General features: G+C 64.5%; 53 protein-coding genes (2 of these 53 cut by a window edge). 31 read left to right on the top strand and 22 right to left on the bottom strand.

The features are described from left to right. A protein-coding gene (locus LDO22_RS07430) for a dihydrofolate reductase family protein (RefSeq protein WP_224027188.1) crosses the window boundary here: on the top strand, positions 1 to 327 show its 3' portion. Its footprint begins 276 nt before the window's first position; only the last 327 of its 603 coding nucleotides appear in the window; its start codon lies beyond the left edge, outside the window; its stop codon occupies positions 325 to 327. 90 nt (positions 328 to 417) lie between these two features. Here the strand turns inward: LDO22_RS07430 and groL are convergent, their stop codons facing one another. The 3 genes from groL to LDO22_RS07445 all read right to left on the bottom strand — a co-directional run bounded on the left by groL (position 418) and on the right by LDO22_RS07445 (position 3,037). Continuing rightward, positions 418 to 2,028, bottom strand: coding sequence for a chaperonin GroEL (gene groL, locus LDO22_RS07435; RefSeq protein ID WP_159631423.1), 1,611 nt, complete (start codon positions 2,026 to 2,028; stop codon positions 418 to 420). A 79-nt stretch (positions 2,029 to 2,107) separates the two neighbouring features. Next, positions 2,108 to 2,401: a co-chaperone GroES gene (groES, locus tag LDO22_RS07440; RefSeq protein ID WP_003805290.1), complete on the bottom strand. Its 294-nt coding sequence runs from the start codon at positions 2,399 to 2,401 to the stop codon at positions 2,108 to 2,110. 255 nt (positions 2,402 to 2,656) lie between these two features. Next, entirely contained in the window at positions 2,657 to 3,037 is a 381-nt protein-coding gene (locus LDO22_RS07445) for a hypothetical protein (RefSeq protein ID WP_159631422.1), read from the bottom strand. Between the two features lie 54 nt (positions 3,038 to 3,091). On the opposite strand from LDO22_RS07445, the gene LDO22_RS07450 reads away from it, so the two are divergent. Next, entirely contained in the window at positions 3,092 to 4,330 is a 1,239-nt protein-coding gene (locus LDO22_RS07450) for a class I SAM-dependent methyltransferase (RefSeq protein WP_224026616.1), read from the top strand. Between the two features lie 6 nt (positions 4,331 to 4,336). Here the strand turns inward: LDO22_RS07450 and LDO22_RS07455 are convergent, their stop codons facing one another. Together LDO22_RS07455 and LDO22_RS07460 are read right to left on the bottom strand one after the other, a co-directional pair. Next, on the bottom strand, positions 4,337 to 5,155 hold the full coding sequence (locus LDO22_RS07455) for a shikimate 5-dehydrogenase (protein WP_263422197.1): 819 nt from the start codon (positions 5,153 to 5,155) through the stop codon (positions 4,337 to 4,339). Between the two features lie 79 nt (positions 5,156 to 5,234). Beyond that, positions 5,235 to 6,692, bottom strand: coding sequence for a glycoside hydrolase family 3 N-terminal domain-containing protein (locus tag LDO22_RS07460; protein ID WP_224027190.1), 1,458 nt, complete (start codon positions 6,690 to 6,692; stop codon positions 5,235 to 5,237). A 374-nt stretch (positions 6,693 to 7,066) separates the two neighbouring features. Here LDO22_RS07460 and LDO22_RS07465 point away from each other — a divergent pair, with 374 nt between their 5' ends. Beyond that, complete coding sequence (locus tag LDO22_RS07465) at positions 7,067 to 8,218, top strand: glutamate--cysteine ligase (protein WP_159631420.1); 1,152 nt, start codon at positions 7,067 to 7,069, stop codon at positions 8,216 to 8,218. 89 nt (positions 8,219 to 8,307) lie between these two features. Here the strand turns inward: LDO22_RS07465 and tsaD are convergent, their stop codons facing one another. Genes tsaD through LDO22_RS07495 form a run of 6 tightly spaced genes read right to left on the bottom strand, consistent with a single transcriptional unit; the run spans position 8,308 to position 13,543 of the window. After that, complete coding sequence (gene tsaD, locus LDO22_RS07470; RefSeq protein WP_224026617.1) at positions 8,308 to 9,399, bottom strand: tRNA (adenosine(37)-N6)-threonylcarbamoyltransferase complex transferase subunit TsaD; 1,092 nt, start codon at positions 9,397 to 9,399, stop codon at positions 8,308 to 8,310. Continuing rightward, on the bottom strand, positions 9,396 to 9,866 hold the full coding sequence (rimI, locus tag LDO22_RS07475; RefSeq protein WP_224027191.1) for a ribosomal protein S18-alanine N-acetyltransferase: 471 nt from the start codon (positions 9,864 to 9,866) through the stop codon (positions 9,396 to 9,398). The genes tsaD and rimI overlap by 4 nt, the downstream gene beginning before the upstream one ends. Positions 9,867 to 9,910: 44 nt before the next feature. Further along, on the bottom strand, positions 9,911 to 10,582 hold the full coding sequence (gene tsaB, locus LDO22_RS07480; RefSeq protein WP_159631418.1) for a tRNA (adenosine(37)-N6)-threonylcarbamoyltransferase complex dimerization subunit type 1 TsaB: 672 nt from the start codon (positions 10,580 to 10,582) through the stop codon (positions 9,911 to 9,913). Beyond that, a complete protein-coding gene (gene tsaE / locus LDO22_RS07485; protein WP_224026618.1) occupies positions 10,576 to 11,163 on the bottom strand; it encodes a tRNA (adenosine(37)-N6)-threonylcarbamoyltransferase complex ATPase subunit type 1 TsaE in 588 nt (195 codons plus the stop codon). The genes tsaB and tsaE overlap by 7 nt, the downstream gene beginning before the upstream one ends. After that, positions 11,160 to 12,395, bottom strand: a complete 1,236-nt coding sequence (gene alr, locus LDO22_RS07490) for an alanine racemase (protein WP_224026619.1) — start codon at positions 12,393 to 12,395, stop codon at positions 11,160 to 11,162. Before alr ends, tsaE begins: the two co-directional genes overlap by 4 nt. 56 nt (positions 12,396 to 12,451) lie before the next feature. After that, a complete protein-coding gene (locus tag LDO22_RS07495; RefSeq protein ID WP_224026620.1) occupies positions 12,452 to 13,543 on the bottom strand; it encodes a PfkB family carbohydrate kinase in 1,092 nt (363 codons plus the stop codon). Between the two features lie 90 nt (positions 13,544 to 13,633). Here LDO22_RS07495 and LDO22_RS07500 point away from each other — a divergent pair, with 90 nt between their 5' ends. The 4 genes from LDO22_RS07500 to LDO22_RS07515 all read left to right on the top strand — a co-directional run bounded on the left by LDO22_RS07500 (position 13,634) and on the right by LDO22_RS07515 (position 19,326). Then, on the top strand, positions 13,634 to 15,046 hold the full coding sequence (locus tag LDO22_RS07500) for a 6-phospho-beta-glucosidase (protein ID WP_224026621.1): 1,413 nt from the start codon (positions 13,634 to 13,636) through the stop codon (positions 15,044 to 15,046). 76 nt (positions 15,047 to 15,122) lie between these two features. Then, positions 15,123 to 16,388: a D-inositol-3-phosphate glycosyltransferase gene (gene mshA / locus LDO22_RS07505; RefSeq protein ID WP_224026622.1), complete on the top strand. Its 1,266-nt coding sequence runs from the start codon at positions 15,123 to 15,125 to the stop codon at positions 16,386 to 16,388. Positions 16,389 to 16,505: 117 nt separating this feature from the next. Then, positions 16,506 to 18,182 carry a formate--tetrahydrofolate ligase gene (locus tag LDO22_RS07510; RefSeq protein WP_224026623.1) on the top strand — a complete coding sequence of 559 codons (1,677 nt, stop codon included), beginning with the start codon at positions 16,506 to 16,508 and terminating at the stop codon, positions 18,180 to 18,182. Between the two features lie 184 nt (positions 18,183 to 18,366). Next, complete coding sequence (locus LDO22_RS07515) at positions 18,367 to 19,326, top strand: DUF559 domain-containing protein (protein WP_224026624.1); 960 nt, start codon at positions 18,367 to 18,369, stop codon at positions 19,324 to 19,326. 270 nt (positions 19,327 to 19,596) lie between these two features. Here the strand turns inward: LDO22_RS07515 and LDO22_RS07520 are convergent, their stop codons facing one another. The 7 genes from LDO22_RS07520 to LDO22_RS07550 all read right to left on the bottom strand — a co-directional run bounded on the left by LDO22_RS07520 (position 19,597) and on the right by LDO22_RS07550 (position 30,267). After that, complete coding sequence (locus LDO22_RS07520) at positions 19,597 to 20,682, bottom strand: inositol-3-phosphate synthase (protein WP_141159814.1); 1,086 nt, start codon at positions 20,680 to 20,682, stop codon at positions 19,597 to 19,599. Positions 20,683 to 20,844: 162 nt separating this feature from the next. Then, positions 20,845 to 21,885 carry an L-glyceraldehyde 3-phosphate reductase gene (mgrA, locus tag LDO22_RS07525; protein WP_224026625.1) on the bottom strand — a complete coding sequence of 347 codons (1,041 nt, stop codon included), beginning with the start codon at positions 21,883 to 21,885 and terminating at the stop codon, positions 20,845 to 20,847. After that, positions 21,882 to 23,672 (bottom strand): malto-oligosyltrehalose trehalohydrolase, encoded by a 1,791-nt coding sequence (gene treZ, locus LDO22_RS07530; RefSeq protein WP_224026626.1) that lies wholly within the window; start codon positions 23,670 to 23,672, stop codon positions 21,882 to 21,884. The genes mgrA and treZ overlap by 4 nt, the downstream gene beginning before the upstream one ends. Next, positions 23,669 to 25,996: a malto-oligosyltrehalose synthase gene (gene treY, locus LDO22_RS07535; protein ID WP_224026627.1), complete on the bottom strand. Its 2,328-nt coding sequence runs from the start codon at positions 25,994 to 25,996 to the stop codon at positions 23,669 to 23,671. Before treY ends, treZ begins: the two co-directional genes overlap by 4 nt. Then, positions 25,993 to 28,251, bottom strand: a complete 2,259-nt coding sequence (glgX, locus tag LDO22_RS07540) for a glycogen debranching protein GlgX (protein ID WP_159631407.1) — start codon at positions 28,249 to 28,251, stop codon at positions 25,993 to 25,995. Before glgX ends, treY begins: the two co-directional genes overlap by 4 nt. 69 nt (positions 28,252 to 28,320) lie before the next feature. Further along, positions 28,321 to 29,904 (bottom strand): NAD(P)H-hydrate epimerase, encoded by a 1,584-nt coding sequence (locus LDO22_RS07545; RefSeq protein ID WP_224026628.1) that lies wholly within the window; start codon positions 29,902 to 29,904, stop codon positions 28,321 to 28,323. Positions 29,905 to 29,919: 15 nt separating this feature from the next. Next, entirely contained in the window at positions 29,920 to 30,267 is a 348-nt protein-coding gene (locus tag LDO22_RS07550) for a holo-ACP synthase (protein WP_159631405.1), read from the bottom strand. Between the two features lie 216 nt (positions 30,268 to 30,483). On the opposite strand from LDO22_RS07550, the gene LDO22_RS07555 reads away from it, so the two are divergent. Continuing rightward, positions 30,484 to 30,993: a hypothetical protein gene (locus tag LDO22_RS07555; RefSeq protein ID WP_224026629.1), complete on the top strand. Its 510-nt coding sequence runs from the start codon at positions 30,484 to 30,486 to the stop codon at positions 30,991 to 30,993. A gap of 59 nt (positions 30,994 to 31,052) precedes the next feature. Here the strand turns inward: LDO22_RS07555 and glmS are convergent, their stop codons facing one another. Next, positions 31,053 to 32,945 carry a glutamine--fructose-6-phosphate transaminase (isomerizing) gene (glmS, locus tag LDO22_RS07560; RefSeq protein WP_224026630.1) on the bottom strand — a complete coding sequence of 631 codons (1,893 nt, stop codon included), beginning with the start codon at positions 32,943 to 32,945 and terminating at the stop codon, positions 31,053 to 31,055. 105 nt (positions 32,946 to 33,050) lie between these two features. Here glmS and coaA point away from each other — a divergent pair, with 105 nt between their 5' ends. Genes coaA through mscL form a run of 3 tightly spaced genes read left to right on the top strand, consistent with a single transcriptional unit; the run spans position 33,051 to position 35,341 of the window. Further along, complete coding sequence (coaA, locus tag LDO22_RS07565; protein ID WP_201302504.1) at positions 33,051 to 34,046, top strand: type I pantothenate kinase; 996 nt, start codon at positions 33,051 to 33,053, stop codon at positions 34,044 to 34,046. A 5-nt stretch (positions 34,047 to 34,051) separates the two neighbouring features. Further along, on the top strand, positions 34,052 to 34,912 hold the full coding sequence (locus tag LDO22_RS07570) for a M15 family metallopeptidase (RefSeq protein ID WP_224026631.1): 861 nt from the start codon (positions 34,052 to 34,054) through the stop codon (positions 34,910 to 34,912). Positions 34,913 to 34,936: 24 nt separating this feature from the next. Beyond that, complete coding sequence (gene mscL / locus LDO22_RS07575; RefSeq protein ID WP_224026632.1) at positions 34,937 to 35,341, top strand: large conductance mechanosensitive channel protein MscL; 405 nt, start codon at positions 34,937 to 34,939, stop codon at positions 35,339 to 35,341. Between the two features lie 62 nt (positions 35,342 to 35,403). On the opposite strand, the gene glmM is transcribed toward mscL, so the two are convergent. Next, the gene (gene glmM, locus LDO22_RS07580) at positions 35,404 to 36,765 is read right to left on the bottom strand and encodes a phosphoglucosamine mutase (protein WP_224026633.1); all 1,362 of its coding nucleotides are present in this window, start codon (positions 36,763 to 36,765) and stop codon (positions 35,404 to 35,406) included. A 184-nt stretch (positions 36,766 to 36,949) separates the two neighbouring features. Between glmM and LDO22_RS07585 the strand changes: the two genes are divergently transcribed. The 3 genes from LDO22_RS07585 to LDO22_RS07595 are packed head-to-tail and all read left to right on the top strand — an operon-like array spanning position 36,950 to position 42,082. Next, the gene (locus LDO22_RS07585; protein ID WP_224026634.1) at positions 36,950 to 38,194 is read left to right on the top strand and encodes a bifunctional glycosyltransferase family 2/GtrA family protein; all 1,245 of its coding nucleotides are present in this window, start codon (positions 36,950 to 36,952) and stop codon (positions 38,192 to 38,194) included. After that, positions 38,191 to 40,164, top strand: coding sequence for a glycosyltransferase family 39 protein (locus LDO22_RS07590; RefSeq protein ID WP_224026635.1), 1,974 nt, complete (start codon positions 38,191 to 38,193; stop codon positions 40,162 to 40,164). Before LDO22_RS07585 ends, LDO22_RS07590 begins: the two co-directional genes overlap by 4 nt. A gap of 10 nt (positions 40,165 to 40,174) precedes the next feature. Next, positions 40,175 to 42,082 carry a glycosyltransferase family 39 protein gene (locus tag LDO22_RS07595; RefSeq protein ID WP_224026636.1) on the top strand — a complete coding sequence of 636 codons (1,908 nt, stop codon included), beginning with the start codon at positions 40,175 to 40,177 and terminating at the stop codon, positions 42,080 to 42,082. A gap of 64 nt (positions 42,083 to 42,146) precedes the next feature. Here LDO22_RS07595 and rpsI read toward each other — a convergent pair whose 3' ends face one another. Both rpsI and rplM read right to left on the bottom strand, forming a co-directional pair. Further along, positions 42,147 to 42,650: a 30S ribosomal protein S9 gene (gene rpsI, locus LDO22_RS07600; RefSeq protein WP_159631395.1), complete on the bottom strand. Its 504-nt coding sequence runs from the start codon at positions 42,648 to 42,650 to the stop codon at positions 42,147 to 42,149. A 38-nt stretch (positions 42,651 to 42,688) separates the two neighbouring features. After that, positions 42,689 to 43,132, bottom strand: a complete 444-nt coding sequence (gene rplM, locus LDO22_RS07605) for a 50S ribosomal protein L13 (RefSeq protein ID WP_015937805.1) — start codon at positions 43,130 to 43,132, stop codon at positions 42,689 to 42,691. Positions 43,133 to 43,426: 294 nt separating this feature from the next. Between rplM and LDO22_RS07610 the strand changes: the two genes are divergently transcribed. The 17 genes from LDO22_RS07610 to LDO22_RS07690 all read left to right on the top strand — a co-directional run. Continuing rightward, positions 43,427 to 44,092: a prepilin peptidase gene (locus LDO22_RS07610; protein ID WP_224026637.1), complete on the top strand. Its 666-nt coding sequence runs from the start codon at positions 43,427 to 43,429 to the stop codon at positions 44,090 to 44,092. A 280-nt stretch (positions 44,093 to 44,372) separates the two neighbouring features. Next, positions 44,373 to 44,573: a Flp family type IVb pilin gene (locus tag LDO22_RS07615; protein ID WP_224026638.1), complete on the top strand. Its 201-nt coding sequence runs from the start codon at positions 44,373 to 44,375 to the stop codon at positions 44,571 to 44,573. 24 nt (positions 44,574 to 44,597) lie between these two features. Further along, the gene (locus LDO22_RS07620) at positions 44,598 to 44,798 is read left to right on the top strand and encodes a Flp family type IVb pilin (protein ID WP_224026639.1); all 201 of its coding nucleotides are present in this window, start codon (positions 44,598 to 44,600) and stop codon (positions 44,796 to 44,798) included. Between the two features lie 76 nt (positions 44,799 to 44,874). Beyond that, positions 44,875 to 45,297, top strand: coding sequence for a TadE family protein (locus tag LDO22_RS07625; protein ID WP_224026640.1), 423 nt, complete (start codon positions 44,875 to 44,877; stop codon positions 45,295 to 45,297). After that, positions 45,285 to 46,283, top strand: coding sequence for a pilus assembly protein TadG-related protein (locus LDO22_RS07630; protein WP_224026641.1), 999 nt, complete (start codon positions 45,285 to 45,287; stop codon positions 46,281 to 46,283). Before LDO22_RS07625 ends, LDO22_RS07630 begins: the two co-directional genes overlap by 13 nt. A gap of 21 nt (positions 46,284 to 46,304) precedes the next feature. Next, positions 46,305 to 47,075: an RcpC/CpaB family pilus assembly protein gene (locus LDO22_RS07635; protein ID WP_224026642.1), complete on the top strand. Its 771-nt coding sequence runs from the start codon at positions 46,305 to 46,307 to the stop codon at positions 47,073 to 47,075. Beyond that, a complete protein-coding gene (locus LDO22_RS07640) occupies positions 47,072 to 48,271 on the top strand; it encodes an AAA family ATPase (RefSeq protein WP_224026643.1) in 1,200 nt (399 codons plus the stop codon). The genes LDO22_RS07635 and LDO22_RS07640 overlap by 4 nt, the downstream gene beginning before the upstream one ends. A 56-nt stretch (positions 48,272 to 48,327) precedes the next feature. Beyond that, entirely contained in the window at positions 48,328 to 49,713 is a 1,386-nt protein-coding gene (locus LDO22_RS07645; RefSeq protein WP_224027192.1) for a CpaF family protein, read from the top strand. Further along, positions 49,714 to 50,667, top strand: a complete 954-nt coding sequence (locus LDO22_RS07650; protein ID WP_224026644.1) for a type II secretion system F family protein — start codon at positions 49,714 to 49,716, stop codon at positions 50,665 to 50,667. Positions 50,668 to 50,676: 9 nt separating this feature from the next. Beyond that, positions 50,677 to 51,549, top strand: a complete 873-nt coding sequence (locus tag LDO22_RS07655; RefSeq protein WP_224026645.1) for a type II secretion system F family protein — start codon at positions 50,677 to 50,679, stop codon at positions 51,547 to 51,549. 8 nt (positions 51,550 to 51,557) lie between these two features. Next, positions 51,558 to 51,770 carry a Flp family type IVb pilin gene (locus tag LDO22_RS07660; protein WP_224026646.1) on the top strand — a complete coding sequence of 71 codons (213 nt, stop codon included), beginning with the start codon at positions 51,558 to 51,560 and terminating at the stop codon, positions 51,768 to 51,770. Positions 51,771 to 52,036: 266 nt separating this feature from the next. After that, on the top strand, positions 52,037 to 52,243 hold the full coding sequence (locus LDO22_RS07665; protein ID WP_224026647.1) for a Flp family type IVb pilin: 207 nt from the start codon (positions 52,037 to 52,039) through the stop codon (positions 52,241 to 52,243). A gap of 89 nt (positions 52,244 to 52,332) precedes the next feature. Beyond that, positions 52,333 to 52,707 carry a TadE/TadG family type IV pilus assembly protein gene (locus LDO22_RS07670; RefSeq protein WP_224026648.1) on the top strand — a complete coding sequence of 125 codons (375 nt, stop codon included), beginning with the start codon at positions 52,333 to 52,335 and terminating at the stop codon, positions 52,705 to 52,707. After that, positions 52,695 to 53,735, top strand: coding sequence for a TadE/TadG family type IV pilus assembly protein (locus LDO22_RS07675; RefSeq protein WP_224026649.1), 1,041 nt, complete (start codon positions 52,695 to 52,697; stop codon positions 53,733 to 53,735). Before LDO22_RS07670 ends, LDO22_RS07675 begins: the two co-directional genes overlap by 13 nt. A gap of 23 nt (positions 53,736 to 53,758) precedes the next feature. Further along, entirely contained in the window at positions 53,759 to 54,514 is a 756-nt protein-coding gene (locus LDO22_RS07680; RefSeq protein WP_224026650.1) for an RcpC/CpaB family pilus assembly protein, read from the top strand. Continuing rightward, entirely contained in the window at positions 54,511 to 55,704 is a 1,194-nt protein-coding gene (locus tag LDO22_RS07685) for an AAA family ATPase (protein ID WP_224026651.1), read from the top strand. The genes LDO22_RS07680 and LDO22_RS07685 overlap by 4 nt, the downstream gene beginning before the upstream one ends. Beyond that, positions 55,704 to 56,739 carry the 5' portion of a CpaF family protein gene (locus LDO22_RS07690; RefSeq protein WP_224026652.1) on the top strand. The gene runs 446 nt beyond the window's last position, so the window shows 1,036 of its 1,482 coding nt (coding positions 1-1,036); the start codon lies at positions 55,704 to 55,706; the stop codon falls past the right edge of the window. The genes LDO22_RS07685 and LDO22_RS07690 overlap by 1 nt, the downstream gene beginning before the upstream one ends.

Here is a 56,739-nt window from a genome sequence, read left to right on the forward strand (position 1 = left end):
AGCACGCTGGCGGACCCGGACTGGGCCGGCACCACAGTCCTGCCGGATGCCGCGGCCGCCGGCGGCCTCCGGGACGGGTTCGGGCAGCTGCACATGTTCGGCAGCGGGATGCTGATCCGTTCCCTCCTGGCTGCCAATGTGCTGGACCGCCTCCACCTCTGGCTGTACCCGGTGGTCCTGGGCCAGGGCAAGCGCCTGTTCGATGAGGGAACGGTTCCCTCCACTTTCACGCTGGCCGAGCAGGCCCGCAGTTTTCCCAAGGGTGCGGTGTCGCTGGTGTACGAGCGTGCCGGAGAAGTTGAGACGCGGGAGATGGACGCCGGCTAAGCGCCCACCGCCCCAGAAGCAGCAACGCAAAAGGCTGGCCCGGCAGATGCCGGACCAGCCTTTTCAGCGGTAGGCCGCCAGGGCGCAGCGTTAGTGGCTGTGGCCTGCGTGCTCGTCCTCTTCGGCCGGCTTCTCCACGACCAGGGTCTCGGTGGTGAGAACCAGGGCGGCGATGGAGGCCGCGTTGCGGAGGGCTGCACGGGTGACCTTGACGGGGTCGATGACGCCCGCGGCAATCAGGTCCTCGTACTCACCTGACTTGGCGTTGAAGCCGTTGTTGGTCTCAAGGTCGGCAACCTTGGAGGTGACAACGTAGCCATCGAAGCCGGCGTTCTGCGCGATCCAGCGCAGCGGCTGCACCAGTGCGCGGCGGACGATGCCCACGGCTGCGGCGGCGTCGCCTTCGAGGGCCTTGACGGAAGCGTCCTCATCCAGTGCCTTGAGGGCGTGGATCAGGGCGGAGCCGCCGCCGGCAACGATGCCTTCTTCGAGGGCAGCGCGGGTGGAGGACACAGCGTCCTCGATGCGGTGCTTCTTTTCCTTGAGCTCAACCTCGGTGGCAGCGCCGACCTTGATGACTCCGATGCCGCCGGCAAGCTTAGCCAGGCGTTCCTGGAGCTTTTCGCGGTCCCAGTCGGAATCGGTGCGGGTCAGCTCGGCGCGCAGCTGGGCAACGCGTGCAGCGACGTCCTCGGCAGAACCGGCGCCGTCCACGATGGTGGTGTTGTCCTTGGTGACCGTGATGCGACGGGCGGTACCCAGCACCTCCAGGCCCACGGAGTCCAGGCTGAGGCCCAGTTCCGGGGAGACAACCTGCGCACCGGTGAGGGTGGCGATGTCCTGCAGCATGGCCTTGCGGCGGTCGCCGAAGCCGGGAGCCTTGACGGCTACGACGTTCAGGGTGCCGCGGATGCGGTTGACGATCAGCGTGGACAGGGCCTCGCCCTCAACGTCCTCGGCGATGATGAACAGCGGCTTGGAGCTCTGCAGCGCCTTTTCGAGCAGCGGCAGGAATTCCTGGATCGAGGAGATCTTGCCCTGGTTGATCAGGATGAGTGCGTCCTCGAGGACTGCTTCCTGGCGCTCCGCGTCGGTGACGAAGTACGGGGACAGGTAGCCCTTGTCGAACTGCATGCCCTCGGTGAGGACCAGTTCGGTCTGGGTGGTGGAGGACTCTTCGATGGTGATGACACCATCCTTGCCCACCTTGCCGAAGGCCTCGGCGAGCAGTTCGCCGATTTCGTCGCTCTGCGCCGAGATGGCGGCAACGTTGGCTACCTGGGTGCCTTCGACCGGGCGGGCGTTCTCCAGCAGGCGGGCGGCCACGGCCTCAACCGCAACCTCGATGCCGCGCTTGATCTGGCCGGGGGCAGCGCCGGCTGCAACGTTGCGCAGGCCTTCCTTGACCAGCGCCTGTGCCAGGACCGTGGCGGTGGTAGTGCCGTCGCCGGCAACATCGTTGGTCTTGGTCGCTACTTCCTTGGCCAGCTGTGCGCCAAGGTTCTCGTAGGGGTCGTCCAGCTCGACTTCGCGGGCGATGGTGACGCCGTCGTTCGTGATGGTGGGGGCACCCCACTTCTTGTCCAGGACGACGTTGCGGCCGCGGGGGCCGAGCGTCACCTTGACGGTGTTCGCGAGCTTGTCGATGCCGGCCTCAAGGGACCGGCGGGCAGCGTCGTTAAACGCAAGCTGCTTTGCCATGGTTTTGTCCTTTCAAAGACAGAAACCCCGCACTGCCGGCCAGCGTGAGCATGGCCGGCAGCACGGGGATCCGGAAGAGTTACTTGACGACGATTGCCAGGACGTCGCGGGCGGACAGCACGAGGTACTCGGTGCCGCCGGTCTTGACTTCGGTTCCGCCGTACTTGGAGTAGATGACGACGTCGCCAACGGCTACGTCAACGGGAACGCGGTTGCCATCTTCGAAGCGGCCGGGGCCTACTGCGACAACTTCGCCTTCCTGCGGCTTCTCCTGTGCGGAGTCCGGGATGACCAGGCCGGAAGCCGTGGTCTGCTCGGCTTCGAGCGGGCGGACAACAATACGATCCTCAAGAGGCTTAATAGAGACCGACACTCGGACCTCTCCTTTTCGTCAGCAAATTCGTGGACTGGAAAGCTTTTCGCCGTAGCTGGCAAACCGTCGTCGCGGTGCCGGCAGCAGCATGGCTGGCAGCTCTTCATGTGTTAGCACCCTCCTAGGGAGAGTGCTAATGAAGACTCTATGTATGAGTTAGCACTCGGTCAAGGTGAGTGCCAACGTTTCGTCATGGGCGTACAGCCCGGGGCGGACGACGGCAGGTGGCCGGGGACGCGAAATGGCGCCCTGTCCCTACCGGCCCAGGTCGTCGAAGTCCACGTCCTCGCCGCCCTCCGTGTCGCTGCCGCCCTGCTTCCGTCCCCGGAAGAGCACCCAGCCGGACACCGCTGCGGCGAGCAGCGCAGCAGCGAGGAAGAAGATGCTCCCGGCCCGCGCGCCGTCGTACAGCCCGCGGATGTCCCGGGCCTCCTGGGTGTTGTCCTGGACGTCGTTGCCTCCCACCGAGTAAACGGTGGCGTTGAACGTATCGAGCAGGAAGATGATCACCAGCAGCGCGATGCAGACCACGGCCACGACGGCGGCGGCGATCAGCACAGGACGGGCGAACCTGGCCGGATGGCGGTCCCCGGACTCGTGGTCGCCGGTCTCGCGGGGGGCTGCGCTCTCATCCATGGATTCAACACTATCCGCATCCCGGCCACGCGCTCCTCCACTAGGCTGGAACCCATGGCTCACGCTCCCCAGGACCAGATTGCACAGGACCAGATCGCACCATTGCTGACCCCCGAAGGCTGGGAGTTGCTGGCGTCCTTGGGCCCCTACCGGGACGAGGACTCTTTCGAGCTGAACTCCGCGCTCCGGAAAGCCGGACACCCCGCCGGGCTCGTGTCCGCCGTCCTGACGCAGTCACGGCTGCGCACCAAGGCAGAGGGGAAATTCGGGGAGTTCGCCCGGCAGATGCTGTTCACCCAGGCGGGCCTGGAGCAGGCCACGCGCCTCAACGTCGCCGCCCACCACGCCCAGCGGTTCGCTGCCGCGGGGATCAGCCGCGTGGCGGACCTGGGCTGCGGCCTCGGCGCCGATTCCCTGGCGCTGGCCTCCCTGGACATCAATGTCACCGCCGTCGAAATGGACGAAACCACGGCGGCGTGCGCCACGGTGAACCTCATCCCGTTCCCCAACGCCACAGTGGTGCATGCGGATGCGGAATCGGTTCCGCTGGACGGGGTGGATGGCGTCTGGCTGGACCCTGCCCGTCGGGTCACCTCCACTTCCGGCACCAAGCGGATCTGGGACCCCGAGGCATTCTCCCCGCCGTTGTCCTTCGTGGAATCACTGGCCGCGCAGGGCAAGGCAGTGGGCGTGAAGATGGGCCCGGGCATGCCGCATGAATCCGTGCCCGCGGGCTGCGAGGCGCAGTGGGTGTCGGTGGCCGGTGACGTCACGGAGGTGACCCTGTGGTTCAACGCCGTGCGCCGGCCTGGAGTCCGCCGCGCCGCGTTGGTCCTGGGGCCGAAGGCTCCGGCGGAGCTGACCAGCCCGGAGGATTTCGGCGACGGCCCGTCAGCGCCGGTGGGACCGGTGGAGGGATACCTGTACGAACCCGACGGCGCCGTGATCCGCGCCGGACTGGTGGCGGACGTAGCACTGCAGCTCGGTGGCCACCTGGTGGACGAACACATTGCCTACATCTGCGCTCCCGAACTCCTGGCCACCCCGTTCGCCCGGGCCTACAAGGTCCTGCAGGTCATGCCCTACAACGTGAAGGCGCTCAAGGCCTGGGTGAAACAGGAGGGCATCACCGTGCTGGACATCAAGAAGCGCGGCACCGCCGTCACCCCCGAAGAGCTGCGGAAACAGCTGCTGCCCGGCGGAAAGAACGCCAGGAAGGGCGGCAAAACGGCCACCCTGGTCCTGACGCGCATCGGTGAGGACCGGGTGGCCATCGTGGTGGAACCCGCCTAGCTGCCCCTACTGGGCGCGCATGAACTCCTCGGCGGCCCGCACCTGGTCCGGGGTGGGCCGGACGCCCGTGTACAGGACGAACTGTTCCAGTGCCTGGATGGTGGCCACTTCGGCCCCCGTGATCACCGGCTTGCCGGCCGCACGGGCCGCCTTGATGAGGGGGGTTTCGGCGGGCAGCGCCACCACGTCGAACACCAGGCGGGCCGCGTTGATGGCTTCCGCCGGGAAAGCCACGGTGTCCGATTCCTCCCCGCCGGCCATCCCCAGCGGCGTGACGTTGATGATCAGGTCGGCCGTCCCGCCGTCGAGCGCTGCCCGCCACTGGAAGCCGTACTGGTCCGCGAGCGCACGCCCCGCGGCCTCATTCCGGGCCAGGACGGTGACGTCGGTGAATCCGGCGTCCCGGAGGGCGGCAACCGTGGCCTTGGCCATGCCCCCGGCGCCCTGCACCAGCACCGAATAGTCCGTGGGGACTGCATTGGTGGCGACGAGTTGTTCGATGGCGGTGTAGTCGGTGTTGTACGCCTTGAGGTGCCCGTCCGTGTTCACGATGGTGTTCACCGAGTCGATGGCCTTGGCGGAGGGGTCCATCTCGTCCACCAGGGCGATGACGTCTTCCTTGTACGGCATGGAGATGGCACAGCCACGGATGCCCAGCCCGCGGACACCGGCAATGGCCTGTTCCAGGTTGGTGGGTGCGAAGGCCTTGTAGATCCAGTTCAGGTCCAGCTGCCCGTAAAGGTGGTTGTGGAACCGGGTCCCGTTGTTGCTGGGACGGGCCGAAAGCGAGATGCAGAGGGTCATGTCTTTATTCAGAATGGGCACCAGACCATTAAACGCGTTCCAGCCCAAGTGGGTAGCGCCAAGTGTCGTTTTGACGCCTCAAAACGACAGTTCGCGCTACTTAGTTGGGTCGGGGGCAGCCGGTTCCCGCGGGGAAAGGCCCGACGGCGGCGGGCAGCTTTCCCGGAGCGGGCGCCTTCCCTGCCAGCACGGCGGCCAGCGCGTCGAAGGCGGCGTCGGTCCGGCCATAGAGGGCCACCTTCACCGGTGCGCTGGACCCCTGGAGCGGCCACGGAGCGTCGAGGGACACGGCGATGTCCCCACCGGCCGGTTTTCCACCAAACCCGATGAGGTTGACCAGCGGGCCTGATCCCACGGTGAGCCCGGCGCGCGCTGCGGCGGCTTCGAAGCGCTCCCGGTCCCCCGGTCCCCCGCCGGCCACCCGCACGGAACCGGGCACCAGGGGTCCGCTGCAGGGACCGGAAACAACGGTAACGGCCGACGCCGAGACCTGGGCGGACAGGGCGGCCCCGCTTCCGGCCGGCGCACCTGAGCCCGCTGTTCCGGCAGGCGGGGTGGTCCGGGCATGCCAGATCATCATGGTGGCCACCCGCTGCGCTGCTTCATCCAGGCGTGCGGCGGGAAGGGTGCCGGCAGCCAGGGCCTGGACGATGGCGGCGTGCGCCTGCTCCACGTCCGTGGGCATCAGCAGCAGGTCGGCACCGGCGGCCAGTGCCTTCACTGCAGCCGCGCCGGCCGGGTACTGCTTGTCAACGGCGCCCATGTTGAGGGCGTCCGTCACGGCCACTCCCTTGAAGCCCAAACCCCTGAGCGCCGAGTAGCTGGGGGCAGAGAGCGACGCCGGGACGCCTGGTTCCAGCGCGGGTACGGCAATGTGCCCGGTCATGACCACGGGGAGGCCCGCTGCGACGGCAGCCTCGAAGGGTCTCCAGTCCCGGCCCCGGAGCACGTCGATGCCTGCCGGCTGGACGGGGAGGCTGAGGTGGGAATCCGCCGTCACCGAGCCGTGTCCGGGAAAGTGCTTGACGGTGGGGAGCACGCCGGCGTCCAGCATGCCCTGGGAGAAGGCGGTGCCCTGGGCCGCCGCCGCGGCCGGGTCGCCGGACATGGAACGCGCCCCGATGGTGGGGTCTGCAGGACCGACGGTCACATCCGTGTCCGGCGCGAAGTCGAGGTCGAAGCCCAGTGGCACCAACTCGCTTGCCAGGCCCTTGCCGGCCTTGCGCGTCAGGTCCAGGTTGCCGGCGGCCCCGTAACTCATGGGAGCGGGCCACTCGGTGAGGGGCGGCCCCAGGCGTGCCACCGCGCCGCCTTCCTGGTCCACGCTCATGATCCCGGGCCAGCGCCGTCCGTCGGCGGCCACAGCCTGCTGCAGCCGCTGGTTTACGGCGCCCATGGCGGCCACGTCCACCTTTCCCTGCGGGTCGCGTGGCACGTTGTCGCCCATGATGATGGATCCGGCCAGGTGGAGGCGCTGGATGAGCGCCGCATGGGCCTCTACCTGGCTGCCCTTGAAGAACGGGAGCAGGACCTGCCCGGCTTTCTGTTCCGGCGACATCGCCGCAACGGCCGCCAAGGCGGCGTCCTGGTCCCGCTGCTCCGGGCCCCACCCCAAAGGCCGGGAACCCGGGTCAGGCGACGGGGAAGCCGGAGGAGGCGCCGGCGTCGTACTTGCTGATGCGGTGGGGGACGCGTCGGCGGTCGGGGCGGAGGATGAGGGCGGTGCGGCGCTTGGGGCGGCTGAACAGGAGGCCAGCGCCATTGCGGACAGGGCCAGGAGGAGGGGGAAGGATTTGGCAGGACTGTGACGCAGGGGGAACGGTGCCATCAGTACGATGCTACCCCTGCACTAGACTTGAACCATCCGTTCGCCTGCCGGCTGCAGCCTGTGAGCGGCATCAGCCAGCGGCAAACCGGACAGTAAGGAAACGTGTGAAGATCGACTTCGCGTCATCGAGGCAATCCACCCTCGGTGTTGAGTGGGAGCTGGCACTGGTGGACGGGAAGACGGGCGAGCTCGCTTCCGTGGCCAACCAGGTGCTCCGCGGCGTGGCGTCCCGCCACCCCGAACTCAACGAAGACGACGAACATCCGCACATCAAGCAGGAACTGCTGCTCAATACGGTGGAACTGGTCACCGGGATCTGCGAAACGGCAGCCGAGGCCAAGGAGGACCTCAGCCGGTCCGTCGCGGCCGTCCGTGAAATCACCGATCCCATGAACGTGGAGCTGTTCTGCGCCGGCAGCCACCCGTTCAGCCCTCCGCAGCTGCAGCCGGTGACGGACAAGGCACGCTACGCCAAGCTCATTGACCGGACCCAATGGTGGGGCCGGCAGATGGTCATCTATGGCGTCCATGTCCACGTGGGGCTGGACCGCCGGGACAAAGCCCTCCCCGTCCTGGACGGCCTGGTCAACTACTTCCCGCACTTCCAGGCGCTTTCCGCGTCCAGCCCGTTTTGGGGCGGCGAGGACACCGGGTACGCCTCGCAGCGGGCCCTGATGTTCCAGCAGCTTCCTACCGCGGGGCTGCCCTTCCAGTTCAAGTCCTGGGAAGAATACGAGTCCTACGTCCAGGACATGTTCACCACGGGCGTCATCGACACCATCTCGGAAATCCGGTGGGACATCCGGCCGGTGCCCGCCCTGGGCACCATCGAGATGCGGATCTGTGACGGCCTGGCCACCCTGGAGGAAGTGGGGGCCATTGCGGCGCTCACCCAGTGCCTGGTGGACGAGTTCTCCACCACCCTGGACAACGGCGGCACCATCCCCACCATGCCGCCATGGCACGTCCAGGAGAACAAGTGGCGCGCCGCCCGGTACGGCCTGGACGCCATCATCATCCTCGACGCCGCGGGCAAGGAGCAGCTGGTCACCGACCACCTGCTGGAGACCCTGAACCGGCTTGAACCGGTTGCCGCCAAGCTGCGCTGCTCCGACGAGCTGGCCGACGTCGAGAAGATCATCCGCCGCGGCGCCGGATACCAGCGCCAGCGCCGGGTGGCTGCCGAGAACGGCGGAAACCTGCAGGCCGTGGTGCTGGACCTGGTCAAGCAGATGCGCAACGGCCCCACCGCCTGACCACCCCCTTACTTGCCCCATCAGATATGGCTCCTAAACCGGCGGTTTAGGAGCCATATCTGATGGGGCGTCGCAGGGTTTGCCGGGTGTCAGGCCGGGAGCGACACCGAGGTGACGGGCATCGAGGAGTCCGGGGCGAATCCGATGCCACTGGGGTCGGTGCCGGCCATCACCAGCTGGGCTCCGAGCGCGGCCACCATGGCGCCGTTGTCCGTGCACAGGTCCAGCGGCGGAACGTGCAGGCGGATGCCGGCGGAGGCGCAGCGATGCCCGGTCAGTTCGCGCAGCCGTGAGTTGGCCGCCACTCCCCCGCCCAGCAGAACGTCCTTGATGCCCTGCTCGCGGCAGGCCAGGACCGCCTTGGAGGAGATTACGTCCACCACTGCTTCCTGGAACGCTGCCGCGATGTCGGCCACCGGGATCTCTTCGCCGCGGGCCTCGAACTGCTCCACGCAGCGGGCCACGGCCGTCTTCAGGCCGCTGAAGGACCAGTCGTACCGGTGCGGGCCGGGTTCGTCGGCTGTGCCCATGTATTTGGGCTGGGTCAGGCCCCGGGGGAAGCGGATCGACTTGGGGTTGCCGGAGCGGGCCATCTTGTCGATGGCCGGTCCGCCGGGGTAGCCGAGTCCCAGGATGCGGGCCACCTTGTCGTAGGCCTCGCCAGCGGCGTCGTCGATGGTGGAGCCCAGGAGCTCCACGTCACTTGTGATGCTGTTGATCCGCAGGATTTCGGTGTGGCCGCCGGAGACCAGCAGGGCGCCCAGGTTCTCCGGCAGCTCCTGCCTGCGGCCCGTGGCGCGGTCGTCCAGGAGCCCCACGCCAACATGCGCCACCAGGTGGTTGATGGCGAACAGGGGTTTTCCGGTGGCCACGGCGAGCGCCTTGGCAGCGCACACCCCGACCATGAGCGCGCCGGCAAGCCCGGGTCCGGAGGTGACGGCGATCGCGTCCACCTCGTCCAGGGTGACCCCTGCATCCGCGAGGGCCTGCTCGAGGGTGGGAACAAAGGCGTCCAGGTGGGCGCGGGAGGCGATTTCCGGGATGACGCCGCCGAAGCGGACGTGCTCGTCCATGGAGGAAGAGACCGTGTTGGTCAGCAGGGTGGTTCCGCGGACCAGGCCGACGCCGGTTTCGTCGCAGGATGATTCGATGCCCAGTACCAGGGGCTGCGTACGGTTCATGCCTGGCCTGCTTCCGTTGCTTCGTGTCCTTCAGGGTGTGCCGCGGGCAGCTGGAGCCGCATGATGAGGGCATCCACGCCGTCCCGGTAGTAGCGCGGGCGGACGTGGATCTGTTCGAAGCCGAACCGCAGGTAGAGCTGTTGTGCCCGGGGGTTGTCGGCCCGGACCTCGAGCAGGACGTCGGCGGCGCCGCGGTGCCGGGCCTCCTCGATCAGTTGCGTGAGCAGGGTGCTGCCAATGCCCCGCCCCTCGTGCTCAGGGACGACGGCGATGGTCTGGACGTCCGCGATGGGTTCAATGCACATCAGGCCGGCGTAGCCCACGATGCCTCCGCTGGTCTCCGCCACGAGGTAGCGGCGGGTCTCCGGCTGGGAGAGTTCGTCCAGGAACATCTGGACGGGCCACGCGTCAATGGGGAAGAGCTTGTGCTCCAGTGCGCCGACGGCGGGCACATCGTCCAGCGTCATGTCGCGGACGGTCACGTCCGCCGCGCGCGGGTCCGGGGTGCTGCTCACAATGCCCGCTTCCGTGGTCCGGGGACCTGCGCGTCGGATTCCCGCAGGTACAGGGGGGTGGAGTCCAACAGGGTGTCTCCTGCCGCCAGCCGCGCCAGGGCGAACTGGCCAAGATACAGGGCGTCCGGCTGCTCCGCGGCGAAATCCGGGTGGGCCTGAAGCACCCCGGCGTAGAGGCCCGCGCCGGCGCCGAACGCAGGCAGGTCCGGGAGGGCAGACGCGAACCCGACGTGGGGGCCGTCCTCCAGCACGGGCAGCTGGCCGTCATCCAGGCTGTACCGGGCCCAGTAGACCTCTTTGCGGCGGGCGTCCGTCACCACCAGGAACTCGGAAGCGGCTGCGGTGGACTCCGCAACTTCCAGGGCCATCGCGTCCAGGCTCACCAGGCCATGCAGCGGCTTGCCCCACACGAAGGCCAGCGTGCGGGCGGTGGCAATGCCGGAGCGCAGCCCGGTAAACGGGCCCGGGCCAACGCCCACCACCAGGGCGTCGACGTCCTGCCCGGCCACGCCCGCCGACTCCAGCATGGCGTCGATTCCGGGCGCAAGCACCTCAGCGTGGCTGCGGGTGTCCTCCGTGGCGAAGCTGGCAAGCACGCTCTCGGGGGCATCATCGGTGACCAGCGCAGCGCTGGCCACGGCCGAGGTGTCAATGGCGAGGATCAGCATGCCGCTCCCCCGTCGGGTCCAGCCAGTTCAGGAAAGTTCGCCCAGCGGGGACCGTAGCCGCGCATGACGATGGTCCGGGGCTCGTCGGTGTCTTCGGCGTCGAAATCCAGGCTTGAGGAGGTGGACGCCGCAGCGCCGCCCAGGCCGATCGCACGGTGCAGGTCGATCTCCAGCCGGCTGTCGCTCAGGTGCTCCACGCGCTCATGTCCCCACTCGACCACCGTCACCGATGAATCCATGGTGTTTTCGAGGTCGATGTCGTCAATCTCCGCCGCCGAGCCAAGCCGGTAGGCGTCCACGTGCACCAGGTCCGGGCCGCCCGGACGCGGGCCGTCCGGCAGGTTGGGATGGATCCGGACCAGGACGAACGTCGGCGAGATGATGCCCGGGCGGACACCCAAGCCTTCGCCCAGGCCCTGGGTGAAGGTGGTCTTCCCGGCACCCAGCTCGCCGGACAGCACCAGCAGGTCTCCGGCCTGCAGCACCTCCGCCAGGCGGGCGCCGAAACCGTGCGTCTGTTCCGCCGTCGTCGCCGTGAAGGTCTTTTCCCAGTTGGCGGGCAGGTCTTCGGGCGTGCTCATGCCGCTCCCTTGCCGGGGACGCCCACCAGGTTATTGCCGGCTTCCGCGCGCTCGTCTTCGTTGATGAAGCGGCGGGGAACACGGGGACTGATCCTGGTCACCACCTCGTAGTTGATGGTCCCGGCGGCGCGTGCCCACTCGTCCACCGTGGGTCCGCCGTCGGCGCCGTTACCGAACAGCTCCGCCTCCGCGCCCTGCAACGCGGCACCGGAGGCCTCCGGACCCAGGTCGATGACCATCTGGTCCATGGCGATCCGCCCCACTACGGGGTACGTTTTCCCGGCCACGCGGACGGGGCCGCCGGTGGCGACGCGCGGGACGCCGTCGGCATAGCCCAGCGGAATCAGCGCCAGGGTGCTCGCCGTCCTGGTGCGGTAATGCAGCCCGTAGGAGACGCCCTGCCCCTCGGGCACCTCTTTGCACTGCGACACCAGGGTGCGCAGCGTCATGGCGGGGCGGAGGCCGAGCTCGGCGGAGGTCTGCCCGTCGAACGGCGAAAGCCCGTAGATGCCCAGGCCCACACGGACCATGTCGAAGTGGGTGTCGGGCCGGGAAAGGGTGGCGGGGGTGTTGGCAAGGTGCCGGACCTCAGGGTCCACGCCCGCGTCCTCGGCGATGGCCAGGGCCTCCCGGAATGCGGCCACCTGCTGGTCCGTCTCGGGCCGCTCCGGCTCATCGGCCACGGCCAGGTGCGAGAAGATGCCCACCACGCGCAGCAGGCCCTGGTCCTGGTACTCCACGGCCTCCCCCACCAGGCGGTCCCAGGCCTCGGGGGTTGCGCCGTTGCGGCCCAGCCCGGTGTCCACCTTGAGGTGGATCCGTGCGGGACGTTCCTGTTCGCGGGCGGCAGCCACGATGCGTTCCAGCTCCCAGCCCGAGCAGCCGATGTCGACGCCGGCAGCCACGGCGGCGCCGAAGTTGCTGTCGGTGGTGTGCAGCCAGGCGAGGAGGGGCGCGTCGATGCCGGCGGCGCGGAGCGCGAGGGCCTCGGAAATGTGCGCCACGCCCAGCCAGGACGCGCCGGCCTGCAGGGCCGCACGGGCCACGGGAACCGCGCCGTGTCCGTACGCGTCGGCCTTGACCACGGCCATGACTTTCGCGGGGGAAGCAGCGCCGGCGAGCCGGCGGACGTTGTGCCGGATGGCCTCCAGGTCGATCACGGCGGACCGCTCATTGCGGGGGTCCGGCCCGGGGGCAGCGCTGAATTCACCGGTTGTTGCGGGGTAGGTCACCTAACTGATTCTAGTGCGGGCACTTCGCGCCGAATAATCGGGGCGTCCGGCACCCCTCAGGCGTCCGACAGGTGCGCGATGGTGGCCGCCGCCCGGCGCTGCGCCGCCAGCGGCACGTCCTCGATGATGTCCGCGAGGAATCCGAAGCGCCGCAGCCATTGGCTCATTTGCCGTTCCGGGCGGGCGTTGGCGCGTTTCCACCAGTCGGCGATGTCCCCCCAGCCAGGGGCGGCCAGGGATCCGCCAACCTCCTGCACGGCCAGGGAGGCGCACAGGTTGGCAAACCGGAGCCTGTCCCCCAGCGGCCATCCGGCCAGGGTGCCCACGATGAACGCTGCGTCGAAGCAGTCACCGGCTCCGGTGGGGTCGTGTGCCTTGACCGGAAGCGACGGGACCCACTCCTCCTCCCCGGTTTCCGAATCAACGGCCATGGCCCCCTGCGCTCCCAGGGTCACCACGGCCACCGGTACGCGGTCCGCCAGAGCGTAGAGCGCACTCCACGGATTGTCCTTACCGGTGAACGCCATGGCCTCGCGCTGGTTGGGCAGGAAGGCGTAAAAGTACTGCAGGTTTTCAAGCCGCACCGGCGCCCACTCCCCGCTGGGATCCCACCCCACATCCCCAAACAAACGCACCCCGGCCCCATGGGCGGCCCGGACCCACGGTTCAATTTCCATGCCCACCTCCGCGATGCCGGCAAGCGCCTTGGGCGGGCTCCCGATCAGCTCGGAGTTGGTCACCGGCGCTGAATGCCCGTGCGTGACCATGGAGCGGTCCTGGTCCACGCAGAGGGACACGGTCACCGGGGAGTGCCAGCCCGGGACGCGGCGGGAGAGGCTGAGGTCCACATGTTCCTGGCCGGAGAGGATCTTCCAGTTGAAGTCGCCGTAGCCGTCGTCCCCGAACGCCGCCGCCAGGCCGGTGCGCAGGCCCAGCCGCGCGGCGGCGATGGCCTGGTTGGCCACCCCGCCGGGGCAGCTGCCCATGCCGTCACTCCAGATTTCCGTGCCGGGTTCGGGCCCGTGCGGGAGGCCGGTGAAGATGATGTCCTGGAAGACGGTCCCGGCCAGCAGGAGGTCGAATCCAGGTTCCACCGGCGAGCGGACAGCGGCCAGCGGATCGAAGGGGCGGGCTGGCATCGCGTCCATGAGCGCAGGATACGCCGCGGGGAAGGGCTCCGGTAGGGGCTTTGGCAACAGTCTGGACAGGGTGTCGGCGGCTGGTCCTAGACTGCATGCATGCGGCTTCTGATTGCCGGCGGCGGGGGTTTCCGGGTGCCGCTCATCTACCGGGCATTGGTGTCCGGGCCCTTCTCCGGGCTGGTCACGGACTTGGTGTTGCACGACGTCGATCCCGCACGCCTTGACGCCGTTACCGCCGTGCTGCGCAGCATGCCGGCAGGGCGGGGCGCGCACCTTCCGGTGCATGCCACCACGGATCTTTCCGCTGCCCTGTCAGGCACCGCCATGGTCTTCGCCGCGATCCGGCCCGGCGGCACGGCAGGCCGAGTGGCGGATGAGAAAGTGGCGCAGGACCTCGGGCTGCTGGGACAGGAAACGACCGGAGCCGGCGGAATTTCCTACGCCTTGCGGACCATCCCGCACATGGTGGGCCTTGCCCGGCTGATGCGCGAGCGCTGCCCGGACGCCTGGCTGGTCAACTTCACCAATCCGGCCGGGATGGTCACCGAGGCGCTGCGCCCTGTCCTGGGGAACCGGGTCATTGGGATCTGCGACTCTGCGGGCGGGCTGGTGCACCGGGCGGCATGGGCTGCGGGTGTCCCGCTGCCGGAGGGACGGCTCGACGGCGTGGGCTACTACGGGCTGAACCACCTGGGCTGGCTGTACCGGCTGGAGTCCGGCGGACGGGACATGCTGCCGGGCCTGCTGGCGGACGCCGCGGCGCTGCGGTCCTTCGAGGAAGGCCGGTTGTTCCCGCAGCCGTTCCTTGCCGGGCTGGGCCTGCTTCCCAACGAGTACCTGTATTACTACTACCAGGGCCAGGCCGCCCGGCAGGCAATGCAGGCCATGGCACGCACCCGCGGGGAGACCATCCATAGCCAGCAGCGGGAGCTGTACCCGCAGCTGGCTGCCGCGGGCCCGGACGCATACCGGTTGTGGGAGGCGGCGCGGCGTTCCCGCGAAGAGGGGTACCTGGCGGAGGCCCGGCACGACGGCGAGCGCCGGAACGAGGAGGACCTGGCCGGCGGTGGCTACGAACGGGTGGCGCTGGCGGCCATGCAGGCACTGGCCGGCGGCGGCGATACGCAGCTGATCCTCAACACGGTCAACGCAGTGCCGGCGGCCCGGGCACCGGGGCCCACCGGCGCTGCCCCTGCCCCTCCCCAACCCGCCATTCCCGGCCTGCCGGCGGACGCCGTCGTCGAGGTCCCCTGCACCGTCACCCCGGCCGGAGCCGTCCCGCTGCCCCAGGAGAAGCCGGCGGAACCGCAGCTGGGCCTGCTCCGGCAGGTCAAGGAGGTGGAACGGCTCGTTGTCCTGGCCGCGGGCACCGGCAACCGGGATGCCGGCGTCAAGGCCTTCGCCCGGCACCCGCTCGTGGATTCGGCGGACCTGGCCGCGAAGCTGATGGCCGGTTATGAGCGGGCGTTTCCGGACCTGGGGAAGATGTGGGAGGGCGGTGGGCGTTAGGGGAAGGAGTAATGTTTTATCGGATGCGCACTGAGCCGGCTCCCCTGACACGCGCCGGCGGCCGGAAGGAGGTCCCGTGGCACTGATCCGCAGGGTCGCTTTGCTTTCCCTCCACACCTCCCCCATGGAACAGCCCGGGTGCGGGGATGCCGGCGGAATGAACGTCTATATCCGCGAGCTGGCCTCGGCACTGGCCGAGGCAGGCGTGGAGGTGGAGATCTTCACGCGGGCCACCTCAGCCGACCAGCCCGCTGTCGAGCATCCCGACCCCGGCGTGTGCGTGCACAACGTCCTGGCCGGCCCGCCCAGGAAGGTCCCCAAAGAGGAACTTCCCGGGCTGCTGCACGCCATGGTCGCGGAAATCGAACAGATCCGCCGCCGCCAGCCGCACGGCCGGTATGACGTCATCCACTCCCACTACTGGGTGTCCGGGATCGCCGGGCTGGAGCTGTCCGAACTGTGGGGTGTGCCGCTGGTGCACACCATGCACACCATGGCCAAGGTCAAGAACCTGCTGCTGGAATCCGGTGAGCAACCCGAGCCCCGGCGCCGCGAACTGGGCGAGCACCGCATCGTGGACGGCGCTGCCAGGCTCATCGCCAACACCAGCTCCGAGGCCGCCGAACTCGTGTCCCACTACGGCGCCACCTACGACCGCATCGACATCGCGCCGCCCGGCGTGGACCTGGCCACGTTCACCCCCGCGTTCCGGGCACGCTCCAGGGCGGAGCACGGCGTCAGCCCCGACACGTTCCATCTGGTGTTCGCCGGCCGCATCCAGCGCCTGAAAGGCCCCCAGGTCCTGGTCAAGGCCGCGGCGCTGCTGCGGAAACGCCGCCCGGACATCGACCTGCGCGTCACCATCCTGGGCGCTTTGAGCGGCAACAAGGAGTTCAACCTCCGCTGCCTGGTGGCAGAGGCGGGAATGGACGACGTCGTCACGCAGCTTCCGCCGGTGAAGGCACCTGAGCTGGCGTCCTGGTTCCGTGCGGCCGACGTCGTGGTGATGCCCTCCTTCAGCGAATCCTTCGGGCTCGTGGCACTCGAGGCCCAGGCCTGCGGGACCCCCGTGGTGGCTACCCGGGTTGGCGGGCTGTCCCGCGCCATCTTCCACGGCCGGACCGGACTCCTGGTGGACGGCCACCATGCTGCCGACTGGGCCGATGCCCTGGAGGCCCTGTATGACGACCCTGTCACCCGCGAGGACCTGGGCCGCGCTGCCGCCATCCGTGCCCAGAACTCCGGCTGGCAGCGCACTGCTGCCATCACGCTGGAAAGCTACCATGCCGCCGTCGACAACTTCGTGGGGCGGCGCCTGGCCCCGGTGGTGCCGGCTTCCTGACGGTCGTTGGCTTGTGCGTTGCTGGTATCGGGTGCCGTTGGAGCCGGGTGCTGTTAGCTTAGGGGCAGGTCTCCGGCGCCGGCCGGTGCAGGAAAGACTGCGCAGGAAAGGACAAGGATGTCTGCTCTCCCCTCTGATCTGGAAATAGCCCGCGCCGCCCGCATCCGCCCCATCGGGGAAATCGCGGCTGCAGCCGGGATCAATGCCGATGCACTGGAACAGTACGGACGGTACAAGGCCAAGATCGATCCCGCCCGGCTTGCGGCCCCGGCTCCGCACGGCAAGGTGGTGCTGGTCTCGGCCATGTCGCCCACCCCGGCCGGCGAGGGCAAGTCCACCACCACTGTGGGGCTGGCGGATTCGCTGGCCCGCGCCGGCCACAAGGTGATGATCGCCCTGCGGGAACCGTCCCTGGGCCCGGTGCTTGGCATGAAGGGCGGCGCCACCGGCGGCGGCTATTCGCAGGTGCTGCCCATGGACGAGATCAACCTGCACTTCACCGGCGATTTCCATGCGATCACGTCGGCCAACAATGCCCTGATGGCACTGGTGGACAACCATATCTACCAGGGCAATGCGCTGAGCATCGATCCGCGCAGGATGACGTTTAAACGAGTCCTGGACATGAACGACCGCTCCCTGCGGGAGGTGGTCATCGGACTGGGCGGACCGACGCAGGGCGTGCCGCGGCAGGACGGGTTCGACATCACCGTGGCTTCCGAGATCATGGCCGTCTTCTGCCTCGCCACGGACCTGGCGGACCTCCGCTCACGGCTGGGCCGGATCACGTTCGGCTACACCTATGACCGGGCACCGGTGACGGTGGCGGACCTCGGCGTGGAGGGGGCCTTGACGCTGCTCCTGAAGGAGGCGGTCAAGCCCAACCTGGTGCAGACCATCGCCGGCACCCCCGCCCTGGTCCACGGCGGTCCCTTCGCCAATATCGCCCACGGCTGCAATTCGCTCATTGCCACGCAGACCGCCCGGCGGCTGGCGGACATCGTGGTGACCGAAGCCGGCTTCGGGGCTGACCTTGGCGCCGAAAAGTTCATGGACATCAAGGCGCGGTACGGCGGCGTGGCCCCGTCCGCCGTCGTGGTGGTGGCAACGGTGCGCGCACTGAAGATGCAGGGCGGGGTGGCCAAGGACCAGCTGGCCCGCCCGGATGTCGCTGCCCTGGAGGCCGGGGTGGTTAACCTGCGCCGGCACGTGCACAACGTGGAGAAGTTCGGCGTCACCCCCGTGGTGGCCATCAACAAGTTCTCCTCCGATGCGCCGGAGGAACTCGACTGGCTGCTGAAGTGGTGCGCAGCCGAGGGCGTGCGCGCCGCCGTCGCCGACGTGTGGGGCCGGGGCGGCGGGGGCGACGGCGGCGACGAACTCGCGGCCCTCGTTGCGCAGGCGGTGGAGGCGCCCAGCAGTTTCCGCCACCTTTATCCCCTGGAGCTGTCCGTGGAGGACAAGATCCGCACCATCGCCCAAGAGATTTACGGAGCCGACGGTGTGGACTTCTCCGTGCCGGCGCTGAAGCGGCTTGCCGACATTGAGCGGAACGGCTGGGGTTCGATGCCAGTGTGCATGGCCAAAACCCAGTACTCGTTCACTGACGATGCCTCCCGTCTGGGCGCCCCCAAGGGGTTCACCATCCACGTCCGCGACCTGCTGCCCAAGACCGGTGCGGGCTTCATCGTTGCCCTTACCGGAGCTGTCATGACCATGCCCGGCCTCCCGGCCGTCCCGGCTGCGCTGCGCATGGACGTGGACGCGGACGGCAACCCCGTGGGCCTCACCTAGCCCAACGCCCCATCACATCCTGCCTATTTTCCACCAACGCCCCATCACCTCCCGCCCCCAAATCACCAACGCCCGATCACCTCCCGCCCCCAATCCACCAACGCCCGATCGCCTTGGAACCATCCAGGTCTGTTCCTGTGGATAACTCCTGCAGTGGTCTAGCCTTCTACGCCAGAATGCCAGCATGCATAAGCGCGCTGATCTACCGTCGACCCTGGCAACCTCCCCGTTCACATACGACTCGGCGGTGACTGCCGGTGTGTCAGCGAAGCGGCTGCGGAAGGATGACGTGGTCCACGTCAGCAGGCGGTTGTACCGCCCGTCGACTTGGAGCTTCGAGCTGGAAGCCGCGGCACGGGTCCTCTCCGAGGTTTCGCCAGGCGCGTGGATTTCACACGTCACAGCTGCACGTTTGCACTGTCAACTGCTCCCCGCGTGGCTGTCGGATTCAACTGAACTGCATATGAGCAAACCGAAGCAATTACCGCAGGTGCGCCGGAAAGGTGTGGTTGCCCATAAGGTCATAGCCAGTGCCGACGAAATCGAAACTGTCGACGGTATCCGCATCAGTACCCGTTCCCGAACCTGGCTCGACTTGGCCCGGCGGCTGTCGCTGGCTGAGCTGGTCTGCCTTGGAGACCAAATCATTCGCATCCCTCGAGCGGAGTATGAGGCCAGGTCGCAGCCCTTCGACACGTTGGAGGGTCTCAGCGCTTTGGTCAGCCGGCACCCTAATCTTCAGGGGGTCGTGCGTGCCCGGGAAGCTTTGGAGCTGATGCGGGTCGGCGCTGATTCGGCACCGGAATCGATGCTGCGGCTGGCCATGCTTGACGCGAACCTGCCAGAACCTGACCTGCAAATCGCACTTCGACCGAATGATGCAGCTTCCCCTACTGCCGACCTGGGCTACCGTCACCGGCGCCTTGCAGTCCAGTACGACGGCGGTCACCATCTTCTTGAGGCTCAGCGACTGAGTGATCGACGGCGCGACAAGGCCTTCGAGTCAGCTGGGTGGACGGTTCTGGTATTCACCAAGGACGATGCCACGGACGGTTTTCAACGAGCTGTAGCGGCAATCAAACGGCACCTTCGCACGGCGTGGATTGACCATTCCTACTCGGCCGGTTTTGCCGGAAACGGGTGACCAAAACACCACCACCGCCTCCAAAAACGCGGCCGCGGGGTTTACGCTCCTCAGGGGACAAATAGTGATGGCGCGTTTCGGGAGAATACGTCGGAAGTGATGGCGCGTCCCGGAAAAGCCGGCCGGAAGTGATGGGGCGTTTCGGGAGAATAGGCAGGAAGTGGTGGCGCGTCCCGGAAAAGCCGGCCGGAAGTGATGGCGCGTGCTAACGCAGGACGCTCCCCCACCCGGTAAGGGTGAGGGAGCGTCCGGGCACCGGGAAAAGGCGGGTTAGCGCTCCAGGTCGCCGCGGATGAAGGCTTCGACCTTCTCGCGGGCGAGGTCGTCGTTGAACTGCTCCGGCGGGGACTTCATAAAGTAGCTGGAAGCCGAGAGCAGCGGGCCACCGATGCCGCGGTCCAGGCCGATCTTGGCGGCACGGATCGCATCGATGATCACACCTGCGGAGTTCGGCGAATCCCAGACCTCCAGCTTGTACTCCAGGGACACCGGGGCGTCGCCGAAGTTCCGGCCTTCAAGGCGCACGAACGCCCACTTGCGGTCATCAAGCCACTGAACGTAATCGGACGGGCCGATGTGTACGTCCTTGGCAGCCAGCTCGGCTTCCACGTTGGAGGTCACGGCCTGGGTCTTGGAGATCTTCTTGGACTCCAGGCGGTCACGCTCCAGCATGTTCTTGAAGTCCATGTTGCCGCCGACGTTCAGCTGGTACGTGCGGTCCAGGGTCACGCCGCGGTCTTCGAACAGCTTGGCCATGACGCGGTGCGTGATGGTTGCACCGATCTGGCTCTTGATGTCGTCGCCGACGATCGGAACACCGGCGGCGGTGAACTTGTCAGCCCATTCCTTGGTGCCGGCAATGAATACGGGCAGGGCGTTGACGAACGCTACGCCGGCGTCGATCGCAGCCTGGGCGTAGAACTCGGCAGCCTGCTGGGAACCGACGGGCAGGTAGCAGACCAGGACGTCAGCCTTGGCGTCCTTCAGGGCCTGGACCACGTCCACGGGCTCTTCGGTGGACTGCTCGATGGTCTCGAGGTAGTACTTGCCCAAGCCGTCCAGGGTGTGGCCGCGCTGGACCGTGACACCCGTCGGCGGAACATCGGCGATCTTGATGGTGTTGTTTTCGCTGGCCAGGATGGCATCGGAAAGGTCAACGCCGACCTTCTTGCCGTCCACATCGAACGCGGCGACGAACTCGACGTCGCCCACGTGGTACTGGCCAAACTCAACGTGCATCAGGCCCGGGATGGTTTCTGCCGGGTCGGCATCCTTGTAGTAGTGGACGCCCTGCACCAGCGAGGCGGCGCAGTTTCCCACGCCAACGATTGCAACACGAATGGGATGTGAAGACACAGAACTCCTTTGGGGACAAACGTCAGCCGGCCTGGTTGGCCTCCGAGGAATGGACGACGGCGGCCGGCTGGCTTGGCGCCGCGCGGCGCCTTTTCATACTACCCAACACAGCGGGACCGGCAGTTGTTCCGCCGATCCCGCAGTGTAATGAAAACAAGCTCCTTAGGCGTTCTGCTTCCAGAGGTTGATGTCCGATTCCACGGCGAATTCATCGATCGCCGTGAGCTCCTCATCAGTGAAGTTGAGGTTGTTGATGGCGGACAAAGTGTCCTCCAGCTGCCGCACACTTGAGGCGCCAACCAGGGCCGACGTGACGGCTGACCCCTTGGGCTGGTCCCGCAGGATCCAGGCAATGGCCATCTGCGCGAGGGACTGCCCGCGGCCCTCGGCGATCTTCCGCAGCCCGCGGACCCGGTCCAGTTTCTCCTCCGTAATGGAGTCCTCGGAGAGGAACCGTGCCTTGGCCGCCCGGGAGTCTCCCGGGATGCCGTGGAGGTAGCGGTCCGTGAGCATGCCCTGCGCCAGGGGCGAGAAGGCGATGGACCCGGCGCCCACCTGGTCCAGCACCTCGTACAGGTTGGGCGAGCCGTCCTCGGTCCAGCGGTTGAGCATGGAGTAGCTGGGCTGGTGGATCAGCAGCGGCGTGCCGAGTTCCTTGAGGATCCGGGCGGCCTCGAGGGTCTGTTCGGGGGTGTAGGAGGAGATTCCCGCGTACAGCGCCTTGCCGGACCGGACAGCGTAATCCAGGGCGCCCATGGTTTCTTCCATGGGCGTCTCGGGGTCCGGGCGGTGGCTGTAGAAGATGTCCACGTAGTCCAGGCCCATCCGCTGCAACGACTGGTCCAGGCTGGAGATCAGGTACTTGCGGGAACCCCATTCTCCGTAGGGGCCGGGCCACATGTAGTAGCCGGCCTTGGTGGAGATGACCAGCTCGTCTCGGTAGGGCTTGAAGTCGTCCCGCAGGTGCCGGCCGAAGTTCGTTTCCGCGGACCCGTCCGGAGGACCGTAGTTATTCGCGAGGTCGAAGTGGTTGACACCCAGGTCGAAGGCGCGGCGGAGGATGTCCCGCTGTTCCTCGAAGCGCTTGTCGTCGCCGAAGTTGTGCCACAGGCCCAAGGAGATGGCCGGGAGCTTGAGCCCGCTGCGGCCCACCCGGCGGTAGGGCATGGTTTCATAGCGGTTGTCCGCTGCTGAATACGTCATGCGTTCTGTCCTTCCTGTTGGGTTGCGATGATCGCGGCACTCCAGGGCGCCATGGCGAGGGCCCCGCCGTCCAGGCCGGTCCCGTCGTCCGTTGCCAGCAGGACGCTGCCGGAGGCGCCGTCAAGCCGGACCTTTGAGTCGGAGAAGTTCACCAGCACCTCAACGGGGCCGCGCCGGAAGCGCAGCCAGCCCGCGTCGTCGTCGAACGAAACGTCTGTCCCGTCAAAGCCAGCCCCGGCCAGATCCGGATGGGAGCGGCGCAGCGCCGTCAAGGACCGGTACAGGTCCAGGAGCCGCGCATGGTCGCCGGTTGAAGCCTCGGCCCAGTCCAGCTTGGACCGGCGGAAGGTTTCCGGATCCTGGGGATCGGGCACGACGGCGGGATCCCACCCCATGCGCTCGAATTCCCTGATGCGCCCTTCCGCGGTGGCCTTTCCGAGCTCCGGTTCGGGGTGCGAGGTGAAGAACTGCCACGGTGTGGAGGCCCCGTATTCCTCGCCCATGAACAGCATGGGCGTGAATGGCGAGGTCAGCGTGAGCACCGCGGCGACGGCAAGCTGCCCGTAGGACAGTGACTGGGAGAGCCTGTCCCCCGTGGCCCGGTTGCCGATTTGGTCGTGGTTCTGGTTGCAGACCACCAGCGCCGCCGGGTGCACCAGCGAGCCGTTGATGGGGCGTCCGTGGTGCCGGCCGCGGAAGCTGGAATAGCTGCCGTCGTGGAGGAACCCGTCCTTGAGGACCTTGGCCAGCACGGCCAGGGAGTCGAAGTCCGAGTAGTAGCCGGTGGTTTCGCCGCTGACGTTGACGTGGACGGCGTGGTGGAAGTCGTCGCTCCACTGGCCGGCCAGACCGTACCCGTTGGCGTCACGGGGGTAGATCAGGCGCGGGTTGTTGAGGTCCGATTCCGCGATGAGGGTCTTGGGCAGCCCGGTTTCGGCCGAAATGGCGTCGCCGAGGGCCCCGAGGTCCTCCAGGATGTGCACGGCCCGCTCGTCCCGCAGCGCGTGCACGGCGTCCAGGCGGAGCCCGTCCACGTGGTAATCGCGCAGCCACAGGGCTGCGTTGTCCAGGATGTACTCGCGGACAACGTCCGAGCCGGGGCCGTCCAGATTCACCGAGTCGCCCCAGGTGTTGGCGTCGCCCTGTTTCAGGTACGGGCCGAACTTGGGGAGGTAGTTGCCGCTGGGTCCCAGGTGGTTGTACACCACGTCCTGGATGACGCCCAGTCCCGCAGCGTGAGCGGCGTCAACGAACCGCTGGTACGCAGCAGGACCGCCGTAGCCTTCGTGCACGGCGTACCACTGGACGCCGTCGTAGCCCCAGTTGTGGGTGCCGTTGAAGCCGTTGACCGGCAGCAGTTCCACGAAATCGATGCCCAGGTCTGCCAGGTAGCCCAGCTTCTCCACGGCGGCGTCGAGGGTTCCTTCAGGGGTGAAGGTGCCCACGTGCAGTTCGTAAATGACGGCACCCTGCAGGTCCTTGCCGCGCCAGCCGGAGTCCCGCCACGCATAGGCCGCAGGATCGTAGGTCCGGGACTGTTCATGCACGCCGGAAGGGATCCGGCGGGACCGGGGGTCCGGAACAGGGGTGGTGTCCCCGTCCAGCAGGTAGCCGTAGTCCACGTCCCCGTCGGCCGGGGCGTCAGGGGCAGTCCACCACCCTTCGGAGCCAGGTGCCGTATCCTTCTTCCGCATGGGATATTGCCGGCCGTCGGCCAGCAATACCACCGAGGAAACGTCCGGGGCCCACACGTCGAAACGCTCGGGTCCTACGTTGACCAGGGTCATGCCTTTTCTCCATCCACAGGTACCAGCAGGGCCACGGGGTAGGTACCCAGCACCTCTGCCACAGAAACCTGGCCCGGGCCGAAGCTGGCTCCGGTCAGTTCGTCACGCATGGCAGTGGAAAGGTCGACGGCGGTGTCCCGCCACCCGCCGGCAGCCTCCAGTCCGGCGGGGAGCCGGGTGGCAAGCGTTAGGGCACCGGGGGTCGCATCGGTTCCGCGGGTGAACGCGAGCAGGTGCCCGGCCGCCGCGCCGGTGGCCGACACCGGAGTGTAGCCCTGGAACAATTCCGGACGGTCGCGGCGCAGGCGCAGTGCCCGCGAGGTGACCAGCAGCTTGCTGGCCTCTGTGCCCGAGTCCGGCAAGGCGCCGGCGTCGAGCTTTGCCAGCTCTGCCTGCCGTGCGGCGAAGTCTACGGGGCGGCGGTTGTCAGGGTCCGTGAGTGACCGTTCCCAGTACTCGCTGCCCTGGTAGACGTCCGGCACGCCCGGCATGGTCAGCTGGACCAGCTTGGCGGACACCGAATTGGTAGCCGAGTAGGCGTCGATGCGGGCCACGAAGTCCCCAACCACCTTGGCCACCGTGGCGTCGTCGAAGACCGCATCTACGGCAGCCTTGACCTTGGCCTCGAAATCCTCGTTGGGCTCGGTCCACTTAGTGGAGTTGCCGGCCTCCCTGGCCGCCTTTTCCGCATAGCCCTGCAGCCGCTCCCGGCTTGCCGGCCACGCACCAATGATTGCCTGCCACAGCAGGTTCTCGTAGGGTCCATCCGGAATCGGCGCCAGTCCGCGGAGCGTCTCCAGTGTTTCCGCCCATTCCTGCGGCAGTTCGGCGATAACCGAGATCCGCGCCCGGGCATCCTCGCTGCGCTTGGTGTCGTGGGTGGACAGGGTGGTCATGGACAGCGGCAACTCCTGCTCGCGCCGCTGCATCCGCCGGTGGAATTCCTCGGGCGCCACCGCGAACTCGGTGGGCTCGGCACCCACCTCGGTCAGCGTGCCCAGGCGTGTGTAGCGGTAGAACGCGGTATCTTCCACGCCCTTGGCCATGACCATGCCGGAGGTCTGCTGGAAGCGGACGGCGATGGGATTGGCGGGGTCCAGCAGCAACGGCAGGAGGGTTCCCACCGCCACTTCCAGGTCCGGCCGGTGCGCCGCGGCGGACTCGCAGGCTTCCTTGAGGACGTCCGCTCCCACCGGCAGGTAGGACCGGTAGACCGGGAAGGACGCGATGATCTCGGCAATGGCGTCGGCCGCCTGGTCCACGGTGATGCCGTGGGACTCGGGGACCAGCCGGGCAAGGCGCAGCACCTCGGAGCGCAGGATGCCGTCGGCGATCATGCGCTTGGTGCCGCGGATCATCTCCGCGTAATCGGCGGGCCCGGACGTTCCCCGCAGGGATGCGTCAAGGGCATCCAGGGCCTGCTGCCCGGCAGGGTCCACGAAGACCCGGTCCACGTCCGCCAGGGCGTCGTAGCCGGTGGTCCCTTCGCAGGCAAAGTCCTGAGGCAGCACTTCGCCCGGTTCGAGGATTTTCTCCACCAGAACGTACGCGCCGCCACTGAGATCCTTGAGCCAGCGGAGGTAGCCCGCGGGGTCAGCCAGACCGTCCGGATGGTCCACGCGGAGCCCATCCACCAGGCCTTCGGTGAACCAGCGGCCCACCTCGGCGTGGGCCTTCTCGAAGACCGACGGCTCTTCCACCCGGATGCCGGCGAGGGTGGTGACCGCAAAGAAGCGCCGGTAGTTCAGCTCGGCATCGGCCCGGCGCCAGTCCATGAGCTGGTAGTGCTGGCGGCTGTGGACGTCCTGCGGGGAGTCACCCTCGCTGTACGTGCCCTCGGCCAGCGGGAACCGGTGGTCGTAGTAGCGCAGCTCGCCATCCTTGACCTCGAGCTTGTCCAGGTCGGCGTCCGAGCCGAGCATCGGCAGCCGTACCTTTCCGCCGCCCAGGTCCCAGTCGACGTCGAACGCTTCAGCGTGCGGCGACCCGCGGCCTTCCTTGAGCAGGGACCACCACCACGGGTTCTGCGCCGGGGTGGCAACGCCCACGTGGTTGGGTACGATGTCCACCAGGACGCCCATTCCGTGCTCGCGCGCAGCCTTGGAGAGGGCCAGCAGGCCTTCCGGGCCACCGCGGTCCGGGTCCACCGCGGAAGGGTCGGTCACGTCGTAGCCGTGGTCCGAGCCCTTCTCCGCGGTGAGGATGGGCGACAGGTACACCCAGTCCACGCCGAGGTCCTTCAGGTACGGAACCTTGTCGGCGGCGTCGAACAGGGTGAAGCTGCTGCGGATCTGCAAACGGTATGTGGAGACCGGAGTCCTCATGCTTTAGCTTTCTTGTCAGCGCCCGTTGCCCTCGCCTCGCTCGCTTCCGCGGCCTTGGTCTGGGCCTCCGCCATCTCCTCCTGGGCCTCCTCGTGCTCGGCCATGGAGGCGAGGGACGCTGCCGCGGACGTATCCACTTCGGCTTCGGGGCCGGAGTAAGCGCGCAGGACCACCATGGACTTCGCGTCCAGCGTCAAAGTGGCACCGGCCTTGAGCGGTTCGTAGGCGTCGGCCTGGGCGGCAGTGTCAATCAGGACTTCCCAGTACTGCGAGTACTCGTCGGACGGAACGCAGAAGTCCACCTCATCATCGTGGGCGTTGAAGGCCATGAGGAAGCTGTCGTCTGTGATCCGGCGGCCGCGTGAGTCCTGTTCCTGGATGCCGTCGCCGTTGTAGAACACGCCGATGGTCCGGCCAAAGCCGCTCCCCCAGTCCTCCGGCAGCATTTCGGTGCCGTCGGTCTTGAGCCAGACGATGTCCGGCAGCTTCTCGCCTTCGCCACGGCGTACGGGGCGGCCGTCGAAGAAGCGGCTGCGGCGGAAGGTCGGGTGGTCGTGGCGGAGCTTGTTCACGAAGGCCGTGAACTCCACCAGCGGCTGGTCCATGGCTTCCCAGTGCACCCAGCTGAGCTCGGAGTCCTGGCAGTAGGTGTTGTTGTTGCCCTGCTGCGTCCGGCCCAGCTCGTCGCCGTGGAGCAGCATGGGGACCCCTTGGGAGAGCAGCAGCGTGGCGATGAAGTTCCGCTGCTGCCGGGCACGCAGGGTCAGCACCTTCTCGTCGTCGGTGTCCCCCTCCACGCCGCAGTTCCAGGAACGGTTGTGGGATTCGCCGTCGTTGTTGCCTTCGCCGTTGGCCTCGTTGTGCTTCTCGTTGTAGGAGACCAGGTCCCGCATGGTGAAGCCGTCGTGGGCGGTGACGAAATTGATGGACGCCACCGGCCGCCGGGCGGAGCTCTCGTACAGGTCCGCGGAGCCGGTCAGCCGGGACGCGAACTCGCCCAGGGTGGAGGGTTCGCCGCGCCAGAAGTCACGGACGGTGTCGCGGTACTTGCCGTTCCACTCCGTCCACTGCGGCGGGAAGTTGCCCACCTGGTAGCCGCCGGGCCCAACGTCCCACGGCTCGGCGATCAGCTTGACCTGGGAGACTACCGGGTCCTGCTGGATCAGTTCGAAGAAGGTGGAGAGCTTGTCCACGTCGTAGAACTCGCGGGCCAGGGTGGAGGCGAGGTCGAAGCGGAAGCCATCCACGTGCATCTCGGTGACCCAGTAGCGGAGGGAATCCATGAGCAGCTGCAGGGAGTGCGGGTGGCGCACGTTCAGCGAGTTGCCGGTGCCGGTGTAGTCCATGTAGTGCTTGAGGTCGTTGTCCACCAGGCGGTAGTAGGCCTGGTTGTCGATGCCCTTGAAGGACAGCGTGGGGCCCAGGTGGTTGCCCTCGGCCGTGTGGTTGTAGACGACGTCGAGGATCACTTCGATGCCGGCGCGGTGCAGGTCGCGGACCATGGCCTTGAATTCCTGGACCTGGTGCCCCACATCGCCCGTGGAGCTGTACGTGTTCTGCGGCGCGAAGAAGCCGATGGTGTTGTAGCCCCAGTAGTTATTGAGGCCCTTCTCTTCCAGGGTGCCGTCGTTGACGAACTGGTGAACGGGCATGAGCTCGATGGCGGTGACGCCGAGCTTCTTCATGTGGTCGATGACCGCGGGGTGCGATACGCCAGCGTAGGTGCCGCGCTGCTCTTCCGGGATCTCAGGGTGGAGCTCGGTGAGGCCCTTGACGTGGGCTTCGTAAATCACCGATTCGTGGTACGGGATCTTCAGCTGGCGGTCGCCGTCCCATTCGAAGAACGGGTTGATGACCACGCCGTGCATGGTGTGCGGCGCGGAATCGGCGTCGTTGCGGGAGTCGGGGTCGCCGAATTCGTAGGAGAACAGCGCGGGGTCCCAGTCGATCTGGCCCTGGATGGCCTTGGCGTAGGGGTCCATCAGCAGCTTGTTCGGGTTGAAGCGGTTGCCGGCGGCGGGGTCGTACGGCCCGTGCACCCGGTAGCCGTACTTCTGGCCGGGCTGGATGTGGGGCAGGTAGCAGTGCCACACATAGCCGTCCACTTCGGTCAGCTCGATCTTGGTTTCGGTCAAGTCATCGGCCAGGAGGCAGAGTTCGACCCGCTCCGCCCGTTCGCTGAACAGGGCGAAATTGGTGCCGGTGCCGTCAAAGGTAGCTCCCAGCGGGTAGGCAGTTCCAGGCCAGACTTCCATCGTGCTCCTCATTATTTGGTCAGCAGCAGACGGCATTGGAACGCCCCTGCTGCTGGTGCGAACTAATGCCTACCGTAGTGGTTGGCTGTGACTATTACGTTTCCAGGCTTCATAGTTACTAAGCATGCTGACTTTACCCCAGGTTTCGGGTAGGGCATCTGCAATTCCGCCAGCGGCGATCGGCCCGCCGGACGCCGCCTCCGACGCAGCCCTCCCGGCCCGGCCGTGCAACGCGGCACCCAGCGCGGCAATGGCAGCCCAGCGGCTGTCCCCTTTGATGCCCACCTCGCTGAAGCGCCCGACGTCGGGCCCGGCCTGGGCGAGCAACGCACCGATGACGCCGGCCAGGACGTCCCCGCTGCCGGCGGTGGCGAGCCAGGGCGTGCCGTCCGCCTGGCTGAAGGTGGTGCCCCAAGGCGCAGCGACAAGGGTTGTGGCGCCTTTGAGCAGGACGGTGGCCCCAGTGCGAACAGCCGCCTGGCGCACCGCGGCGAGCGTGCCTGCTTCCACGGCTTCCCTATCCTCCCCGTGGCCCAGGCGCTGGAACAGGGATGCCAACTCACCGGCGTGCGGGGTCAGCACCACGTGCGGCGCGAGCATGGCAGGCAGGGCGGGCAGCGCGCCGGCATCGGCCACCACCGGAAGGTCCGATGCAATGGCGTCCCGGGCGCGGGTCAGCTGTTCATGGTCGTGCGGGCCCATCCCGGAGCCCACCAGCCAGGCCTGCACGCGGTTCTCTGCAACGGTTCCGGTGCTGCAGACAACTTCGGGACAGGACTGGCGAACCAGGTTGGCCACGGACGGCGGACCGAGGTACCGGACCATGCCCACTCCTGCTGCCAGTGCTCCCCGGCAGGCGAGGACCGCAGCGCCGGGGTAGTCCTCGGATCCGGCCACTACGCCCAGGACGCCGCGGGAGTACTTCTGGGCGCGCCGGGCGGGGTGCGGCAGGAGTCGGGCCAAGTCGGCGTCCTCGAGCCGGCGCAGGGATGGTTCCGGCAGGTGCTCCTCAATCCCGATGGGCACAACCACCACGCGGCCGGCGAAGTCGGCGCCGGGGTCGGCCAGCAGTCCGTTCTTCGCTCCCCCGAACGTGACGGTCAGGTCGGCCGGCAGGACCGGATTGGTGGCCTCGCCGGTGTCCGCGTCCACGCCGCTGGGAAGGTCGCAGGCCACCACAAGTCCGCGACGGTGTGCGCCGGCGAGAGCCTCGACCAGGTCCGCGGCACTCCCCCGCAGCCCGCCCTTGGCGCCGGTCCCCAGCACCGCATCGATCACGACGTCGGCGCGTGCGGATTCGGCGGACAGTCCGGGAAGTGACTCTTCGGTGAGCCGCTGCACCCGGCCGCCCGCGCGCTCGAAGGCGGCCAGTCCGGCCGGATGGGCCGCGTCCCCGGTGAGCACCGCCGTCGTACGCATTCCACGGGCGGCCAGGAAGGCGCCGGCGAACAGGCCATCGCCGCCGTTGTTGCCCTTGCCTGCCAGCACCACCACCCGCGAGCCGTTCAGGCGGCTGCCGCGGGACTTGAGTTCATTGACGACGGCGCCGGCCAGCCCGTGTGCGGCGCGCTGCATGAGCACGTCCCCCTTGCCGGCAGCCAGGAGGGGTTCCTCGGCGGCCCGGACCTGCGTTCCGGTGTAGGCGCTGATCATGCGGCGGAGGCCTGGTCAGCCCTCGGCCAGCACCGTGGCGGTGGCGATGCCGCCGTCGTGGCTGATGGACAGGTGCCAGCGCTTGACGCCCTTGGCCTCGGCAACGGCAAGGACGGTGCCCTTTACCTGGACGGTGGGGCCGTTACGGTCGAGGCCGATCCAGCAGTCCTGCCAGTTCATCCCGGCGGGCGCCCCAAGTACCTTGGCCACCGCTTCCTTGGCGGCGAACCGGGCGGCCAGGGAGCGGGTGTTCAGCTCACGTTCCGCGGGCACGAACAGCCGGTCCCTCAGGCCTGGCGTCCGTTCCAGCTGGCGGCCGAACCGCTCGATGTCTACTACGTCTACCCCAATGCCAACGATCATGGGTGCCATTCTACGGTGAGGCTCCCTGCAGGAAGCGGGCGCGCACGCGGGTCATTCGGGCTGTCCGCCATCAGCGGAAAAGCGTGACTTTCAGGATGACCGCGCGGAGCGCACCCCGACATCCCGCGGCTTCGGTGGGCGGCGCGGGCCAAAAGTTACGCAAACCCGCTCGGTCCCAGGTATTACTGTTTTTCCATTCGCTGGAGATAATGCCCTATGGACAACTCGACAGGCTCCCGGCCGCCACGGAGGAGAAGACCTTGGCGAAGGGTTTTCAAAGGAGTCCTGATCGCACTCGCCGTCATCGCTGCTCCGCTTCTTCTGTTTCAGGCGTCGTATGTAATGGGAACGGCCCGGATGGTGTCCCTCGCCGACAGGCTTCACCCGTTGGCCGGGTGGAAACCGGATGGTGAAAACGTCAGCGGCGGTTTCTTCTGCGTCCCCGTCGCTGTGCCCTGTGACAGCATGTGGCGCCAGTACAGGACCCAGCAACCCCCTAGTCCCGCCGATATCCGCCAACTAACCGTGGCGGCGGGGCTGGACGGGAAAGTGGACGGGGACTGTGAAACGTCTCCCCTTCCTCCGAACGTCACCGGAATGTATATGGCCTGCAGCGCAGCCGGAGTGTTGGACGGCTATGACGTTGAGGTTCGGGTGCTGAAGTTGGCACGGGACGACCCGGAACGGATCATCCAGTTCCGGCTAAGCAGCATCAAGAACCGGTAGGCAAAACAGAAGCCCCGGGCCGTGGGGCCCGGGGCTTCAGCTGTCCTGCGATATTCCGCTTATTCGACGGTGACGCTCTTGGCGAGGTTGCGGGGCTGGTCCACGTCGTAGCCCTTGGCTGCGGCGAGTTCCGCGGCGAAGATCTGCAGCGGGACGGTAGTCAGCAGGGGCATCAGCAAGGTGGGGGTCTCGGGGACGTAGAAGACGTACTCCGCGTAGGCCTTCACGGCTTCGTCGCCTTCCTCGGCGATGACCAGGGTGCGGGCGCCGCGGGCGCGGACTTCCTGGATGTTGGAGACCACCTTGGCGTGCAGCGAGTCACGCCCGCGCGGGGACGGAACGACGACAAACACGGGCTGGCCTTCATCGATCAGGGCGATGGGGCCGTGCTTGAGCTCACCGGCGGCAAAGCCTTCGGCGTGGATGTACGCGATTTCCTTGAGCTTCAAAGCACCCTCGAGGGCCACGGGGTAGCCCACGTGCCGGCCCAGGAACAGCACAGACTTCTCGTTGGCCATGGACCGGGCCAGCTCGCGCAGCGGGCCGGCGTTGTCCAGGATGGTCTGGATCTTCGCGGGGATCTTGTTCAGGTCCGCCAGGACGTCCTTGATCTGGCCCGAGAAGATGTTCCCACGCAGCTGCGCCAGGTACAGGCCCAGCAGGTACGCGGCCGTGATCTGGGCCAGGAACGCCTTGGTGGAGGCAACCGCGATCTCCGGACCGGCGTGCGTGTAGAGCACGGCGTCGGATTCACGCGGGATGGTGGAGCCGTTGGTGTTGCAGATCGAGATGGTCTTGGCGCCCTGTTCCCGGGCATACCGGACAGCCATCAGGGTGTCCATGGTCTCCCCGGACTGGGAGATGGAGACCACCAGGGTCTTCTCGTCCAGGATCGGGTCCCGGTAACGGAACTCGTGCGCGAGCTCCACCTCGGTGGGGATCCGGCACCAGTTCTCGATCGCGTACTTCGCCACCGTGCCCGCGTACGCGGCGGTGCCGCAGGCCAGCACGATGATCTTGTTGACCTGCTTCAGCAGCTCCGGGTCGATCCGCAGCTCATCCAGGGTCAGCTTGCCGTCCAGGTCCGACCGGCCCAGCAGGGTCTGGGCGACGGCGTCGGGCTGGTCATGGATTTCCTTCTCCATGAACGAGGAGAACCCACCCTTTTCCGCCGAAGCCGGATCCCAGTCCACGTGGTATTCCTTGCCCTGGGCCGGGTTGCCAAAGAAATCGGTGATCGTGACGGTGTCGGCGGTGATCGTGACGATCTGGTCCTGGCCCAGCTCCACCGCGCGGCGGGTGTAATCGATGAACCCGGACACGTCCGAACCCAGGAAGTTCTCCCCCTCGCCCAGGCCCACCACCAGCGGTGAGTTACGGCGGGCGGCCACGACGACGTCGGGCTGGTCCGCGTGCACGGCCAGCAGCGTGAAGGCACCCTCAAGGCGCTGGCACGCCAGCTCCATGGCCCGGGTCAGGCCGCCGTTGGCGGTGTCCCCGCCCAGCTGGTTGCGGAGGATGTCGGCCAGCAGCGCGGCGGCGACCTCCGTGTCCGTCTCGGACAGGAACGTCACACCCTTCTCCAGCAGCTCAAGCTTGAGCTCAGCGAAGTTCTCGATGATGCCGTTGTGGATCACGGCGAGCTTGCCGCCGTCAGCCAGGTGCGGGTGCGCGTTGCGGTCCGTCGGACCACCGTGCGTCGCCCACCGCGTGTGGCCAATACCAGTCAGGGTCTCCGGCAACGGCCGGGCCTCCAGCTCACCAATCAGGTTGCTCAGCTTCCCGGACTTCTTCCGCGACTCGATAGCCCCCTGGGACACCACAGCCACACCGGCAGAGTCATAACCGCGGTACTCCAGGCGCCGCAGCCCCTCCAGGACAACATCCAACGCACTGTGACCATTAATTGCACCGTCAACCGAACGGCCTACGTATCCCACGATTCCACACATAGGCACAAGACTATCGGCAGCGTGCCACTTGCTCTAAACCGGGAGACTCTCCGGCGGTGCCTCCGTGACGGGTGCCGCCGCACTGAGCAGGGGCGTCATTTCGCGATGGGCCGGGAGCGGGGCAGAATCTTTAGCGTGACTTCGCAACGCAATGAAGCGAACGGGGAGGGTGCCTCGCCGTTCGTGGAGCTGGACAGGCATACCTGGTCCCGGCTCGCAGCCCAGATGGAACAGCCCCTTAATGAAGAGGATGTGCTGCGCCTTCGCGGGCTTGGCGACCCCCTGGACATCAAGGAAGTCAGGGATGTCTACCTGCCGCTCTCACGGCTCCTGCACCTGTACGTGGAGGCTGCCGGTCAGCTGCACGCGGCCACCACCACGTTCCTGGGCGAGCAGACCCAGCGCACCCCGTTCGTGATCGGCGTCGCCGGCTCTGTTGCCGTGGGCAAGTCCACCATCGCCCGCGTGCTGCGGGAGATGCTTCGCCGTTGGCCAGGCACCCCCAACGTGGAGCTCATCACCACCGATGGGTTCCTCTATCCCCTGGCCGAGCTCAAGCGCCGGCAGCTGCTGGACCGGAAGGGTTTCCCGGAGTCCTATGACCGGCGGGCGCTCCTGCGCTTCGTGAGTGAGATCAAGGGCGGCGCGGAGGAAGTGCGCGCGCCCTGGTACTCCCACGTCACGTACGACATTGTGCCCGGCAAGGAAGTGGTGGTCCGCCGCCCGGACGTGCTGATCGTTGAGGGCCTGAACGTGCTGGCTCCTGCCCGTCCCCGGCATGACGGCCGCCAGGGTTTGGCCCTGAGTGATTTCTTTGACTTTTCCATCTACGTGGACGCCAAGACCTCCTACATCGAGGAGTGGTATGTGGACCGGTTCCGGAAGCTGCGCAGCACCGCGTTCGCGCAGCCGGAGTCCTACTTCCACCGCTACGCCACGCTGTCTGATGAAGAGGCGGAGAACACCGCCAGGGACATCTGGAAGCGGATTAACGAGCCCAACCTGGAGGAGAACGTGCTGCCCACCCGCGGCCGGGCCCAGCTGGTGCTGACCAAAGAGGCGGACCACTCCATCCGCCGCATGCTGCTCCGGAAGGTGTAGCACAGGTGTGCTACCAATGCGGGTCCGCCAGCCGGCGCAGCTTCACGCGCTTCCTCGCGGCGGGGGCCGGGCTGACCGTCCTGGCTGCCTGCACACCGGAGGCACCCAAGGCGGCGGCGCCGTCGTCGTCCGCTGCCCCTTCCCCTTCCCCCTCCCCTGTGGCCGCTACCGCGTCAGCGGGCCCGACGGCGGACGCGGCCACAGTGGGCCAGCCGCCTGAGGCGCCGGCCCCCACACCGTCGCCGTCGGCGGCCTTGGCGCGGCAGTTTTCGCTCGATGATCCGGCGAGCCCCTGGGTCATCGTGAACAAGCACCGGGCGCTGAAGCCGGCGGACTATGTGCCGGCTGACTTGGTGCGTCCCGCCGTCGCGATCTCGGCCGCTGGTGAGGCGTCGCTGCTGAACAGCACCACGGCGGCAGCGGCCGAGGCGATGTTCGCGGCGGCCGCGCGGGACGGTGTGACGATGGTCCTGGCCAGCGGCTACCGCTCATACAGCACGCAGGTGACCACGTACAACGGGTATGTCGCGGCGCGGGGGCAGGCCGACGCCGACACCGCCAGTGCGCGGCCCGGCCACTCGGAGCACCAGACCGGGTGGGCGTTCGACATCGGGGACGGCGGAGGTGCCTGCAGCTTCCAGCCGTGCTTCGCGGAGCAGCCTGCCGCCACGTGGGCGAAAGCGAACGGGCACCGGTTCGGATTCGTGGTGCGCTACCCGTGGATGCTGCACCCCATCACGGGGTACTACTACGAGCCGTGGCACCTGCGGTACGTAGGCGTGGAGGCGGCCACGGACATGCTGAACCGCGGCATCGGCACGCTGGAGGAATACTTCGGCTTGGAGGCGGCACCGGCATACCTGTAACGCCCGTGCGCTAGGTTGGTTTCCATGCTTAGTGGATTCAAGAACTTCATCATGAAGGGCAACGTGGTTGACCTTGCCGTCGCCGTTGTCATGGGTACTGCCTTCGGAGCTGTTGTCACGGCGCTGGTGAACAAGGTGCTCATGCCGTTCATTTCGGGCCTGGTGGGTGCGCCCAACTTCGACAGCTTTGCCAAGGTGGAGCTGAACGGCAATGCCATCGAATTCGGGGTGCTGCTGACCGCGGTGGTGAACTTCCTGCTGATCGCGGCGGCCATCTACTTTGTGGTGGTGATGCCGATGAACATGATGATCGAGCGCCGCAACCGCCGGCTGGGGATCAACAAGGACGTCAAGAAGGATGCCGCCGAGGACCCGCAGGTTGCGCTGCTGACCGAAATCCGGGATGCGCTGAAGGAGCGCGCGCTCTAATTTTTCCCAAACGCAAGTGGCCCGTCTCCCTGCTGGGAGGCGGGCCACTTTTCTTGCTGTGCCTAGTTTGAGGCGAGTTCCAGTGCGAGTTCGGTCCGGACCACCTGGGCCAGGTGTTCGGCGATGGACTGGGCAGTCTCTTCGTCGGCGGCTTCCACCATCACGCGGACCACCGGCTCGGTGCCGGAGGGACGGAGCAGGACACGGCCGGTATCTCCGAGGGCGGCTTCCGCCGCTGCCACGGCCTGGGCCAGGACGTCGCTGCTGCCCACGCGGCTGCGGTCGACACCCTTGACGTTGATGAGCACCTGCGGGAGCTTGGTCATGACCGTGGCGAGTTCCTTGAGCGGCTTGCCGGTCAAGGCCACCTGCGCGGCCAGCTGAAGTCCAGTGAGGAGGCCGTCGCCGGTGGTGGCGTGGTCGGAGAAGATCACGTGGCCGGACTGTTCGCCGCCCAGGTTGTAGCCGCCGTCGCGCATGCCTTCCAGGACGTAACGGTCCCCCACCGCGGTTTCCAGGATGGTGATGCCGGCGTCGCGGAGGGCGAGCTTCAGGCCGAGGTTGCTCATGACGGTGGCCACCAGGACGTCGTCCTTGAGCTTGCCGGATTTCTTGAGCGCGATGGCGAGGATAGCCATGATCTGGTCACCGTCCACCTCATTGCCCTCGTGGTCCACGGCCAGGCAGCGGTCGGCGTCGCCATCGTGGGCGATGCCCAGGTTCGCGCCGTACTTGACCACGGCCTCCTTGAGGGGGCCCAGGTGCGTGGAGCCCACGCCGTCGTTGATGTTCAGGCCGTCAGGGTCGGCGCCGATAACGATGACGTCGGCGCCGGCGTCCTTGAAGAGCTGGGGCGAGCAGCCGCTGGCGGCACCGTTGGCGCAGTCCAGCACCACGGTGAGGCCGTCCAGGCGGTGCGGGAGGGTGCGGAGCAGGTGGACGATGTAGCGGTCCTCTGCGTCGGAGAAACGCTGGATGCGGCCGACGTCGGGCCCGGTGGGACGGACGGCTTCCTTGCTCATCTGGGCCTCGATGGCATCTTCCACCTCGTCGGGCAGCTTCTGGCCACCGCGGGCGAAGAACTTGATGCCGTTGTCCGGCGCCGGGTTGTGGGAGGCAGAGATCATGACGCCGAAGTCGGCATCCAGGTCCGCGACCAGGTAGGCGGCGGCGGGGGTCGGCAGGACGCCGGCGTCATAGACGTCGATTCCGGAGCTGGAGAGCCCGGCTTCCACGGCAGCGGCGATGAATTCACCGCTGGCACGCGGGTCCCGGGCCAGCACGGCGCGGGGCCGGGAGCCGTTGGAGTTGCGGTCGTGACCAAGCACGACGGCGGCCGCCTGGGCCAGCTGCAGGGCCAGCTCTGCTGTCAGCAGGCCATTGGCCAGCCCCCGGACACCATCAGTTCCAAATAATCTAGACACCGGTCAAGTGTAGAGGATGGGTGCCGCCAAGATCTGCGTAGTCGGCGTTCCGCAGCTGGCCCTACCTGTCGAGTACCTGCTCACGGTCTGGGCACATTACTGGGACTACTTGGTTTTTTTGCCTGCTACCTGTCTTTACTAGAAACCCTCGCCACGCCTATTTGGCGGCCCCTACGATCCATGCATGACACCTAGCTATGGGGGCTTGGCGCTCGAAATTGTAGTACCGGTCTACAACGAAGAAGCGGTACTGGAACGAAGCATCACAAGGCTCGCCGAATATCTGACGAATGAAATGCCGTCGACGTGGAAAATCACCATCGCCGATAATGCAAGCACTGACCGGACACCGGTGATTGCCGCTCGACTTAGCGAGCACCTGCCAAACGTTGAGTATCGGCGTCTCGAGGTCAAAGGACGCGGGTACGCGCTAAGGGACGCCTGGTCTGCCTCCCATGCAAAAGTGCTGGCCTACCTGGACGTCGACCTCTCCACGGATCTTGCAGCGCTTCCACCTTTGGTGGCCCCCCTGCTGTCCGGGCATTCTGATATTTCCATCGGCACCCGTTTGGGCCAGAGTTCCAGGGTGAGCCGCGGTCCCAAACGGGAGTTTATTTCCAGGTCCTACAATTTCCTGCTGCGGCGCACGATGCAGGTCAGGTTTTCCGACGCCCAGTGCGGGTTCAAAGCCATTCGAACCGACGTGGCAAAACGGTTGCTTCCCCACGTTGAGGACAACGGTTGGTTCTTTGACACGGAGCTTTTGATTATCGCTGAGCGTTCAGGGCTTCGCATTCACGAGATTCCTGTCGACTGGGTGGATGATCCGGACAGCCGGGTGGACATCAAGCAGACAGCTCTGGAGGATCTCAGAGGCATGGTGCGCGTAGCGGGTTCGCTGGTAAATGGTGTGATTCCCGTTCAGGCTCTTTACGCGGAGCTCGGGCGTCGACCGATCGTGCCCCTGGGCCGTCCAAGCTTCTTTGGTCAAGTGCTCCGTTTCGGGCTTGTGGGGATTGCCTCCACCGTGGCGTTCGCCGTGCTTTATTTGTTGCTTCAGGGTCCGTTCAGTTCTCAAGAGGCTAATTTCCTGGCCTTACTTCTGACCGCTGTTGGCAACACCGCGGCGAACCGGCGCTTTACCTTCGGGATCAGCGGGCCTTCGAGACTAGTAACCCAGCAGATTCAAGGACTGATTGTCTTCCTGCTCGCATGGGGCATCACTTCTTCGGCCCTGTTCATCCTCCATGCCGCCAACCCGGACGCACTGCCGAGCATGGAACTACTGACGCTAACAGGCGCCAATGTCCTTGCGACCTTAATGCGGTTCGTCCTCCTGCGCCTGTGGGTATTCAGGAAGGGACGAAATCAGGAAATCCAGCCACGTCTTGTCGTTGCGCCTATAACAGTCGACGGACGCGTCTCGTGAGCCGCCTGCTAAATAGCGCCCGCGTTTCCACAGCTACCGACAGAAACAGCGGGTTTGTCGGTGCAAAACGGACAAATCCGTGGGAATGGAGCCGCCAACTGTTATTAGTTTTGCACCGCATCTGGCGCGGCCCGGACGAGACCGAGCCATGGGAGAGGCGGGCGCTTTTGGGCCTCCTATCTGTTATTGCAGCCCTGTACCTATGGGGGCTGGACGCGAACGGCTGGGCCAACCCGTACTACTCGGCCGCTGCCCAAGCGGGAGCTCAGGACTGGAAGGCTTTCTTTTTCGGATCCTTCGAGTGGGGCAATCTGATAACGGTTGACAAGACCCCGTTGAGTATCTGGGTCATGGCCCTATCAGTTCGGCTGTTCGGTCTCAGCAGCTGGAGCATCCTGGTTCCCCAGGTCCTGATGGGAGTGGCTACCAGCTACCTTTTGTACCGCTTGATGCGGCGCGGTTTCGGTCCGCGCACTTCTCTCTTTTGTGCAGCCGTCTTCGCAACTACGCCTGTTGTCATGCTGATGTCACGGTTCAACAACCCTGAACCGTTGATGGGCTTGCTGACAGTGTCGGCAGTATCCATAACTCTGAAGGCCATGGAGTCCGCCAAGCTGCGAACATTTGCCTTGGCAGGGCTCCTTTTGGGGCTTGGTTTCATGGCTAAACAGGTTCAAGCCCTCCTAGTCTTGCCGGCGCTTGGCATTTCCATCCTTGCCTTCGGCCAAGGGCAGTTCCGGCACAGGCTTCAGCAAGGAATGGTCGCATCGGGAACCCTTCTAGCCACTTCGTTAGGGTGGCTCATCACCGTGGACCTAATTCCCGCTGCCGATCGTCCCTACATCGGTGGATCGGTAAACAACAGCGCACTCGAACTGACTATGGACTACAACGGTCTTGCACGGTTTCTTCAGATACCGCTGAATTCCCAAGGCAACAAAGTTGCAGGTACAGCCAGCGACGCCGTGGAGTTCGTCGGGGGCTTACCTCGGCTCCTCAACGGCAACTTCGCGCAGGAAATCGCTTGGTTGCTAGTAACCGGGATCTTCGCGAGTATCGTACTTGTCGTCCTGCATCGCACTCTTAACTTGAGCCGCGGTCAGCGGAACATCGTTGCAGTTTCAATACTCTGGTTCAGCACAGCACTTCTGGTGCTTTGCTGCATGGGCACAATGATCCATACGTATTACACGTACTCCCTGGGTGCACCTCTTGCTATGACCGTAGCCTTGGGGCTCGCGTCCCTCTGGAAACTCCGCCATAGAACGGTTCTTCGCGTCTTGGGGGCCATCTTGATTGCGTCTTCGGTGTACGTGGCTGTGAGAGTGATGGAATACAGCAATGAGTGGCCTTTGTGGCTGCGCATCGGCTTGCCTGCTCTCGGTTTAGTCGGGGCGATGCTTTGGTTTCTACAACCAACTCGTCGTCACCTCGATCTTCTTACCTCGGCCGTTCTTGCCTGTAGCCTCTTGGCCGCCCCTATAGCAACCAACATATACACGGTGTCAACTCCCCAGTGGGGCACCAATCCCATGTCAGGGCCAGCCGGCAATGATCCCGGCTCTTTGACAAAACTCATGGCAGCTTTGAAGAAGGGGGAGATCCGGTGGGCGCAGCAAACAGCGCTCGGAGTTACTGTTCCAGAGGTGACGGAGATGGTCAGAACCCGAACCTCAAATCAAAAATGGGGAGCCGCAACCTTCACCGCACAGAATGCTGCTCTTTACCAGCTGCAATCCGGAAGGCCAGTAATTCCCCTGGGAGGTTGGCTGGGAAGCGATCCAGCACCAACACCGGAGCAATTTAGGACTCTAGTGGCAGAAAAGCAGATCGGGTACTTTATTTTGTCTCAGGACTTGCTGGAGCGGGGGGGTCTAAGTACTCAAACCCAGGAAATCACAGAATGGGTTCGCCGCAACTTCACAGAAGAGGTGGTGGACGGTGTCAGCATCTACGATCTCCGGAGATGACAATAAGTCAGTGATCAAGTTCAAGCCTGCAGTGCCCATTTCGATGATCCAGGCGGCAGCCCGGCACTTCCTGCGAGGTCGTACTGCAGATCCCATCTGGGAACGACCGGCGCTGTTGCTGATTGTCGCGGCAAATACCCTCCTGTATTGCTGGAATTTGGGGATCAACGGATGGGCCAATTATTTCTACAGCGCTGCAGTTCAGTCTGGCCTTCTGGACACGTCGTCCTTCTTCTTTGGATCCTCAGATTGGGGAAACTCCATAACGGTGGATAAGCCGCCCTTGAGCCTTTGGATTATGGGACTATCTGTTCGACTATTTGGTTTCAACCCAGTGGCCATGCTGCTTCCCCAAGCGTTCATTGGCATTGGAAGCACACTGCTTATCTATGCAATTCTCAAACGATGCGTTGCCGGGGCTGCCGCACTTTTTGGTGCAGTAGTCTTTTTCACTACGCCGATCGTGACCCTGATGTCCCGCTACAACAATCCTGATCCGCTGATGCTGCTCTTGATGCTGGGAGCGTTATGGTTTGTGCTCCAGTCAATTGAGTCGCGGCGCACACTGCCTTTCGTAGCGGCTGGCGTATTGCTGGGTTTGGCCTTCATGACCAAGCAACTACAGGGAATGCTAAGCCTTCCCGGCCTGGGATTGGCTTACCTGATCTACAACCCTCAGCCGTGGATTCAACGCATCCGCGTAGTCGCCGCCGGGACGGCTGCACTGGTTTTTACTGGCGGTCTGTGGATGACAATCGTCGATTTGATTCCCGCTGGGAGCCGTCCATATATCGGGGGCTCCCCCAACAACAGCGTTCTCGAGCTGACGCTTGGCTATAACGGACTTGACCGAATAGCCGGCAGCGGCGTTGTACCTGATGCGATGCAAGTCCCGGACACGTATCGAACAGTCGAAAGCGATGCGGGATTGTTCCGGCTTCTCAACGCAAACTACAACCAAGAGGCCTCATGGTTGCTTTTTGCGGCACTCTCGTCCGTTCTGCTAGTACCCCTCATGTGGAAGAGGATCACCCGGGGGCATGCCGTCTCCAAAGCGTTGCTCGTGATCTCGACGGTGTGGCTATTGACCGCATATTTTTTGCTCAGTTTCATGGGTAACCAAATACATACCTACTACACAGCCGCGGTTGTCCCGCCCTTGGCGCTGACGCTGGGCCTGGTATTTGATTATGTAGTGAAGAATCGTCACTCGGCGCTAGCACGCCTTCTCGGAACCTTCATCGCGTCGATCGGGCTCTTATCATCTTGGCTTATTCTCCAAGGCACTCTAGGGTGGCCGGCCTGGATGCCAATTGCCGTGCTTGGCACCGGACTTACTGCAATTGCTGCTTTGATTGTGCGACCACCAACACAGGTCATTCAAGCGTTTGCTGCCGGGCTGCTCGCCACAGCAGTACTCTTCGGTCCAGTAGTGACCTCGATTCACAATGTCACTTTGAGCTTCACAGGTTCTAATCCCCTATCGGGCTTCCCGTCGAAGAACCCTGCTGGGATAAGCCACCTTCTTGAATCGCTCAAGAATAACGAACTGCCGTGGGGCCACGACATCGCCTTCGGCCGCCAGCCCGATAGCGCCGTTGTAAGCACACTGAGCATGAGCCGGGGATGCACCTGGGCGGCAGCGAGCTACGCTAGCCAAACTGCGGCCAGACTTCAGTTGGAATCCGGCCGTCCCGTGATGCCGTTAGGAGGCTTCGCAGGCAGCGACCCGTCCCCAACATTGGAGGAGTTCAGAGCCGACGTTGCCGCGGGGAAGATTTGCTACTTTGTCCAGCAAGAGTCCTTTGTGGAGGTGCAGGAAAATGAGTCTCAATCCACTCTGATCTCAAAGTGGATTGAAGGTAACTACCAGCCGGAAAGGCTCGATGGAACAACGGTATACCGTCTCAGAAACTAGAACCGAGACCAAACGATAGAAGCCCGCCCCACCAACGGTGGGACGGGCTTCTGAGCAAGCGAATTTAGCGCTTGGAGTACTGCTGAGCCTTACGGGCCTTCTTGAGACCGGCCTTCTTACGCTCGATGACACGGGCGTCGCGGGACAGGTAACCGGCCTTCTTCAGCGTCGGGCGGTTGTTCTCGACGTCGATCTCGTTCAGCGAACGGGCGATGCCGAGGCGCAGGGCGCCGGCCTGGCCGGAGATGCCGCCGCCGTGGATGCGGGCGATGACGTCGTAGGCGCCTTCGAGATCAAGGATCTTGAAGGGCTCGTTGACGTCCTGCTGGTGCAGCTTGTTCGGGAAGTAGTTCGCCAGCTCGCGGCCGTTGATGGTCCACTTGCCGGAGCCGGGCACGACGCGGACGCGTGCAACGGCTTCCTTGCGGCGGCCAACAGCTGCGCCGGCAACGGTCAGTGCCGGACGCTCCTTCTTGGGAGCAGCTTCAGCAGCTGAGCTCTCAGAGGTGTAGCTGGTCAGGTTTTCCTCGGCCTCTACGACCTCGGTGGTCTCTTCGTTCTGAGCCACGATTCTCCTTGTATAGATAAGTTGTTTGGTGGCCAGGACTACTGGGCGACCTGGGTGATTTCGAAAGTCTTGGGCTGCTGGGCAGCGTGCGGGTGCTCAGCACCGCGGTACACCTTCAGCTTGCCGAGCTGCTGGGCAGCAAGGGAGTTCTTGGGGAGCATGCCCTTGATGGCCTTCTCAACGGCGCGGACCGGGTTGGATTCCAGCAGTTCCGCGTAGTTGACGGAGGTCAGGCCGCCCGGGTAGCCGGAGTGGCGGTATGCCCGCTTCTGCTCCAGCTTGGCGCCGGTCAGGGCTACCTTTTCAGCATTGATGATGATGACAAAGTCGCCCATGTCCATGTGGGATGCGAAAGTGGCCTTGTGCTTGCCGCGCAGCAGGATTGCGGTCTGGCTTGCAAGACGACCAAGGACAACGTCGGTGGCGTCAATGACGTGCCACTGGCGGTTGATATCGCCGGGCTTCGGGGTGTACGTACGCACGGTGTTTGCCTCGTTCTTGTTCTGGCGTTCTTGTTTAGGTGTCGCTAGCTCGCGCACCTACTGTCTGCGCGCTACCGGAACAGAGGTGAGGGCTCCATGTAACCAGTCATCCTGAAGTTCCGAATGTGCACGTTGAGTAGTTATCCTGCAACCGGATCCTCAAGCGGGCACGCACCATCGGAATAGGACACGCACAACGACTACCAAGATTAGCGCGTCAGGTGGTTCGGGGTCAAAATGAGGTAGCCGGAGGCCGCTGGGGCCACGCCGGCCCAATCAACGCAGGGGGATGCAGTGCTGTCAGCGGCGAATGGGGATCCCACCAGCACACTGCTAGTCGTTGGCGCCGGGATTCTGGGAGGCATCCTCTCCCCCATCGCCGAACTCCTGATTGCGAAGCTTCTTCCGAGGCTCGGCGAGACGCCGGGACTGCAGGCAAGAATTACGACGGCGACGCTCACCGGCATCGCATGTGCGGCCTTTGCCGCGCATTTCGGCAACGCATTGAGCCTTCCAGCCTTCCTTTTACTTTCCGTATTGGGCACCCAGCTGGCACGGATAGACATGGCGCTCCATTTGCTTCCAGATCCCCTCGTGTTAATACTGCTGGCCGGCGGTCTTTCGCTGCTTTTATTGCCGGGACTATTTGGTAAGCAATCTGACGATCTGCTCCGCGCATCCCTGGGAGCGGTTATTTTATTCGCTGCCTACCTGATTTTGGGACTCGTTTCCCCCGGCGGCATCGGGATGGGCGACGTGAAGCTCGCCGCGCCTGTCGGCCTTTACCTGGGGTACCTAGGTTGGAGCCAACTGCTCTACGGCGGCCTCATTGGCTTCGTCTTGAATGGCATCGTCACAGTGCTTGTGCTCAGTCGAAAAGGCCGGAATAAGGCCACCGAAGTACCCCACGGCCCCTCGATGCTCGGAGCTCTCGCCGCAGTCACGTTCTTCATCGGCTAGCGAAACGGGCCCATCCCCCATCCTGGCGCCAGCGCCGTTGCGTCAACAGCCCTGAGTAGTTCGGGGTCCACCGGCCGACACTGACTGAGTACTGAGCCGCGTATTCGAGTACGTACTTTCAGCGACCGCTAGAAAAGTCGAGTACCACTACGCATTGTTGCCCCCTACTACCCAGTGACAATCTCTTATTAGCGAAGTCCAGCCGCTAAAGATTTATGGGGGCAGCTGGAAATTCGTTGAAATACAAATTACTTCATTTCACCGAATTAAGGAAAATACAATGACTCCTCTCATGGTCTCGATGATGGCATTCGTTGCCGGCGTCAAGGATCGGTTTTCGTCCGAGAAGGGTGCGACGGCCACGGAATACTCGTTGCTCGTTGGGCTGATTGCCTTGGTCCTCGTTGTGGGTGTTGGTGCCTTCGGCGGCGCACTCAACACCTGGTTTAGCAACCTGGGCACAACCGTGTCCGGCTGGTAAAGAAACGGATAAGAGGTTCTAGAGATGAAAAACCTGCACATCTTCCTGCTGACAGTCCAGACGTGGTTCGAGACCGATTTCAAGTCTCAAAAGGGCGCCACTGCCACTGAATACTCGCTGCTTGTGGGTCTGATCGCCCTGGTTCTGGTCGTCGGCGTCGGCGCATTTGGTGGAGCACTCAACACCTGGTTCAGCACCTTGGGCACCACCGTTAGCGGCTGGTAGCCATGCTCGTGGTGTGCCGCGCTCTACGGCGCGGCACACCTTTTCTTTTCCAGTTGCAACTGTCCAGGGGGACCCATTGAAACGCAGTCCCAGAACTTTGAAGCACGGTGAACGGGGTGCCGTCGCCGTAGAGTTCGCGCTAATTGCACCGCTGCTCTTGGCCCTAATCGCCGGCGTTGTGGAATTCTCCTACGCCTACAACACGCAGATCTCGCTATCGCAGGCCGCCCGGGAAGCAGCACGCACCTATGCGGTGACCAAAGTTTGGTCAACAGCAACAGCTGCAGGCGTCGCCGGCGCCCCTGGAAGCGGACTCTCAGCTTCCGATTTTACGTTAACCCCCACAACCTGCTCAGGGGCCGACATGACGGTCAATGTCACAGTCAAACACACCTTCAAGTCGCCAACAGGGTTCGCTCTCAAGGTGCAAGGAAGCAACATCTCGTTTTCAAAGACCTTCGTCACGACAGGAGTGGGGGCAATGCGATGCGGCGGCTAAATAGAAGTCTCCTGCAGGGTGGCGAGGAAGGGGTCTCCGGAGTTGTTGTAGTCATCCTCATGATGGTACTGATCGGCGCCGGCGCGCTGGCTGTTGATGCCGGGCAGATCTACGCAGAACGCGGGCAGTTGCAGAATGCAGCGGACGCCGGCGCCCTTGCTGTCGCAGATAGCTGCGCAAAAAGCACATGCAATCCGGCCTTGGCTGACTCGCTTGCCAATGCAAACTCCCTGGACGGAAAGAGCACGGTCACATCCGTGGACACTACTTCAGTAGCCGGCCAGATAACGGTGACCACAGCAACAAAAAATGGAACGAACAACGGGCCGACTCTGACAAAGCTGTTCGCTAGCGTTCTAAGCGCTAGTCCTGTCAAGGTTGTTGCCAGCGCAACCGTGAAGCTGAAGTACCCGACCAAGGGCGTTACGGTTCTCCCGCTCGCCTTTGCGCCATGCGAATTCATCAACGACGGCTTCCCGCATCTCATTCAATTACAGGGTGGGGCCAAGGACTGTAATGGAAAGAATCCATCCAACCAAATAATTCCTGGCGGCTTTGCCTGGCTCAACCCAGACACCTCTAGCGGCTGCACTGTCACAGCTGAGGTTGGTCAGTGGAGCCTCACGAGCGCTGGCGGAGCAGTTCCCAACAGTTGCATCGATCTCTTCGACCCGACGAAAAATCCGAGCTTGGCTGGGTCCACAGTCGCTTTGCCAGTCTACAAATACACATGCGATGGAATGAATCCTGCCATTTTTGGTACATGCAAAGGCAGCACGGTGCAGTACTACATCGAAAAGTGGGCCGGTTTCAAGATCGAGGCCTGGAACCTGACTGGACAGGCCAAATACGACCCGCTCAACAAGATAACGAGCGGAAAAGGCATCTACGGGACGTTTGTGGGCTACTCAGCGGACCCTGCCTTATTCACCGGGGAAAGTGTCACACCCACCGGGACGGTTACTGTTCTCGGCCTCATAAAGTAATGAATTTCTAAGGGGAAAGTAATGAAAGCACGCCTACTGGGAGGCATCGCCGCGCTGGTTGTCGCAGTCATAGGCACAGTCCTCCTTTTCAATTACGTCCAGGGCGCCGACCGACGCGCGTTGGCCAACACCGAGACCGAGGACGTCCTAGTGGTCAAGCAGAACGTCCCTGCCGGTACGCCGGCCAGCCAACTCGCGCAGTACGTCGCCACCAAAGCAGTGCCACGTAGCGCCGTCGCAGCCGACGGAGTTCACGATCTAAGTTCTCTGGGATCATCTGTTACTTCAGTGGCGCTGGTACCCGGCGAACAGCTCCTCAGTAGCCGCCTGGTTGATGCAAACGCCTACCTCGGGCCTTCCCGAGTTGCTGTTCCTGCCGGGCTTCAGGAGATCACGCTTCGCCTAGGTATAGAGAGGGTCGTGGGCGGCAAGATCCAGGCCGGCGACACAGTGGGTATCTTCATCTCCATGGCCGACTCCGCGGGTGGCGGCAACGGAACCCAGCTCACCTTCCACAAGGTTCTCGTCACGGCAGTCCAGTTCAGCTCGGGAGCCGCGGCGCAAACGCAGGCCCAATCGACTCAAGGGAGCTCCTCGGGTGCCCTCAACGCCGCCAGCGAGAACAAGCCGGCAACAAGTGACTCCTACCTGATCACATTTGCCCGGGACGCCATCGACACCGAAAAGCTCGTCTATGCGGCTGAATTCGGGAAGGTCTACCTCTCGAAGGAGCCGGCTGACGCTACCGAGGGCACCGCTGGTGTCGTCAATCAGACAAAGGTATTCAAATGAGCCGCTTCATTTTGATCTCGCCCTCCAGCGATTGCGAACGGAAAGTTCGGGCGTCCGTAGCGCCCCTCAGCGGCTCATTGCAGTATTTTCAAGCCGCCTATCTCCCCGAATCCCCCGACGATATCCTGCGGCAGCAGGCGGGCGAACCTCCTGAGGTGCTGATTCTTGGCCCTGGCCTTCCGCAGGACGAAGCTCTCAAATTCGCCGCGGTGATGGACCTGCAGTACCCGGAAATCAGTATCGTCCTGGCAGCCGAGGACGACGGCGAACTGGCCCTTAACGCGATGCGTTCCGGCATCCGTGACCTGATCCCCCCGTCAGCCGATATGGACCAGATCCGGGCACTGGTGGAACGGGCAAGCCTTGCCGCAGCTGGACGCCGGCGCGGTCTGGCCCCCAACACTGCCGAGCGTCCCGCCGCTGAAGGAGGGCGGGTTATCGCGGTCATGTCTCCCAAGGGCGGGGTAGGCAAGACAACGGTTGCAAGCAACCTGGCGATCGGATTGGGACAGATTTCACCGATGAGCGTGGTAATTGTCGACCTGGATCTCCAGTTCGGTGACATCGCAAGCGGCCTGATGCTCGAGCCTGAATTCACGATCACGGAAGCAGTGGTGGGTGCCGCGAGCCAGGACGCCATGGTGCTTAAGACATATCTGTCTCTGCACCCCAGCAACATTTACGTCCTGTGTGCGCCCCGCAATCCCATCGACATGGATCGGATATCCGGCGAAAATATCAGCCACCTGCTGCGCCAATTGCGGGCCGAATTCCAGTATGTGGTGGTCGATACTGCACCCGGCCTGGGCGAGCACGTGCTGGCAACACTGGAGCAGGCCACGGATGCTGTTTGGGTTTGCGGCATGGATGTTCCCAGCATTCGTGGATTGCGGACTGGATTCCAAATCCTTTCGGAACTGGATCTCCTTCCAGATAACAGGCACGTTGTCCTCAACATGGCCGATCGGCGGACAGGCCTTACGGTCCAGGACGTGGAGGCCACCATTGGCGCTCCAGTTGACGTCGTCTTACCCAAGTCCCGCGCCGTACCGTTCTCCACGAACAAAGGAGTCCCCCTTCTCCAGGACGGAAGCCGGGATGGAGCGGCGAAAGGGCTGCGTCGGCTGGTGGAGCGTTTCAAACCCAACTGGGAAGCACCACGCAAGAAGGTTCATAGAAGGGCGGTAGTGCAGTGAGTCTCTCAAACCGTTTTGCCAAGATGCGTGGCGAATCCGATCCCGGTGCTGTCGCAATGCCCCCATCTGCCGCCTCCACTCTGGGCGCTATCCAGCAGGCGCAGGCAGCAGAGCAAGCCCAAGCCCCGGTGACAGTGGAAGTTACCGGGGGGATTGCGAGCGAAGCGCTTACAGGTCTTAAGGAGCGTGCGAGCCAGGCACTGTACGAAAGGCTTGGCTCCCGGATCACTGACTCATCCCTGGAGGAGGCGGAACTCCATCAGTTTGTGAAGGATGAGTTGAAGGCAGTCGTCGATGAAGAACAGGTCCCGTTGTCACAGGGTGAGCGACAGCGACTCACGCGGGAGATCATCGACGACGTTCTAGGGCACGGGCCGCTGCAGCGGTACCTTGATGACCCGTCAGTCACTGAAATTATGGTTAACAGGGCGGACCAGATTTATGTGGAGCGGAACGGCCACCTGTTCCTCACTGACACTAAGTTCAGCAATGAGGAGGCGCTGCGGAGGGTCATCGAACGGATCGTCACCCGGATTGGTCGGCGGATCGACGAATCCTCCCCGCTTGTGGATGCCCGCTTGGCTGATGGATCGCGCGTAAACGCCATCATTCCCCCGTTGGCCGTCAACGGCGCGTCTCTGACTATTCGAAAGTTCGGGCGGGAGGCGTTGACGGTACAAAAACTGATCAGCTTCGGAAGCCTGTCCCCGGAGATGGCCGAACTGCTCCAGGCCTGTGTCCTGGCCCGGATGAACATCATCGTCTCCGGCGGTACCGGCACCGGTAAAACGACAATGCTGAATGTCCTTTCGTCTTTTATCCCTGCCACGGACCGCATTGTGACCATTGAGGATGCGGTGGAACTGCAACTCCAGCAGGACCACGTGGTCAGGCTTGAAAGCCGGCCGGCAAACATTGAGGGCAAAGGTGAAGTGTCCATCCGTGACCTGGTCCGCAACTCCCTCCGCATGAGGCCGGACCGGATCGTGGTTGGTGAGGTCCGCGGGGGCGAATCTTTGGACATGCTGCAAGCGATGAACACCGGTCACGACGGTTCAATCTCGACCGTGCACGCTAACTCACCACGGGATGCGGTGGCCCGGCTGGAAACCCTCGTCCTGATGGCGGGTATGGACTTGCCCCTCCGGGCGATCCGGGAGCAGATCGCATCAGCGGTCAACCTGATCGTGCATATCTCCCGGCTTCGCGACGGTACTCGCCGAGTTACTCACATAACTGAGGTGCAGGGCATGGAAGGCGACATCGTCACGCTTCAAGATGCTTTCGTCTTCGACTACTCTGCGGGCATTGACGCGAACGGCCGATTCCTTGGGAAACCTGTACCCACTGGAGTCCGGCCCCGCTTCACTGACAGATTCGAGGAACTGGGAATCAAGATCTCACCTGCCGTTTTTGGCGCACAAGTGCCAAGGAGTCGATAGATGGAAATTCCAGAAGCCCCGGTCACAGTCTTGATCGCGGGAGTGCTGCTTATCTTCACCTCGATCGTTGTCACCTTCGTCGTCGTACTGAAACCCCGGAACGCGATCCCGCTATCACGCCGGCGTCCGGATGTGCCCGCAAGTACTTCCAGGCTGACACTCCTCACCGAAACGGCAGTCGGTGCCATCAACAAGCGTATGAAGGGGAGAAACGACTTCCTGGTCAACCGCGACAAACTGGAACGGGCTGGACTGAAGACCCAGCCGGCCGACTTCCTGCTCATGATGGGCGCTGGCGCCCTGGCCGGCAGCGTATTCGGTTTTCTGCTTGGGGGGCTCTTCTTCGCAATCATTTTGTTCGCAGTTGTTCCCGCCGGAATGCTCGCCTATCTTTCGGTACTCACCTCAAGGCGCAAGAGCAAGTTCGACGAGCAACTGCCAGACACCTTGCAAATGCTGACGGGAAGCATGCGGGCCGGCCACTCCCTTCTACGGGCTATTGATGCGTCAGCACGGGAAAGCGATGCCCCTATGTCGGAAGAACTGAGCAGGATCGTCAACGAGACTCGGATCGGTCGTGATCTTGGGGAATCCATGACGGAAGTGTCCACCCGTACCGGCAGTGAAGACTTTGGGTGGATCTCACAAGCCATCGAAATCCACCGCGAGGTAGGCGGAGACCTGGCGGAAGTGCTTGACCATGTCGGGGAAACTATCCGCGATCGCAACCAGATACGCCGACAGGTCAAGGCCCTAAGCGCCGAAGGAAAGATGTCGGCTGCCGTTCTCATGGGATTGCCAGTGGTCTTGTTCTTCGCGTTGATCCTGATCAACGGTCAATACGCAAAGACGTTTACGAGCACAGTCCCAGGGTTCCTGATGCTGGGCGCTGCAGCCGTAATGCTCACTGCCGGTGGCTTCTGGCTCAGCCGGCTGATCAAGCCAAAGTATTAGGAGAGCGACATGTCACCTATTGCACTCGGGGCCATACTTGCCATCATTCTGCCCGTGTCCTATCTGGTTTGGTCTGTAGCCGCTACGGACAGGGTTGCGATCCGGAACATACAGGCCAATCTGGGGCAGCGTGCCAGGAACGCTGCCCCACAAACCCTGTCACTGGAATTCAGCGCCTTCACCCGCAAAGTCACGCCGGTCCGCTATGTAACCTGGCTGGACAAACAGCTCGCTGCCCTGGGGCGCCCCAAAGAGTGGCCCCTCGAACGCCTACTGGCCGTAAAACCGCTGCTGGCCCTCGGAGCCGGACTCCTCGGCCTGTTCTACTTCTTTGCCTCGCCGGAGCCGTCTCGCTTCGCGATCCTCCTTGCCGCTACTGCGTTTGGCTACTTCGCTCCGGACCTGCTGATACGCACTAATGCTGAGAAGCGGAGAGACAAAATCCGGCAGGAGCTGCCGAACACACTTGACCAGATGCTGATCTCCGTTCAAGCGGGCCTCGGATTTGAGGCTGCGATGGCCCGTACGGCTCAAAATGGGGACGGCCCCCTCGCGGACGAAATGACGCGCACCCTGCAGGACATGCAGGTGGGGCGTTCCAGGAAGGAAGCCTACCTGGCTATGTCGGATCGTGTTGATGTTCCCGACCTGCGCTCATTCCTACGTGCCATTGTGCAGGCGGATGCGTACGGAATCGCCATCGCAAAAGTGCTGAAGGTTCAAGCCCACGAAATGCGGATGAAGCGCCGCCAGCGGGCCGAAGAACACGCAATGAAGATCCCCGTGAAGATCCTCTTCCCGCTCATCTTCTTCATCTTCCCGACCCTCTTCATCATCCTTTTGGGGCCGGCAGTCATGAACATCATCGCTGCATTCTCCTAGGAGGAGATATGAAGAACCTGGTCACAACCTTGTCCCTGGCCCGAAGCATCACACAGCGGCTTAGGAGTGAAGAAGACGGGGCCACCGCAACTGAATATGCGATCACAGTAGGTTTCATTGCCATCGTGATTGTGGCTGGTGTGGGCCTATTTGGAATCTCGCTCAACGGCTACTTTGGCAACCTCACCGCCGGGATCAAGACGGCGCTGGGTATTCCCTAACAGAAGCGCCCAGCGCCGCGACCTAAGGCGCCCAATGACCGGACCCCCTCGGCACCCAGAACCGAGGGGGTCCTTTTGTGTGTTCAGCCCTGGCAGGGATCCATCAAAAGCACAGGACAGACCCAGCAAAAGCGCAGGAAAAGTACACGGCGTAAAGGCTTTGCGCAGGATGGTGCAAGATCAGGTCAAGAGTGCGAATCACGTTGCTAATTTCGATGCAGTGCTGGTGCTGGGCCAGCCAATCCGTCTCGCACAGGAGTACAGAAATGCTTTCTCTCTACACCAACCTCATGATCCGTCTTCGCAGCGAAAAGGGAGCCACCGCCGTTGAATACGGCATCATGGTCGCCCTCATCGCGGTCGTCATCATCGTCGCAGTCAGCACCCTCGGCGGGCAGCTCGGCACGATGTTCACAAACGTCTCCACTGATGTTGCTCACCCGTCAACTACCGCCATTCCGACAAGCCGGTAACAGCAACTCCCACCCGTCGTTCCGGACCCATATCGAAACGGCGGCCTCTGCAAAGCAGAACCCAGGCAATCCAAGAGGAGGTGCATCAGGTGAAACGTGATTCGGAGCGCGGGGCAGCCGCCGTCGAATTCGCTATCCTGCTGCCCCTCCTCTTGATGCTTGTGCTGGGCACGATCGAGTTCGGGCGTGCCTACAACGCCCAGATCACGCTCACGAATGCGGCCCGTGACGGCGTCCGCGTGATGGCCATCAACAACGACGCAGCCGCCGCCAAGACTGCAGCCCAGAACGCAGCGGCCTCGGTCAGCAGCACTATCCCCGCCTCGGACATCACGCTCAGCACGGCCACGTGCAGCACGGGGAATCAGGTAACCCTAACCATCAACTACACGCTGTCCACCATCACAGGTATCGCCGGTCCCTTCCCAATGACAGGCAAGGGAGTAATGCTGTGCGGCGGCTAGGCAGGAACCTGCACGGGGAGCGCGGCGCCATCAGCGTTATTGTCGCGATCCTCCTGGTAACCCTTCTCGGGTTCGTGGCCATTGCCGTGGACGTCGGAGCCATCTATTCAGAACGTGCACAGCTGCAAAACGGTGCCGATGCTTCTGCAATTGCACTGGCACAAAAGTGCGCGAGGAACAGTGCCGATACGACATTGTGTTCAACGACGTCGACGCTTGCCGCAAGCCTTGCAAACCAGAATGCCTTGGACGGCATGAGCAACGTGAGCGACATCCAGCTGGATACAACGGCGAGGACCGTTTCGGTCATAACAACTGCCAAGGAGAATGGAGCACCGGACAACTCGGTCTCCCTTTTCTTCGCCGGAGTCCTTGGTATCCCTTCGAAAGAGGTTGGCGCCAAAGCCTCGGCCGTATGGGGCAGCCCAAAGGCGGGTCGCACGGCTTTTCCCTTGGCTTTCTCAATCTGCCAGGTCAAGGACAACATCGATGGAGCGCTGCAGCTTTTGCAGGACCACGGCCAGAATGCCAATGCCTCGTGCAATTACGGACCCTCCGGAGCGGCGGTGTCCGGCGGCTACGGGTGGCTGGTCCAAGACGCCGGAAAGTGCGGCGGCACGATTGACCTGGCCGTGAGCGAGGGCGGCAGCGACCCGGGCAACAACGCTCCCGGCAACTGCGATGCCACCTTGAACGGCTGGGGAAAGGACATCGCGGCCGGCAAGAAGGTTATCGTGCTGCTCCCGGTCTTCGACAAAATTACCGGTACTGGCTCCGGAGCCGTGTACAGCTTGGTTTCCTTTGCAGCCTTCGACGTCACGGGCTGGAAGTTCAGCGGCGGCACAGGCCTCCCTTATGAATTTCAAAGCACCAAGTCCACAACAACCGGACTCACCACGGCTACCCAATGCACCGGAAACTGCCGCGGCATCATCGGCAAGTTCGTCACCTACGTCTCACTTGCCGACGGGTACACCCTTGGCCCCGTGGACCTTTACGGCGCCACAATCGTCCGCCCTACCCTCTAGCGCTACCCCCTTCAGGAGAAAAAGTGAAGTCTCGCATGCTCGCCGGCACGGCCGCAGTAGCCCTGGCGCTTGTGGGAGCCATCCTCATCATCTTCTACGCGAACGGCGCCGACGCACGGGCCATGGCCAGCACCAACCCCAAGAAAGTGCTGGTTGTTCAAAAAGCGATCCCGGCCGGAACGCCGGTGAATGACATGGCGGCCTCGCTCGTCATTGAGGACGTGCCCGCAGCCGGTGTAGCCGCCACAGCACTCACGTCCTTGGATGGTAAGGGCGGGACTGTCGCCGGCGTAGCCCTGGTCCCCGGCGAGCAGCTGCTCGCCGAACGCCTCGTCGCACCCGCAGATGCCAAGAACACCGGTGCCGTCAAGATCCCCGCTGGCTTGCAAGAAGTGACCTTTGAGCTTGAGCCCAAGCGCGTAGTGGGCGGGCGCCTCGAGGCTGGAGACCACGTCGGTATTGCCCTTAACTTCTCAGCCGGAGCGGATAAGACCAAAGCAGGTGATCCCACTACCCAGCTCACCGTCCGCAAAGCACTGGTGACCGCCGTGCAACGGGCGCCTCAGGCAACCCCAACCGCTAAGCCCACTGACGGAACTAATCCCCAAGACACCACCCTCCCCCAAGGCTCACTCATGGTCACCGTCGCCGTCAGCGACGTCGACGCCAGCAAGATCATCTTCACCTCGATCAACGGCGAGCTCTGGCTGACGAAGGAGCCACTGGACGCAGCAGACAGCGGCCCCGCAATGGCCAGGAAGGACACGGTGTACAAGTGAGCCGCTTCGTCCTCCTCTCCCCCAGCACCGAGTTCGACCAGAAGCTACGCGCCGCCGTCGCCAACGGCCTCCGCGGAACCGTCCAGACCATCGCGAGTGACATCCTTCCCGCAGGCCCGGCGGAACTGTTCGCCCTCCTCAACCAGGAGCAGCCGGAAGTCCTGATCATCGGCCCCGACGTCCCGTATGAAGAGGCACTAAGGTTCGCCAAGGTCTTCGATGTCCAGCTCCCCGGCCTGAGCCTGGTCCTGGTCAGCGATGTGGACCCTGACTACCTCCTCTACGCCATGCGCGCGGGCATCCGCGACATCCTCAGCCCGCAGGCCGACGCCGCGGAAATCAGGGTGCTGCTGGAGCGCGCCTGCCAGTCCTTCGCCACCCGCCACCGCGGCCCGGAGACCCAGCAGGCAGAGAACGGCAGCGGCCTGGTCATCGGTGTCTTCTCCCCCAAGGGCGGCGTGGGCAAGACCACGCTGGCCACCAACATCGCCATCGGCCTGGGCCAGATCGCGCCCATGAGCGTGGTCATCGTGGACCTGGACCTGCAGTTCGGGGACGTCGCCTCCGGCCTGTACCTCAACCCACAGCACACCGTCACGGATGCCGTCACCCCCGCCGCCGCCCAGGACTCCCTGGTTTTGAAGGCCTTCCTCACGGTCCACCCGGCCGGCATCTACGCGCTCTGCGCCCCGCCCAACCCCGTGGACGCGGACCACATCACCCCGGAACAAATCGGCCACCTGCTGGAACAGCTGGCCCACGAGTTCCAGTACGTGGTCATCGACACCGCCCCCGGCATGCCGGAAATCGGCCTCGCCGCCATGGAACAGTGCACCGACGTGGTCTGGGTCAGCGCCATGGACATCCCCAGCCTGCGCGGCCTCCGCTCCGGCCTGGAAGTCCTCCGCCAGCTGGACATCATGCCCGAATCCCGCCACGTGGTCCTCAACATGGCCGACGCCAAATCCGGCCTGAACGTCCGCGACGTCGAGTCCACCATCGGCGCGCCCGTCGACGTCAGCGTCCCCCGCTCCCGCGCCGTGGCCCTGTCCACCAACCGCGGCATCCCCATCCTCCAGGAATCCAAGAAGGACCCCGCCGTGAAGAGCCTCCGCCAGTTGGTGGAGCGCTTCAACCCGGCATGGCGCACGCAGGCCCAGCGGAAACTTCACCGAAGGGTGGTCATCTGATGAAACTGTCCGAACGCATCAACGCGGTCCAGTCACGCAACCAGGCGGCGGGCACCGCGCTGCTGGAGCCGCCCCTCCCCGCACCCGTGCACTCGCCAGCCCCCGCGGACAGCATGGAACGGCACCCGGCGCACGCCGCCGTCGTGCATTCAACGCACGACGCCGGCACCCAGCAGGTGCCCACGGCACCCAGGGTGGATGTCTTCGCAGCCATGAAGGACAGGGCAGCCACCGCCCTGTTCGAACGCATGGGGACGCGCTTCAACGACGGCGCCGTAAGTGAACAGGAGCTGCGGAGCACCGCCAAGGAGGAACTCACCCGCATCGTCGACGCCGAGCAGGTGCCGCTGACCCCGGAGGAACGCACCCGCCTGGTCCAGGACGTCGCCGACGACGTGCTGGGCTACGGCCCCCTCCAGCGCCTCCTCGACGATCCTGCCGTCACCGAAATCATGGTCAACCGCATGGACCAGATCTATGTGGAGCGCAAAGGCAAGCTGACGCTCACCGAATCCCGGTTCAGCTCCGAGGAGCACCTGCGCAAGGTCATCGAACGGATCGTGTCCAAGGTGGGCCGCCGCATCGACGAATCCTCGCCATTGGTGGACGCCCGCCTGGAGGACGGTTCCCGTGTGAACGCGGTCATCCCGCCGCTGGCCGTAGGCGGCTCCTCCCTGACCATCCGAAAGTTCAGCAAAACCCCGCTGACCGTCCGCAACCTCATCGACTTCGGCACGCTGACGCCGGAAATGGCCGAGCTCCTGAACGCCTGCGTCAAAGCCAAGCTGAACATCATCGTCTCCGGCGGCACCGGTACGGGCAAGACCACACTCCTTAACGTCCTGTCCTCCTTCCTGCCGCACGACGAACGGATCGTCACCATCGAGGACGCCGTGGAACTGCAGATCCAGCAGGACCACGTGGTGCGGCTCGAAAGCCGGCCGCCCAACACCGAAGGCAAGGGCGAAGTTACCATCCGCGAACTCCTCCGTAACTCCCTCCGCATGCGCCCGGACCGGATCGTGGTGGGCGAGG

It is taken from the genome of Arthrobacter sp. NicSoilC5 (genome assembly GCF_019977395.1).
Taxonomy (GTDB): Bacteria; Actinomycetota; Actinomycetes; order Actinomycetales; family Micrococcaceae; genus Arthrobacter.

What these genes read in the sequence shown, in the direction of transcription:
- groL (WP_159631423.1), bottom strand. Translation starts at nt 2,028, where the DNA reads ATGGCAAAGCAGCTTGCGTTTAACGACGCTGCCCGCCGGTCCCTTGAG.
- LDO22_RS07615 (WP_224026638.1), top strand. Translation starts at nt 44,373, where the DNA reads ATGACTCCTCTCATGGTCTCGATGATGGCATTCGTTGCCGGCGTCAAG.
- LDO22_RS07510 (WP_224026623.1), top strand. Translation starts at nt 16,506, where the DNA reads ATGTCTGCTCTCCCCTCTGATCTGGAAATAGCCCGCGCCGCCCGCATC.
- LDO22_RS07550 (WP_159631405.1), bottom strand. Translation starts at nt 30,267, where the DNA reads ATGATCGTTGGCATTGGGGTAGACGTAGTAGACATCGAGCGGTTCGGC.
- LDO22_RS07515 (WP_224026624.1), top strand. Translation starts at nt 18,367, where the DNA reads ATGCATAAGCGCGCTGATCTACCGTCGACCCTGGCAACCTCCCCGTTC.
- LDO22_RS07585 (WP_224026634.1), top strand. Translation starts at nt 36,950, where the DNA reads ATGACACCTAGCTATGGGGGCTTGGCGCTCGAAATTGTAGTACCGGTC.
- LDO22_RS07460 (WP_224027190.1), bottom strand. Translation starts at nt 6,692, where the DNA reads ATGTCGCCGGAACAGAAAGCCGGGCAGGTCCTGCTCCCGTTCTTCAAG.
- tsaE (WP_224026618.1), bottom strand. Translation starts at nt 11,163, where the DNA reads ATGAGCACGCCCGAAGACCTGCCCGCCAACTGGGAAAAGACCTTCACG.
- LDO22_RS07545 (WP_224026628.1), bottom strand. Translation starts at nt 29,904, where the DNA reads ATGATCAGCGCCTACACCGGAACGCAGGTCCGGGCCGCCGAGGAACCC.
- LDO22_RS07635 (WP_224026642.1), top strand. Translation starts at nt 46,305, where the DNA reads ATGAAAGCACGCCTACTGGGAGGCATCGCCGCGCTGGTTGTCGCAGTC.
- coaA (WP_201302504.1), top strand. Translation starts at nt 33,051, where the DNA reads ATGGGCCGGGAGCGGGGCAGAATCTTTAGCGTGACTTCGCAACGCAAT.
- glmS (WP_224026630.1), bottom strand. Translation starts at nt 32,945, where the DNA reads ATGTGTGGAATCGTGGGATACGTAGGCCGTTCGGTTGACGGTGCAATT.
- mgrA (WP_224026625.1), bottom strand. Translation starts at nt 21,885, where the DNA reads ATGACGTATTCAGCAGCGGACAACCGCTATGAAACCATGCCCTACCGC.
- LDO22_RS07645 (WP_224027192.1), top strand. Translation starts at nt 48,328, where the DNA reads ATGCCCCCATCTGCCGCCTCCACTCTGGGCGCTATCCAGCAGGCGCAG.
- tsaB (WP_159631418.1), bottom strand. Translation starts at nt 10,582, where the DNA reads ATGCTGATCCTCGCCATTGACACCTCGGCCGTGGCCAGCGCTGCGCTG.
- LDO22_RS07640 (WP_224026643.1), top strand. Translation starts at nt 47,072, where the DNA reads ATGAGCCGCTTCATTTTGATCTCGCCCTCCAGCGATTGCGAACGGAAA.
- LDO22_RS07650 (WP_224026644.1), top strand. Translation starts at nt 49,714, where the DNA reads ATGGAAATTCCAGAAGCCCCGGTCACAGTCTTGATCGCGGGAGTGCTG.
- LDO22_RS07500 (WP_224026621.1), top strand. Translation starts at nt 13,634, where the DNA reads ATGCGGCTTCTGATTGCCGGCGGCGGGGGTTTCCGGGTGCCGCTCATC.
- glgX (WP_159631407.1), bottom strand. Translation starts at nt 28,251, where the DNA reads ATGGAAGTCTGGCCTGGAACTGCCTACCCGCTGGGAGCTACCTTTGAC.
- rimI (WP_224027191.1), bottom strand. Translation starts at nt 9,866, where the DNA reads ATGACGCTGGACGATGTGCCCGCCGTCGGCGCACTGGAGCACAAGCTC.
- treZ (WP_224026626.1), bottom strand. Translation starts at nt 23,672, where the DNA reads ATGACCCTGGTCAACGTAGGACCCGAGCGTTTCGACGTGTGGGCCCCG.
- LDO22_RS07655 (WP_224026645.1), top strand. Translation starts at nt 50,677, where the DNA reads ATGTCACCTATTGCACTCGGGGCCATACTTGCCATCATTCTGCCCGTG.
- tsaD (WP_224026617.1), bottom strand. Translation starts at nt 9,399, where the DNA reads ATGAACCGTACGCAGCCCCTGGTACTGGGCATCGAATCATCCTGCGAC.
- LDO22_RS07555 (WP_224026629.1), top strand. Translation starts at nt 30,484, where the DNA reads ATGGACAACTCGACAGGCTCCCGGCCGCCACGGAGGAGAAGACCTTGG.
- LDO22_RS07660 (WP_224026646.1), top strand. Translation starts at nt 51,558, where the DNA reads ATGAAGAACCTGGTCACAACCTTGTCCCTGGCCCGAAGCATCACACAG.
- LDO22_RS07620 (WP_224026639.1), top strand. Translation starts at nt 44,598, where the DNA reads ATGAAAAACCTGCACATCTTCCTGCTGACAGTCCAGACGTGGTTCGAG.
- LDO22_RS07495 (WP_224026620.1), bottom strand. Translation starts at nt 13,543, where the DNA reads ATGGACGCGATGCCAGCCCGCCCCTTCGATCCGCTGGCCGCTGTCCGC.
- LDO22_RS07450 (WP_224026616.1), top strand. Translation starts at nt 3,092, where the DNA reads ATGGCTCACGCTCCCCAGGACCAGATTGCACAGGACCAGATCGCACCA.
- treY (WP_224026627.1), bottom strand. Translation starts at nt 25,996, where the DNA reads ATGAGGACTCCGGTCTCCACATACCGTTTGCAGATCCGCAGCAGCTTC.
- LDO22_RS07665 (WP_224026647.1), top strand. Translation starts at nt 52,037, where the DNA reads ATGCTTTCTCTCTACACCAACCTCATGATCCGTCTTCGCAGCGAAAAG.
- LDO22_RS07630 (WP_224026641.1), top strand. Translation starts at nt 45,285, where the DNA reads ATGCGGCGGCTAAATAGAAGTCTCCTGCAGGGTGGCGAGGAAGGGGTC.
- LDO22_RS07445 (WP_159631422.1), bottom strand. Translation starts at nt 3,037, where the DNA reads ATGGATGAGAGCGCAGCCCCCCGCGAGACCGGCGACCACGAGTCCGGG.
- mscL (WP_224026632.1), top strand. Translation starts at nt 34,937, where the DNA reads ATGCTTAGTGGATTCAAGAACTTCATCATGAAGGGCAACGTGGTTGAC.